The organism is Methylophilus aquaticus (assembly GCF_030769565.1).
Classification (GTDB): Bacteria; Pseudomonadota; Gammaproteobacteria; order Burkholderiales; family Methylophilaceae; genus Methylophilus; species Methylophilus aquaticus.
In genome coordinates this window covers 115,344-173,014 of the sequence record NZ_JAVCAP010000004.1, presented here as the reverse complement: position 1 = coordinate 173,014, position 57,671 = coordinate 115,344, and the positions used below count along the sequence as shown (strand labels likewise).

54 protein-coding genes (2 of these 54 cut by a window edge) are annotated in these 57,671 nt (G+C 52.6%); 22 read left to right on the top strand and 32 right to left on the bottom strand.

The features are described from left to right. Positions 1–432: the 3' portion of an aquaporin Z gene (gene aqpZ, locus Q9291_RS03710; protein WP_306388649.1), read on the top strand. It extends 261 nt beyond the left edge of the window; 432 of the gene's 693 nt are visible here — the last part of the coding sequence; the start codon falls outside the window, past its left edge; it ends in the stop codon at positions 430–432. Positions 433–857: 425 nt separating this feature from the next. Beyond that, positions 858–1,316 (top strand): hypothetical protein, encoded by a 459-nt coding sequence (locus tag Q9291_RS03705; RefSeq protein WP_306388648.1) that lies wholly within the window; start codon positions 858–860, stop codon positions 1,314–1,316. Positions 1,317–1,392: 76 nt separating this feature from the next. Here Q9291_RS03705 and Q9291_RS03700 read toward each other — a convergent pair whose 3' ends face one another. From Q9291_RS03700 to Q9291_RS03680, 5 genes are all read right to left on the bottom strand, one after another. Then, positions 1,393–1,836, bottom strand: coding sequence for a copper chaperone PCu(A)C (locus Q9291_RS03700; RefSeq protein WP_306388647.1), 444 nt, complete (start codon positions 1,834–1,836; stop codon positions 1,393–1,395). Between the two features lie 20 nt (positions 1,837–1,856). Further along, complete coding sequence (locus Q9291_RS03695; RefSeq protein WP_306388646.1) at positions 1,857–2,045, bottom strand: DNA gyrase inhibitor YacG; 189 nt, start codon at positions 2,043–2,045, stop codon at positions 1,857–1,859. Continuing rightward, positions 2,045–2,818, bottom strand: a complete 774-nt coding sequence (gene zapD, locus Q9291_RS03690; RefSeq protein WP_306388645.1) for a cell division protein ZapD — start codon at positions 2,816–2,818, stop codon at positions 2,045–2,047. The genes Q9291_RS03695 and zapD overlap by 1 nt, the downstream gene beginning before the upstream one ends. 69 nt (positions 2,819–2,887) lie before the next feature. Then, the gene (gene coaE / locus Q9291_RS03685) at positions 2,888–3,490 is read right to left on the bottom strand and encodes a dephospho-CoA kinase (RefSeq protein WP_306388644.1); all 603 of its coding nucleotides are present in this window, start codon (positions 3,488–3,490) and stop codon (positions 2,888–2,890) included. 8 nt (positions 3,491–3,498) lie between these two features. Continuing rightward, positions 3,499–4,371, bottom strand: a complete 873-nt coding sequence (locus tag Q9291_RS03680; RefSeq protein WP_306388643.1) for a prepilin peptidase — start codon at positions 4,369–4,371, stop codon at positions 3,499–3,501. Positions 4,372–4,579: 208 nt separating this feature from the next. Between Q9291_RS03680 and Q9291_RS03675 the strand changes: the two genes are divergently transcribed. After that, on the top strand, positions 4,580–4,984 hold the full coding sequence (locus Q9291_RS03675) for a hypothetical protein (protein WP_306388642.1): 405 nt from the start codon (positions 4,580–4,582) through the stop codon (positions 4,982–4,984). Positions 4,985–5,050: 66 nt separating this feature from the next. On the opposite strand, the gene Q9291_RS03670 is transcribed toward Q9291_RS03675, so the two are convergent. After that, positions 5,051–5,980 (bottom strand): polyprenyl synthetase family protein, encoded by a 930-nt coding sequence (locus tag Q9291_RS03670; RefSeq protein WP_306388660.1) that lies wholly within the window; start codon positions 5,978–5,980, stop codon positions 5,051–5,053. 282 nt (positions 5,981–6,262) lie between these two features. Between Q9291_RS03670 and Q9291_RS03665 the strand changes: the two genes are divergently transcribed. The 12 genes from Q9291_RS03665 (at position 6,263) to Q9291_RS03610 (ending at position 22,651) form a co-directional block, all read left to right on the top strand. After that, positions 6,263–7,534: a nitrate regulatory protein gene (locus tag Q9291_RS03665; RefSeq protein WP_306388641.1), complete on the top strand. Its 1,272-nt coding sequence runs from the start codon at positions 6,263–6,265 to the stop codon at positions 7,532–7,534. Between the two features lie 403 nt (positions 7,535–7,937). Then, complete coding sequence (locus tag Q9291_RS03660) at positions 7,938–9,242, top strand: CmpA/NrtA family ABC transporter substrate-binding protein (RefSeq protein ID WP_306388640.1); 1,305 nt, start codon at positions 7,938–7,940, stop codon at positions 9,240–9,242. Between the two features lie 23 nt (positions 9,243–9,265). Next, positions 9,266–10,189, top strand: a complete 924-nt coding sequence (gene ntrB, locus Q9291_RS03655) for a nitrate ABC transporter permease (RefSeq protein ID WP_306388639.1) — start codon at positions 9,266–9,268, stop codon at positions 10,187–10,189. A 34-nt stretch (positions 10,190–10,223) separates the two neighbouring features. Continuing rightward, entirely contained in the window at positions 10,224–11,030 is an 807-nt protein-coding gene (locus Q9291_RS03650) for an ABC transporter ATP-binding protein (RefSeq protein ID WP_306388637.1), read from the top strand. Between the two features lie 86 nt (positions 11,031–11,116). Continuing rightward, positions 11,117–12,553 (top strand): alginate export family protein, encoded by a 1,437-nt coding sequence (locus Q9291_RS03645; protein ID WP_306388636.1) that lies wholly within the window; start codon positions 11,117–11,119, stop codon positions 12,551–12,553. 27 nt (positions 12,554–12,580) lie between these two features. Continuing rightward, on the top strand, positions 12,581–13,360 hold the full coding sequence (gene cobA, locus Q9291_RS03640; RefSeq protein WP_306388635.1) for a uroporphyrinogen-III C-methyltransferase: 780 nt from the start codon (positions 12,581–12,583) through the stop codon (positions 13,358–13,360). A gap of 22 nt (positions 13,361–13,382) precedes the next feature. Continuing rightward, on the top strand, positions 13,383–15,809 hold the full coding sequence (gene nirB, locus Q9291_RS03635) for a nitrite reductase large subunit NirB (RefSeq protein ID WP_306388634.1): 2,427 nt from the start codon (positions 13,383–13,385) through the stop codon (positions 15,807–15,809). Positions 15,810–15,861: 52 nt separating this feature from the next. Then, a complete protein-coding gene (locus Q9291_RS03630; RefSeq protein ID WP_306388633.1) occupies positions 15,862–17,073 on the top strand; it encodes a nitrate/nitrite transporter in 1,212 nt (403 codons plus the stop codon). Between the two features lie 42 nt (positions 17,074–17,115). Then, positions 17,116–18,804, top strand: coding sequence for a bifunctional protein-serine/threonine kinase/phosphatase (locus Q9291_RS03625; protein WP_306388632.1), 1,689 nt, complete (start codon positions 17,116–17,118; stop codon positions 18,802–18,804). Between the two features lie 33 nt (positions 18,805–18,837). Then, complete coding sequence (nirD, locus tag Q9291_RS03620; RefSeq protein ID WP_306388631.1) at positions 18,838–19,149, top strand: nitrite reductase small subunit NirD; 312 nt, start codon at positions 18,838–18,840, stop codon at positions 19,147–19,149. A gap of 28 nt (positions 19,150–19,177) precedes the next feature. Further along, positions 19,178–21,943 (top strand): nitrate reductase, encoded by a 2,766-nt coding sequence (locus Q9291_RS03615; RefSeq protein WP_306388630.1) that lies wholly within the window; start codon positions 19,178–19,180, stop codon positions 21,941–21,943. Between the two features lie 42 nt (positions 21,944–21,985). After that, the gene (locus Q9291_RS03610) at positions 21,986–22,651 is read left to right on the top strand and encodes a type IV pili methyl-accepting chemotaxis transducer N-terminal domain-containing protein (RefSeq protein WP_306388629.1); all 666 of its coding nucleotides are present in this window, start codon (positions 21,986–21,988) and stop codon (positions 22,649–22,651) included. 29 nt (positions 22,652–22,680) lie between these two features. Here Q9291_RS03610 and Q9291_RS03605 read toward each other — a convergent pair whose 3' ends face one another. Then, positions 22,681–23,547 (bottom strand): DMT family transporter, encoded by an 867-nt coding sequence (locus Q9291_RS03605; protein WP_306388628.1) that lies wholly within the window; start codon positions 23,545–23,547, stop codon positions 22,681–22,683. A 53-nt stretch (positions 23,548–23,600) separates the two neighbouring features. After that, entirely contained in the window at positions 23,601–23,912 is a 312-nt protein-coding gene (locus tag Q9291_RS03600; protein WP_306388627.1) for an ArsR/SmtB family transcription factor, read from the bottom strand. A gap of 104 nt (positions 23,913–24,016) precedes the next feature. Between Q9291_RS03600 and Q9291_RS03595 the strand changes: the two genes are divergently transcribed. The 7 genes from Q9291_RS03595 (at position 24,017) to Q9291_RS03565 (ending at position 29,394) form a co-directional block, all read left to right on the top strand. Continuing rightward, positions 24,017–25,123 (top strand): NADH:flavin oxidoreductase/NADH oxidase, encoded by a 1,107-nt coding sequence (locus Q9291_RS03595; protein ID WP_306388626.1) that lies wholly within the window; start codon positions 24,017–24,019, stop codon positions 25,121–25,123. Between the two features lie 178 nt (positions 25,124–25,301). Then, positions 25,302–25,724, top strand: a complete 423-nt coding sequence (locus Q9291_RS03590) for a hypothetical protein (protein WP_306388625.1) — start codon at positions 25,302–25,304, stop codon at positions 25,722–25,724. A 9-nt stretch (positions 25,725–25,733) separates the two neighbouring features. Continuing rightward, a complete protein-coding gene (locus Q9291_RS03585) occupies positions 25,734–26,258 on the top strand; it encodes a YMGG-like glycine zipper-containing protein (protein WP_306388624.1) in 525 nt (174 codons plus the stop codon). 161 nt (positions 26,259–26,419) lie between these two features. Then, positions 26,420–27,235 carry a DUF6279 family lipoprotein gene (locus tag Q9291_RS03580; RefSeq protein ID WP_306388623.1) on the top strand — a complete coding sequence of 272 codons (816 nt, stop codon included), beginning with the start codon at positions 26,420–26,422 and terminating at the stop codon, positions 27,233–27,235. Between the two features lie 114 nt (positions 27,236–27,349). Further along, complete coding sequence (locus Q9291_RS03575; RefSeq protein WP_306388622.1) at positions 27,350–27,619, top strand: type II toxin-antitoxin system TacA family antitoxin; 270 nt, start codon at positions 27,350–27,352, stop codon at positions 27,617–27,619. Then, positions 27,616–28,101 carry a GNAT family N-acetyltransferase gene (locus Q9291_RS03570; RefSeq protein ID WP_306388620.1) on the top strand — a complete coding sequence of 162 codons (486 nt, stop codon included), beginning with the start codon at positions 27,616–27,618 and terminating at the stop codon, positions 28,099–28,101. Before Q9291_RS03575 ends, Q9291_RS03570 begins: the two co-directional genes overlap by 4 nt. Positions 28,102–28,371: 270 nt before the next feature. Beyond that, positions 28,372–29,394: an IS110 family RNA-guided transposase gene (locus tag Q9291_RS03565; protein WP_306388619.1), complete on the top strand. Its 1,023-nt coding sequence runs from the start codon at positions 28,372–28,374 to the stop codon at positions 29,392–29,394. A gap of 340 nt (positions 29,395–29,734) precedes the next feature. Here the strand turns inward: Q9291_RS03565 and Q9291_RS03560 are convergent, their stop codons facing one another. From Q9291_RS03560 to Q9291_RS03445, 24 genes are all read right to left on the bottom strand, one after another. Next, complete coding sequence (locus Q9291_RS03560) at positions 29,735–33,343, bottom strand: TonB-dependent receptor (protein ID WP_306388618.1); 3,609 nt, start codon at positions 33,341–33,343, stop codon at positions 29,735–29,737. A gap of 89 nt (positions 33,344–33,432) precedes the next feature. Beyond that, positions 33,433–34,419, bottom strand: coding sequence for a FecR family protein (locus tag Q9291_RS03555; protein WP_306388617.1), 987 nt, complete (start codon positions 34,417–34,419; stop codon positions 33,433–33,435). A 32-nt stretch (positions 34,420–34,451) separates the two neighbouring features. Then, the gene (locus Q9291_RS03550) at positions 34,452–35,033 is read right to left on the bottom strand and encodes an RNA polymerase sigma factor (protein WP_306388616.1); all 582 of its coding nucleotides are present in this window, start codon (positions 35,031–35,033) and stop codon (positions 34,452–34,454) included. Between the two features lie 139 nt (positions 35,034–35,172). Further along, positions 35,173–35,757 carry a hypothetical protein gene (locus Q9291_RS03545; protein ID WP_306388615.1) on the bottom strand — a complete coding sequence of 195 codons (585 nt, stop codon included), beginning with the start codon at positions 35,755–35,757 and terminating at the stop codon, positions 35,173–35,175. Between the two features lie 433 nt (positions 35,758–36,190). Further along, positions 36,191–36,997: an energy transducer TonB gene (locus Q9291_RS03540; RefSeq protein WP_306388614.1), complete on the bottom strand. Its 807-nt coding sequence runs from the start codon at positions 36,995–36,997 to the stop codon at positions 36,191–36,193. Next, positions 36,990–37,415: an ExbD/TolR family protein gene (locus Q9291_RS03535; RefSeq protein WP_306388613.1), complete on the bottom strand. Its 426-nt coding sequence runs from the start codon at positions 37,413–37,415 to the stop codon at positions 36,990–36,992. Before Q9291_RS03535 ends, Q9291_RS03540 begins: the two co-directional genes overlap by 8 nt. Positions 37,416–37,418: 3 nt before the next feature. Continuing rightward, entirely contained in the window at positions 37,419–38,051 is a 633-nt protein-coding gene (locus tag Q9291_RS03530; RefSeq protein ID WP_306388659.1) for a MotA/TolQ/ExbB proton channel family protein, read from the bottom strand. 289 nt (positions 38,052–38,340) lie between these two features. Continuing rightward, positions 38,341–41,925 carry a TonB-dependent receptor gene (locus Q9291_RS03525; protein WP_306388612.1) on the bottom strand — a complete coding sequence of 1,195 codons (3,585 nt, stop codon included), beginning with the start codon at positions 41,923–41,925 and terminating at the stop codon, positions 38,341–38,343. Positions 41,926–42,216: 291 nt separating this feature from the next. Beyond that, positions 42,217–43,227 carry a FecR domain-containing protein gene (locus Q9291_RS03520; RefSeq protein WP_306388611.1) on the bottom strand — a complete coding sequence of 337 codons (1,011 nt, stop codon included), beginning with the start codon at positions 43,225–43,227 and terminating at the stop codon, positions 42,217–42,219. Between the two features lie 5 nt (positions 43,228–43,232). Continuing rightward, complete coding sequence (locus Q9291_RS03515) at positions 43,233–43,757, bottom strand: sigma-70 family RNA polymerase sigma factor (RefSeq protein WP_306388610.1); 525 nt, start codon at positions 43,755–43,757, stop codon at positions 43,233–43,235. Between the two features lie 150 nt (positions 43,758–43,907). Further along, the gene (locus Q9291_RS03510) at positions 43,908–44,399 is read right to left on the bottom strand and encodes a type II secretion system protein (protein WP_306388609.1); all 492 of its coding nucleotides are present in this window, start codon (positions 44,397–44,399) and stop codon (positions 43,908–43,910) included. Continuing rightward, positions 44,386–44,763: a type II secretion system protein gene (locus tag Q9291_RS03505; RefSeq protein WP_306388608.1), complete on the bottom strand. Its 378-nt coding sequence runs from the start codon at positions 44,761–44,763 to the stop codon at positions 44,386–44,388. The genes Q9291_RS03510 and Q9291_RS03505 overlap by 14 nt, the downstream gene beginning before the upstream one ends. A 1-nt stretch (position 44,764) precedes the next feature. Beyond that, entirely contained in the window at positions 44,765–45,265 is a 501-nt protein-coding gene (locus Q9291_RS03500) for a prepilin-type N-terminal cleavage/methylation domain-containing protein (protein WP_306388607.1), read from the bottom strand. A 33-nt stretch (positions 45,266–45,298) separates the two neighbouring features. Next, a complete protein-coding gene (locus Q9291_RS03495) occupies positions 45,299–47,314 on the bottom strand; it encodes a secretin GspD/PilQ domain-containing protein (protein ID WP_306388606.1) in 2,016 nt (671 codons plus the stop codon). After that, positions 47,311–47,820, bottom strand: a complete 510-nt coding sequence (locus Q9291_RS03490) for a hypothetical protein (RefSeq protein ID WP_306388605.1) — start codon at positions 47,818–47,820, stop codon at positions 47,311–47,313. Before Q9291_RS03490 ends, Q9291_RS03495 begins: the two co-directional genes overlap by 4 nt. Next, entirely contained in the window at positions 47,817–48,401 is a 585-nt protein-coding gene (locus Q9291_RS03485; protein WP_306388604.1) for a hypothetical protein, read from the bottom strand. The genes Q9291_RS03490 and Q9291_RS03485 overlap by 4 nt, the downstream gene beginning before the upstream one ends. Continuing rightward, positions 48,389–48,868, bottom strand: a complete 480-nt coding sequence (locus Q9291_RS03480; RefSeq protein WP_306388603.1) for a PilN family protein — start codon at positions 48,866–48,868, stop codon at positions 48,389–48,391. Before Q9291_RS03480 ends, Q9291_RS03485 begins: the two co-directional genes overlap by 13 nt. Before the next feature lie 44 nt (positions 48,869–48,912). Further along, on the bottom strand, positions 48,913–49,845 hold the full coding sequence (locus tag Q9291_RS03475) for a hypothetical protein (protein ID WP_306388602.1): 933 nt from the start codon (positions 49,843–49,845) through the stop codon (positions 48,913–48,915). Further along, positions 49,826–51,520, bottom strand: coding sequence for a GspE/PulE family protein (locus Q9291_RS03470; protein ID WP_306388601.1), 1,695 nt, complete (start codon positions 51,518–51,520; stop codon positions 49,826–49,828). Before Q9291_RS03470 ends, Q9291_RS03475 begins: the two co-directional genes overlap by 20 nt. A 75-nt stretch (positions 51,521–51,595) precedes the next feature. Then, positions 51,596–52,792: a type II secretion system F family protein gene (locus Q9291_RS03465; protein ID WP_306388600.1), complete on the bottom strand. Its 1,197-nt coding sequence runs from the start codon at positions 52,790–52,792 to the stop codon at positions 51,596–51,598. A 41-nt stretch (positions 52,793–52,833) separates the two neighbouring features. Beyond that, on the bottom strand, positions 52,834–53,271 hold the full coding sequence (gene gspG, locus Q9291_RS03460; RefSeq protein WP_370530734.1) for a type II secretion system major pseudopilin GspG: 438 nt from the start codon (positions 53,269–53,271) through the stop codon (positions 52,834–52,836). Between the two features lie 119 nt (positions 53,272–53,390). Then, entirely contained in the window at positions 53,391–54,755 is a 1,365-nt protein-coding gene (locus Q9291_RS03455; protein WP_306388599.1) for a TolC family outer membrane protein, read from the bottom strand. Next, positions 54,755–56,179: an HlyD family type I secretion periplasmic adaptor subunit gene (locus tag Q9291_RS03450; RefSeq protein ID WP_306388598.1), complete on the bottom strand. Its 1,425-nt coding sequence runs from the start codon at positions 56,177–56,179 to the stop codon at positions 54,755–54,757. The genes Q9291_RS03455 and Q9291_RS03450 overlap by 1 nt, the downstream gene beginning before the upstream one ends. Positions 56,180–56,191: 12 nt before the next feature. After that, on the bottom strand, positions 56,192–57,671 hold the 3' portion of the coding sequence (locus tag Q9291_RS03445; RefSeq protein ID WP_306388597.1) for a type I secretion system permease/ATPase. Its footprint extends 302 nt past the window's final position; the window shows 1,480 of its 1,782 coding nt (coding positions 303–1,782); its start codon lies beyond the right edge, outside the window; its stop codon occupies positions 56,192–56,194.

Genomic DNA, 57,671 nt, shown 5'->3' with positions numbered 1-57,671 from the left:
GTTGCGCAAGTGATAGGCGCTGTTCTGGCAGCGACGGTCATTTATCTTATTGCAAGTGGTAAAGCAGGGTTTGAGATAGGCGGGTTTGCAGCCAATGGCTATGGTGAAGCATCGCCGCATGGCTATAGCTTACAAGCTGCATTGATCTCGGAAGTGGTATTGACAGCGGTATTCTTGTTTATCATTATGGGCGCTACAGATGCGCGTGCGCCAGCAGGGCTTGCTCCGTTGGCAATCGGATTGACATTGACGTTGATCCATATGATTAGTATTCCCGTCACAAATACATCAGTGAACCCTGCTCGCAGTACAAGCCAGGCGATTTTTGCGGGAGGCATTTATATGGAGCAACTCTGGTTGTTCTGGCTAGCACCTATCGTGGGTGGGATTATTGGTGCGCTGGTATATAACTGTGTTTCCAAGAAAAATTAAGCATCACTCGTGCAGAGACGCCCGCATCCGCGGGCGTTTTTATTTGTATCTCAAGGATTGATAAGATCAATGGAAAAGAGGTTAAGCATTGAAATGTAGATACCGTTATAAAGGGTTAAACTGCATCTCGTGAGATAAGCCTTGTTGCGGATCAGTATTGTTTACGCGGGCCAGGATAATAGCCGCGCACAAAGACCTCATTCATTCATCGGCCTGACAAGAACGCACTGATCAGGCTTGTTCTTTTGAATGTCGGCCATTGGGTTAGTCAGGTTCTCTCTGTGCTCGGTCTAACCTCTTTGCTATCGCCCTTGGCAGGGGTTGGTTTCAGAGGTTTAGAATGGCATACAATCTCTTATCATCACTCACGCCATTGCCACCTGAGTTAATTTTTATAGAAAACACAAGAGGAGTGATTATTCAACATGAATGCTCGCCGACAACTTTTTTCACTCAATGCCATTGCAGCCAACGGTGTCATCCTGCTGGCCTTCATTGCATGTAATTATGTGTTCGGGGCGACTGCAGGCAACTTGCCAACTTGCGTGCCGGCAGACAATCCTGAAACACAAAAAATGGCGCTTGGAGCACAGCCTAAAAAAGAAGTGTGTAATCCGAAAGTATTCCAGGCGGTTATCTTACCGGCGGCGAGGGTTGGTAAGCCGTATGGCCGAAGAAGTCTGGTACAGGGAGGCCAGCCCCCTTATGAGATAGCAGATATTGACAAGCAGTTCACGACTACAGGCCTGTTGATCACCCCGGAGGGCATGCTCGCTGGTACACCGAAAATCTCGGGGAAATTTGAGTTTACGGCGAACATTAAAGATGCAAATGGTGTATCTGCAAGGCAACGATTTTTGCTCAAGATACTTCCGGCAAAATAATCGATTTGGCTTAACCGGTCGTCAGGTCTACTTTCGCGTTTAGCCTGATGTTGTATGGGGCTTGCTTGGTGTGAAATTATTGCGCAGTTTTCACTGGCATGGTGACAAACTGATCGGTGATTTTGCCCTGTTTATCTTTAAAGCACAGCCTGAATTTGACCTGCTCACCAACTTTAAGCGGTGAAGCAAGTTCAAACAGCATCAGGTGCAGGCCACCGGGAGCCAGTTTGACTGTTTGTCCGGCGGGCACGGGCAGTTCTTCCATGCTGCGCATTTTCATAATGCCCTTATCCATGCTCATGCTGTGCATTTCCACACTGCCTGCGCGCTCAGTTTCTACATAAACCAGGGTCACCGGCGCTTTGCTTTTGAGGGTCACATAGGCCGCACCGACCGGTTGCCCGGGATTCGTCGCGCGCACCCAGGCATCGCTTAATGCGACTTCGGCTTGCGCAATGGCTGAGAGCGCGAGCAGGCTGGCGGTGATCAACAACTGTAAACACAATGCAATTTTTTTCATGTGATGGTTACCTTGAATACTTACTCGGCATCCTGAAGATCAGGCGGGGTGGCATCCGGAATGCGAAATTTTTCAGTGGCCCAATCTCCCAAGTCCATCAATTTGCAGCGTTCGCTGCAAAACGGACGGTAAGCGTTGCTGGTGGAATACACGGTAGTTTCGCCGCAGCCCGGACAAGCGACTTTGCGTGGTTTGACAGCAAGTTGCATCAGTTGTGCCCTGCCCCGGTAAAGTTACAGACGATCATATTAAAAGGGATATCCTCTTCGAGCACTTTGGGCTTTTGTACAAAGTCGAGCTTTTGAAAGCGAATATTAATAGCATATTTATTGGCACTGACTTCAGGGAAGCATTCTGTGTGGCCGATTTCAATGCGTAATAACTGGGCAGGTTTATGGCCTGAAAGTTGTTGCTGATAGGCGCCATGATGCGCGACCAGTGACAAGGTTTGGCCGCTGCCGCGCAACAACTGCAAGATGATACTAATGGCTTCGTACATGGGCATCAGGCGCGATAGCCAGTTATCAAAATCTGCCTTGCGACGGTCTGGGCTCAGGTATAGCCAGTGATGGTAGGAAGGCAGATCAAATTCACATACGCCGCCCGGAATGCCGGTGCGCTGCTTGATGCTCATCAGCCAGTCGTTTTCGCGCAGGGTTTGCCCAAGTTTTTGATGGTCAGTGCGCAGTGCTACGGCACAGCGCTCGAGGCTGGCAAGCGTATTGCTCAACGCGTGCTGGTCGATATTGGGGTTGCCTTGCAAAAAGGAAAGTTGGATTTTGTGCCGGTCCAGCTCTTGCAACAAATCTACTTTCAGATCTGCCCGGTCAATCAGGTCCAGCATTTGCAGCAGGGATACCAGCGCGGCATGGTGGTTGAATTCATGTCCGATTTCGACATGGTGCAATACCTTGGTGAACAAATCCTCTAGGCGAAGATAGGTTCTGATGCGCTCGTTAAATGGGAATTCGTAGCTCGACACGGCAGTCTTTTCTGTCAGCTGATACTTGAAAAGTATGCAATAAAAGCCTGATTATGAAACCCTTTTTGCTCACTGGCAAGTCTTTGAGAAATTTTTATGAAAGGCGACCACTTTTTCATGCAGATTTTGTAAGGAAGATTGATTATCCAGCACGGTATCTGCAATGGCCAGACGCTGCTCGCGACTGCTTTGGGCGGCCATCATGGCCTGCACCATCTCGGTAGAAAGCTGATTGCGTTGCAACACGCGCTCAAGCTGCGTCTGTTCATCACAGTCCACCACCATCACATGGTCTATCAGAGGCCAGTCTTGACGGCTTTCGACCAGCAGGGGAATCGCCAGCACGACATAAGGCGTTGCAGACAGCGACGTAATCTGGCGTATGGCCTCGGCGCGAATGGCAGGATGCATGATGTTGTTCAGTTGTTCCAGCGCATCCGGGTTAGAAAATACCAGCGCCCGCAGATTGGCGCGATGCAAGCTGCCGTCGGCCTCAAACATCTCTGTGCCAAATACCTCGCGTACGGCTTGCATGGCCGGGCTACCTGGCGCGCTCATTGCCCTGGCAATCACATCCAGATCAATCACCGGCACGCCGAGCGCAGCAAACGACTTGCAGACTTCACTTTTGCCACTGCCTATGCCGCCGGTCACGGCCACCACTTTAGCCATTGTTTACCCTAGGGGACAAGATAATAAGCAGCCAGCGTTTGGCCATAAAATAATGCAGCAATACCGCCCAACGCCAGAAACGGGCCAAACGGAATGGCTGTCTGGCGGTTTTTACCTTTGAACACAATCAGGCCAATGCCAATCACGCTGCCGACCACGGAACTCAGTAAAATAACCGCAGGCAATATTTGCCAGCCAAACCAGGCACCAATGGCTGCCAGCAATTTAAAGTCACCATAGCCCATGCCTTCTTTGCCCGTGACCAGTTTAAACAACCAGTAAACGCTCCACAGCACCAGATAGCCGACCATGGCACCGACCACGGCTGAGGTGATGTCAGTAAATCCATGATTCAGATTGAGTAACAGGCCCAACCACAGCAATGGCAAGGTAATATCATCGGGCAACAACTGGGTGTCATAGTCGATAAACGTCAGCGTGACCAACGCAAATATAAACAGAAGTGCACATACTGTGAGCAAGCTATAGCCATACTGCGCGGCGACTGCGAAGGAGAGCCCGGCCGTGAGCAACTCCACCAGCGGATAACGGATAGAAATAGGCGTTTTGCACTGCTTGCAGCGCCCGCGTAAGCACAGGTAGCTCAACACAGGAATATTTTCCAGTGCGGTGATATTGTGGCCGCAATGCGGGCAACTGGACCTGGGCACCACCAGATTGAAAGCAGGCTGCTCCGGCGGCTCTTGCCCCTGTAATTCCAGGCAGTTGGCATGCCATTCGCGCTCCATGATTTTGGGCAGGCGGTAAATCACCACATTCAGAAAACTGCCAACCAGCAAGCCTAAAACACCACAACAGACTTGTAAAAATAATGGCTGGGTTCGCAACATACTGGAAACAGGCTCAAGGATTTCTATCATGATACCGATATCATTATTAAGGTTGCTGCATCATCGCATCGTTAATGCAACTAAGCAAGGTCAACACTTGCCATAGCGCTTATCAGGGCGTGGAAAATATCCGCACGGTGACCTTGAAAACCGCTAGTCAGGCGCCATTTACGTGTAAGATGGGAATGGCACTCTTGACGAGTGGCTTCTCACCCGCTTTATGTGAAGGAAGTTATCTATGTCTGATCAAATCAAGATTTCCCCGTCGACAGAAGTCGAACTCAACCAGGTGGACCACCCGGAATGGGATGAACCGGTCATTTGCCGCGTAGAAGTGGATTTACCCGGCTGGCTGGCCAAACTGACCGGTCAACAGCACTGGGAAGTCTACAGTGAGGAAGAAGAAGAAAACTGCATCAGTTTTGCGATGCGCGCCCAGCACAAAGGCCACGCCTCCAAAACTTACCACCCTGACACACAAACGGTGGAATTACAGGCCGAAGTGACCTTGTACCATAACGGCTATGCCGTGGTAGATGTGGATGGCAAATCGCTGTTTGATGGTGCGCTGACCTCGGCAACCAACGATTGCGCACGCTTAAGCTACTACCACATCAGTGGCGAGCCGATCGCTCTCAATTAATTTGTAACATGCATGACTGAATGACCAGCCGTTTTTACGGCTGACCGTCATTCAGATCAATGATTTTTATTGCTGCCGGTTGACCGAAAAACCGGCCAGATCGATCAATGCCTGCTTGGCTGGACACTCTGCAAAGGGTGCCAGTGCCTGACAAGCCAGTGCTGCTTCTCTATGCGCCACAGTACGGACATAATCAAATGCCTTTACGCCATGCAGGATTTCAAGCACAGTTTGCAGCTGATCACCCTGCCCTTGTAATAAGGCTTGTTTAACCAGTTCTGCCTGGCTGGCAGGCGCATTCTGAATGGCATACAGCATCGGCAGGGTCACTTTACCCTCGACCAGGTCATTGCCCAGGGTTTTGCCAATTTTTTCGCTGTCACCGCTCAAATCCAGCACATCATCAATCAATTGAAATGCCGTGCCCAAATGCATGCCATAGCGGGCCAAGCCTTCTTCCTGCGCAGGACTCACTTGAGACTGTACCGCACCCAGGCGCGTTGCAGCTTCAAACAACTTGGCCGTTTTAAAGTGAATCACCTGTAAATAATCCTGCTCGCTGACGCCTATGTTACGTACATTGAGCAGTTGCAAGACTTCACCTTCGGAAATGATATTGGTGGCATCTGCCAGAATTTCCATCACGCGCATCTGTTGCAGCCTGACCATCATCTGGAAAGCGCGGGAATACAGAAAATCCCCCACCAGCACACTGGCCGGATTGCCGTAGACATGATTGGCTGTTGATTTGCCGCGACGCAAATCCGAGGCATCCACCACATCATCATGCAGCAAAGTGGCGGTATGAATAAACTCGACAATCGCAGCCAGCTGATGGTGCGCAGCCGAAACAGAGCCGCATAAATCACCCGCCATCAATACCAGCGTGGGCCGCAAACGCTTGCCACCGCTGTGAATAATATATTCCGAGATTTGATTAATCAGCGGGACTTGGGAGGACAAAGACTGGCGGATGACCTCATCCACCTGCTGCATATCGCCTGCAATCCGCACCAAACAAGCATTTAAAGACACTGAGACACCAATTTTGGACAAAGTTAAAGCATACCATACCTGTGATTGCTCTCGCTATGCCGCCACCTTTCATGGGGCTGACAAGGAAACTGAATTCTGGCCGGATTCACATGCACTGGATTTGCATTAAAAAGACGTTGCCGTTAATATTCGCCCCCGTTGTGCCCATCGCTGTCGGCACCTGTTCGCCCCAGCAGCATCATAGTCGCGTGCATGATTCTTGCTTGAATACAACAAGACCCCATGAACCACTCCGTAGAAAATATCATTCTGTTAGCCAAGCAACGTCATGTTGACGAATTGCAACGCCTATCGTTTAGCACCGAGTTTGTCGAAACCATCGGCCTGATTATTCACCAACTGCAAGCAGAGCGCGGCGCCAGTTGCCTATATGTGGCCTCGACCGGGCAACGCTTTGCCAAGGAGCGTGCCGCACTGGTCACCGAAAACCATGACCTTGAGCAGCAATTCAAGCAAGCACTGGCTTTGCATTTGCAACACCACAGCTCGGCAGAAGCCAAACAGCTGACGCTGATTTCGTGGATATTGCTGGGGTTTAATGAGTTGCACGGCTTTCGCCATCAAGTGACCCTGCTCAAAGTCAGCTCGCCGGACTGCATCACATTTTTTACCCGCCTGATCAGCCAGCTGGTTTCACTGATTTTCGAAATCACTGACAACACCATAGATAGCAAAATATCCAAACATTTAGTCGCACTTTACAACTTGGTGCAGGCCAAAGAATTTGCTGGCCAGGAACGCGCGGTTGGGTCGCATGCTTTTGGTTCCGGCATCATGCAGGAAAATCACCATCACCGGCTGGCAGGCCTGATTGCCTTGCAAGAACGCCATTTTGAATTATTTACGCAATTTACGACAGAAGCGCTAAAACAGGAATGGGAAACCCTCAAGCAATCAACGTTAACCCATGATCACCTTAACTTCAGAACAAAACTGACAGAGGCAAGCATTAACCAGACATTAGAAACAGGCGATGGACATTTATGGTTCAACCTGTGTAGCCAGCGACTGAGTGAAATATGGAAAATTCAATGCCATCTGGTTTCCATCATGCACGAAGAGCTGGCCTGCCTGGTCTCGGAAGCACAGTCGGACCTTTCCCAAGCTAAGGCCAGCCTTACCCAGGTATGCAAGCCAACCTCGACAACGGTTGGCAATGCTCCCTACAGCCTGCTCAATCCAGACATAGCAATGGACAACAGTTATACGTGGCTGACACAAGACGCCGTGGCGGGCTATCCCATGGCCTCAGTCATTCATCTATTACAACAACAATCGATGCAGATTGCCGAAATTGAACATGAGTTATCTGCAACCAAAAAAGCCCTGAATGAACGCAAGTGCATCGAACGCGCCAAAGGCATTTTGATGCGGCAGATGAAAGTCAGCGAAGAAGAAGCCTATAAGGTATTGCGCACCTCGGCCATGGAGCAGAACCGCAAAATTATTGATGTAGCCGAAAACATTATCGAGCTGAGTACGCAACCTGGTTAACGGGCGTACCATCCCCTCCCGTATCATTAGTTATTGCAAACATCACCTCTTTACGATGGTGCATCCGCACTTCAATGGTGCAGGTAAAAATCAATTCCAGACAGTTTATTTTTAAAACTCCTCAAAAAAAACCCATGTAAATCAGACACCTGCCTCTAGATTAAAATCTGGCATGCCATTTGCTAAATCAACTTTGAAAGCGAGTTGCCTGTGGTTTACTTGTGGTCAATGTTAACGGGGACATTGTTCATTTAACAGGCTACTCCATCAGTGGTTGCGCAATACGCGACTACTTAATTTATGCAATAAGGACAAAGGCGTCCTGAGTTTAGAGATCACTCTGAACTCAGGACGCCTTTTTTGTTTTTATCGTCTTACTTTTTATTTGATTAAAGGAGCTGAAATGAGCACTTCGGATAACAAACCGGCATTGGCATCATCCACCCACCACGCCGATGGCAGCGTAGACAACAGTCGCCGCCAGTTTTTCAGGCAAGCAGTTGCCAGCACACTTGGGGCGGCCGCAATGATGAATATGGTGCCTGCGGCCATTCGCAGCCAGGCCTGGGCGGCAGGTTCGGATGCTCCGGAAATCACGGAAGTCAAAATCGGCTTTATTCCGCTGACCGATTGCGCACCTATCGTAGTTGCCGCGCAAATGGGCTTCGATAAAAAATATGGCATCAAAATCATCCCGTCAAAAGAAGCCTCCTGGGCTGGGGTGCGCGACAAACTGGTTAATGGCGAGTTGCACGCTTCGCATGTGCTCTACGGCATGATGTATGGCTCTCAAATGGGCATTGGCGGCCAGCAAAAAGACATGAACGTATTAATGGCCCTCAACAACAACGGCCAGGGCATTACCTTGTCAAGTCAATTAAAAGACAAGGGCGTAAACAGTGGCGCAACCCTGAAACGCCTGATTGACAATGAAAATCGCGACTTTACATTTGCGCAGACCTTTCCGACAGGCACCCATGCCATGTGGCTGTATTACTGGCTGGCCAACTACGGCATCAACCCGATGAGCGATGTAAAAACCATCGTTGTACCCCCGCCACAAATGGTGGCCAACATGCGTATTGGCAATATGGATGGATTCTGCGTTGGTGAACCATGGAATGCCCGTGCAATTTTCGACAAGGTCGGATTCACCGTGACGACCACTCAGGACATCTGGACAGACCATCCGGAAAAAGTACTTGGCTGCACCGCCGACTTTGTGGCCAAGCATCCGAATACCGCATTGGCCATGACGAAAGCCATTTTAGAAGCCTGCCGCTACATTGATGCCACTGAGCATCGCGCTGAAGTTGCAAAACTGATCTCGGGCAAAGCCTATGTGAATGCGCCAGAAGAGGTGATTGCAGGCCGCTTTATTGGTGATTATGAAAATGGCATCGGGAAAAAATGGAAAGACCCGAACTTCATGAAGTTTTTCAATGATGGCAAAGTGAATTTTCCTTACCTGTCCGACGGCATGTGGTTCCTCACTCAGCACAAACGCTGGGGCTTGCTGAAGTCTGACCCTGACTACCTCGCTATCGCGAAAAAAGTTAACCGCATCGACATTTACACTGAAGCCGCCAAATCACTGGGCATCACAGTCCCTGCTGACCCTATGCGCACCAGCAAACTGATCGACGGTGTGGTGTGGGATGGCAAAGACCCGAAAGGCTATGCCAACAGCTTCAAAATCAAAGGCTAACCAGCATCGCGAGGAGTATCACCATGAGTGCAGTCAGTATAGAAAAGGAAAGTATCATGCAGAAACGCCAGGATGTTGAAAAAACGGCGGCTGCGCACCCTGTTGCGTCGGTAGTCACCCTCTCCACTACCGGCACAATCGCCAGCAACCCCTCGAAAGCGGGTTTTGCATGGGCGGCAACCTCCAGACGCTTTTTTGAGTGGGTGTTGCCGCCCGTGATTGGCTTGTGCATTTTCACGGCCATTTGGGCAGTCGTCTCGGCGCGCAGCCCTGGCTTGCCGGGGCCGCTGCTCACCTGGCATTCCGCTGTTGAACTGTTTAAAGACCCGTTTTACATCAACAACCCGAATGACATGGGCATCGGCTGGAATATCCTTAACTCCCTCAAGCGGGTGGGCCTTGGGTTTGCCATGGCCGCTGTCGTCGGCATTCCCGCTGGCTTTTTGATCGGCCGTTATGCCTTTATGTCGAACATGGCGGCTCCGATTATCAGCCTGCTCAAACCGGTCTCACCACTGGCCTGGCTACCGATAGGCCTGATGGTGTTCAAAGCCGCCGATCCGGCCGCTATCTGGGTGATCTTTATCACGGCAGTCTGGCCCATGATCATCAACACGGCTGTCGGCGTCAGCAAGGTGCCGCAGGATTACCTGAATGTGGCACGCGTGTTGAACCTGTCCGAGTGGAAAGTGTTCAGCAAAATCCTGTTCCCTTATGTGATGCCTTACATGATGACAGGTGTACGTCTGTCGATTGGTACCGCCTGGCTGGTGATTGTCGCTGCCGAAATGCTGACCGGTGGCGTGGGTATTGGCTTCTGGGTGTGGGATGAGTGGAACAACCTGAATGTAGAACACATCATCATCGCCATCTTTATTGTGGGCATTGTAGGGCTGCTGCTGGAGCAGGCATTGATGCTCATCGCTAGACAGTTCAGTTACGAATAACGCTATCCGAATCATGCTATCAAGGGACGCCATCATGGAAAAAATACTGCAAGACCGCTATGTGCTGATTGAAAACGTCGATATGACGTTCAACACCAAAAAAGGCAGCTTCCAGGCCTTGAAAGAGATCAGCCTGAATATTCGCGAAGGTGAATTTATTTCGATCATCGGCCACTCTGGTTGTGGCAAATCCACCGTACTCAACCTGATTGCAGGGCTGCTCACCCCTACTGCCGGTCATTTGTTCTGCGCAGGGCGCGAAATTGCGCAACCGGGGCCTGAGCGTGCCGTTGTGTTCCAGAATCACTCATTGCTGCCGTGGCTGACCTGTCTTGAGAACGTCTACCTGGCAGTAGAGCGTGTATTCGCAAATACAGAAAATAAGCAGCAACTGACTGCGCGCAGCCATGCAGCGCTGGAGCTGGTCGGCTTAAGCCATGCGGCAGACAAGCGTCCGCACGAAATTTCCGGCGGCATGAAGCAGCGTGTCGGCATTGCCCGTGCGCTGGCCATGGAACCGAAAGTACTGCTGCTGGATGAACCGTTTGGTGCCCTCGACGCGCTGACCCGTGCTGGCTTGCAGGACGAACTGATGAGCATTATGAAACAGTCCGGATGCACCGCCGTCATGGTCACCCACGATGTAGATGAAGCCGTACTGCTATCAGACCGCATTGTCATGATGACCAACGGGCCTGCCGCCACCATCGGTGAAATTCTGGCAGTCGATTTAGCCCGTCCGCGCAAGCGTCTGGAACTGGTTGAAGACCCGGCCTATACGCATCTGCGCAGTGAAGTATTGAAGTTTTTGTATGAACGGCACGCTAAAAAAGCTGCCTAGAAAGTTGGTGCTGACAGGCGGCCACCCATCAGCACCGCATACCTCATCGAAGTATGGTTACCCCCACATTGAAAAGGAGCAACACTATGAACGCTAAACCACACCACCGCTTACGTCAAGTTTCTGTCGCAGGATTACTGGCAGTACTCAGTTCAGCGGCAATGGCCGAAGAGGAAATGCTGCCGGAATACACCTTTATGGATGCGATTAAAACAGGCAAAAACATGACCAGTTTCAGGTTGCGCTATGAGAACGTGCAGCAGGATGGCTTGCAGCCAAATAACCTGAGCAATGCGGCTAACACGTTAAATCCCACCCGCAACGAAGAGATCAAGGACGCTAACGCAGTGACCCTGCGCAGCCTGATTGGCTGGCAAACTGCGCCGTATCATAACTGGAGCTTTGCCGCACAAATTATCAATGTCAGCAAACTGAGCGATGATTTCAACGATGGTACCAATAGCTTTAGAACCAATGGCGCTTCCAATCAGAATGACAAAATCAACTATGCGAAAGTGGTTGACCCTGATCAGACAGATATCAACCAGCTCTACGTGGATTGGACAGGCATTAAAAACACGCGCGTGCGTGCAGGTCGCCAGCAGGTAAATCTGGACAATGTCCGCTTCATCGGCGACATCGCTTTCCGTCAGGTGATGCAGGTATTTGATGGTGTGTCTGTGTTCAACAAAACGATCCCGGATACCGAAATATTTCTGGCGCACTTTGAAAAAGTGAATCAGATTTTCACCACTGAACGTAACGGTAATCTGGAAATTGCCAACGCGCGCTACCGCATCTCGCCCACTGAGTTTCTAGTGGGCTATGGCTACTTTAGCAATTTTGAGAATCTCGGACTAGGCAACGCCTGGTTTGGTGCAGGCGCGGCCAATCTGCAAGCAGACCAGTCAAACAAAATTTTGGGGATCCGTCTGGATGGCACCCATCCATTCACCCCGAACTATCGCGCACATTACACGGCTGAATATGCCAAGCAGTCAGATTATAGCGGTGGTGATGACCGCATTGATGCGCACTATTACAAAGTCGGCGGCGGCTTTGGTATCGACAACTTCAACCTGCGGGTGGATCAGGAACTTTTATCCAGCAATAGCAATACCTATGCTTTTCAGACCCCTTTTGGCACCAACCATTTGTTCCAGGGCTGGGTAGACAAGTTTTTGGTCACGCCGCGCGCCGGGATTAAAGACAGTTTTGTCACCGCCACCTATCGTTACGGCGACTTTGTATTCTTTGCCGATTATCACGTCATTGATGCAGACACCGGCTTCTACACTGTGAATGGCGGCGCCGGGCGCAGTGGCAGCCGTTACGGAACGGAATGGAATGCAGCCGTCACCTGGAATGTAGACAAAAACTGGATGACAAAACTTGAATACGGCAAGTTTAACGAGGGCGACCAGTTTGCAGCCGCCGCCAACACGACAGGCAATGCTGCCGGCGTACGTGGCCGTTTTCATGACACCGAAAAACTATGGCTGACTGCCATGTACACGTTTTAACCGTGAGCAAGTAAAGGAGCACTCCCCATGCCAGCAAGCAAAGTCTATTTAATCGGTGCCGGTCCCGGCGACCCTGAGCTGATCACGCTCAAGGCCGTCAAGGCTTTGCAACTGGCAGAAGTGGTGCTGGTCGATGACCTGGTCAACCCGGCACTGCTCACGCATTGCCCGCAGGCACGCATTGTGCCGGTGGGCAAACGCGGTGGCTGCAAATCTACCCCGCAACATTTTATTAACCGCATGCTGGTAGCCCTGGCCGGACAAGGTCAGACAGTAGTCAGACTCAAGGGCGGCGATGCCTTTGTGTTTGGCAGAGGTGGCGAAGAAATGCTGGCATTGCGCGCGGCCAATATCCCTTACGAAGTGATCCCCGGCATCACCAGCGGCCTCGCGGCCTGTACCAGCATGGAGGTGCCGGTCACCCACCGGGCGTTTAATCATGGCGTTACCCTGGTGACAGGCCACACGCAAGATGGTGAACCACTGCCCTGGCGCGCACTGGTAGAAAGTAACACCACGCTGGTGATTTACATGGGCATGCAGCATGTGGCTGAGATTACACGTGCCCTGCTCGAAGCAGGCATGCATGCCGATATGCCGTGCATGGTGGTAGAAAACGGCACGCGCGAAAATCAACGTGCAGTGGTGACGGCATTACACGCAATGCCACTGGGTTGCCATCAACAACAATTTAAAAGCCCGGCGATTATTGTCGTCGGCGAAGTCGTGAAATTAGCCAACAGTACACAAGAACAAGATTGGCAAGCACAGTTGCAGGCCTTTGCAAGTTTGGCCAGTGCAGCATAAGTTTAAAAGGAGTGATTTAAAGATGACAAAACAGAAACTGGTGGTAGTGGGTAACGGCATGGCAGGTATGCGGGCAGTGGAAGAGCTGCTCAAGATTGCCCCGGATATGTATGACATTACGGTGTTTGGCGATGAGCCCTACCCCAACTATAACCGGATCATGCTGTCGCCTGTGCTGGCCAATGAGCAGACCATAGACGACATTATCCTGAACAGCCGGGAATGGTACGCAGAGAACAACATTACGCTGCATACCAGTGCCCGTGTCAACAAGATAGACCGCAAGGCGCGTACGGTCACGGCAGAAAACGGCATCACTGTGCCTTATGATCGCCTGCTGCTGGCGACAGGTTCCAAGCCATTCATGCTGCCGATTCCAGGTGCAGAACTGGAAGGCGTGCTGGGCTACCGGGATATTAAAGATACCAACGACATGATAGAGGCGGCCAAAACCCACAAGCACGCGGTGGTGATTGGTGGCGGCCTGCTGGGTCTGGAAGCCGCCAATGGCCTGAAAATTCAGGGCATGGAAGTCACAGTAGTGCATAAAAATGACTGGCTGCTCGAACGCCAGCTAGACAGGACTTCAGGCAAGATGCTGCAAAAATCCCTCGAAGCGCGCGGCCTGAGCTTCTTGCTGCAAAAAGATACCGAACAACTGATCGGCAAGGATGGTCGTGTGGTAGCCGTGCGTTTTAAAGACGGCCAGGAGATCCCGGCAGACCTGGTGGTGATGGCAGTCGGCATTCGCCCCAACTACGGCCTGGCAGAGTCAGCAGGCATCCATTGCAATCGTGGCATTGTCGTGAATGACACCATGCAAACCTACGACCCGCGCGTCTATGCCGTGGGTGAGTGTGTGAGCCACCGTGGCATTGCCTACGGTCTGGTGGCGCCCTTATTTGAAATGGCCAAAGTGTGCGCCACACATTTGGCCAACTTCGGCATCGGTTTATACAAAGGTTCGGTCACTTCGACAAAATTGAAGGTGACCGGCATTGATTTGTTTTCTGCCGGTGATTTCATGGGCAGTGATGATGCCGAAGAAATTTTGCTGCACGACGCGGTCGGCGGGGTATACAAAAAACTCGTGATCAAAGATGACACCATCATCGGTGCTGTGCTGTATGGCGATACGACGGATGGGGCCTGGTATTTCCAGCTGTTGCGCGATAAAAAGCCGATTCATGAGATTCGTGATCACCTCATGTTCGGGCAGGACAGTCTGGGCAATACCGGCCACCAGGGTCAGGATAAAGTATCTACCATGACCGACGAAATGGAAGTCTGTGGCTGTAACGGTGTGTGCAAGGGCACCATCGTCAAGGCGATTCAGGAAAAAGGCCTGTTCACGATTGATGATGTGAAAAAGCAAACCAAGGCGGGTTCCAGCTGTGGCAGTTGTACCGGCCTCGTCGAACAGATTCTGGCCTCGACACTCGGCGGTGGCTATGCACCGCCTTCCACCAGCAAGGCTGTCTGCGGGTGTACGGATTTTAATCATGAAGAAGTGCGTGATGAAATCCGCAAACACAAATACCTGAGCATCCCGGCCGCCATGAAAGGCATGGGCTGGAAAACCCCTAATGGCTGTGCCACCTGCCGGCCGGCGCTGAATTACTACCTGCTTTCGACCTGGCCACATGAAGCCAGAGATGACCCGCAATCACGCTTTATTAACGAGCGTGTACACGCTAACATCCAGAAAGATGGTACGTATTCGGTGATTCCACGCATGTACGGCGGCGTGACTTCGTCCGACCAGTTGCGCAAGATCGCCGATGTGGCTGACAAATATAAGGTGCCTATGGTGAAAGTCACCGGCGGCCAGCGGATTGATCTGCTCGGTGTAAAAAAAGAAGACCTGACCAATATGTGGGCTGACCTGGACATGCCGTCCGGTTATGCGTACGGTAAATCTATCCGTACCGTGAAAACCTGTGTGGGTTCCGAATTCTGCCGCTTCGGCACACAAAACTCTACCCAACTGGGCATCGATATCGAAAAAGCGTTTGACCATATGTGGGCACCACACAAGGTCAAATTTGCCGTCTCTGGCTGTCCACGCAACTGCGCCGAATCCGGCATCAAGGATGTCGGCGTCATTGGTGTCGATTCCGGTTGGGAAATTTATGTCGGCGGCAACGGCGGCATCAAAACTGAAGTCGCGCAATTCTTGTGCAAGGTAAAAACGGCGCAAGAGGTGATTGAATATTCCGGGGCTTTTATCCAGATTTACCGGGAGGAAGCACGTTACCTGGACCGCACCGTGCACTGGATAGAACGCGTGGGGCTGGACTATGTGAAGAAGCGCATTCTGGAGGATGCAGAAGGTCGACAAGCGGCGTATGAGCGACTGCTCTATGCACTGCAAGGTTCGGTGGACCCATGGGCAGAGCGCGTGGAGAAGCGTGATGCACACAAAGAGTTCGAGACCATCACCATTTAATAATACAGTGTGGGCGTGCGGCAGTGTTCTCCACACGCCCGGGAGAGCCGTTATGCAAAAGAGTTTTTGGGATGTCGGCCATAAGCCGACCTTGTTTTCAGCATTTTTTTACTTTGATTTGAGCTTTATGGTGTGGGTGATGCTCGGGCCACTGGCGGTGCAAATTGCTGCCGACCTTCATCTGACACCCGCACAAAAAGGCCTGATGGTCGCCACACCGGTACTGGCCGGTGCTCTGCTGCGGATTGTGATGGGGGTACTGGTGGACCAGCTCAAACCGAAAAAAGCAGGTCTGATCGGTCAGGTGATTGTGATTGCTGCGTTGCTGGTGGCCTGGCTGCATGGCATTCATAGCTATCAACAGGCACTGATTTTAGGGATGTTTCTGGGCTTTGCGGGTGCGGCCTTTGCGGTGGCATTGCCACTGGCCTCGCGCTGGTATCCGCCGGAGCACCAAGGCACGGCGCTGGGCATTGCCGGTGCAGGCAACTCCGGCACCGCGCTGGCAGCCCTGTTTGCACCAGGCCTGGCCGTCGCATTTGGCTGGAACAATGTGTTTGGACTGGCACTGATCCCGCTGGCACTGGCTTTTCTGGTATATGTAATCATGGCGAAGGATGCACCGGATACCCCTGCACCCAAATCACTGTCACAATACCTGACCGTGCTCAAAGACAAAGACGCCTGGTGGTTCATGTTTTTTTACAGCGTCACTTTTGGCGGCTTTGTCGGCATGGCTTCGTCACTCACTATCTATTTCCATGACCAATATGGTTTAGATGCAGTACATGCCGGTTACTTTACCGCCGCCTGTGTATTTGCCGGATCACTGGTGCGGCCTTTTGGCGGCTTGCTGGCGGACCGCATTGGCGGCATCCGCAGTTTGAGCATGATGTATGGATTGGCTGCCCTGTTTTTGTTGGCTCTAAGCTTTGCGCCTTCCACCCATACCGCAGCGCTGGCCGTGGTGATCCTGGCCATGTCTGCATTGGGCATGGGTAATGGTGCAGTGTTTCAGCTGGTGCCACAACGCTTCCGTCGTGAAATTGGCGTGATGACTGGTCTGGTGGGCATGGCGGGCGGGGTGGGTGGCTTTTACCTGGCCTCCAGCCTGGGCTACTCCAAACAGGTGACTGGCAGTTATCAAATTGGCCTGATTATTTTTGCTGGGCTGGCGATACTGGCACTCATTGGTCTGTCCGGTGTTAAAAACCGCTGGCGTACGACTTGGGGTGCAGCCACCGTGACCAGCGCAAAAGTCTGATTTAAGTTATTGTCATCAGGTCATCACGCACAGGAAGAATAGATGGGACTTGTATTCACACTCGGTGAAAGCAGCTTAACCGGCCCCAGACCACGCAATGAGGATTATATTGGCGTGGTCACCCCGGCAGACGCTCAGTTGGCGATCAAGGGCGCCTTGCTGATGGTCGCCGATGGGGTCAGTGGTGCAGCGGGCGGCGCCGAAGCGGCCGAGATGACGGTGCGTACGGTTTCAGCCGACTATTACGCCACCCCGGATACCTGGACTGTGCAGCACGCGCTGGAAACGGTGCTGCAAGCTGCTAATCGTTGGGTATTGTCGCAAGCACAACGTCGCAAACAGCTGGCCGGTATGGCAACCACGCTTTCCTTGCTGGCTTTGCGCGGGCAACGCTATGTGCTGGCCCATGTGGGGGATACCCGCATTTACCGTTTGCGCGCGCAAGCCCTCGAGCGCCTGACGACAGACCACGTGTGGGATAAACCTGATCTGCGTCATGTGCTGAAACGTGCGGTCGGGCTCGATGCGCACCTTTCAGTTGACTATACCGAGGGCCTGTTACAGGCAGGCGATATTTACGCCATCATGAGCGATGGTGTGTGGGATGCCATTTCTGAGGCCGATTTACACAAAGCACTGATGCTCTACAACACGCCCCAACTGATGGCTGAACACCTGACGGCAGCCGCACTGGAAAACGGCGGTCAGGATAACGCCTCGGTGCTGGTGGTACGCATTGAAGAAACCGGGCAAGACCACTACACCGACATGCTGGCTGACGCCGAATCCTTGCCTGTACCCGCAAAACTGCAGGCGGGCGACCGCATTGACGGATTTACGGTGGCCAAAGTGATCCATGACTCTCGCCTGAGTATGCTGTATCAGGTGCGCAATGATGCCGGACAACTGTTTGTACTGAAAACCCTGCAACCGGCGCTGGCCAGCGACAAAGAAAGCTGTCAGGCCCTGCTCAATGAAGAATGGCTGGCCAAACGCGTTGTCTCGCAATGCGTGCCACAAATATTGCCGCTGAGCAAACATCAGCGCAGTGCGCTGTACTATGTGATGACCTGGCATGAGGGCGCCACACTGGAGCAGCGGCTGGAAGCTGGCCATCATTTCACTATCAACGGGATTGCCAATATCGGGCAAGACCTGTTGCGCGGCCTGAGCATGTTGCACCGCTTGAATATTGTGCATCGCGATATCAAACCGGGCAACATCCATATGGGCAGTGATAAACGCCTGCGCATTCTGGACCTGGGCGTGGCGTTGAACACCACACTGGTGATTCCAGAAAGCATGGAAAATCCAGGCACCCCGTGCTACATGGCGCCCGAGCTGTTTGATGGCAAACTCGCAGACCGTCAGGCCGATATTTATGCGGCAGGCGTCACTTTGTATCACCTGCTGACACGCAAATATCCATATGGTGAAATCGAACCGTTTCAAAGCCCGAGGTTTGGCGAGCCGGTGCGCCCTAGCCGCTATCGCCCTGAAATTCCGGCCTGGCTGGAAGGTGTGATTCTGAAAGCGATTGCGCGTGACCCCAAAAACCGCTTTGAAACCGCAGAAGAAATGCTGCTGGCACTGGAACATGGTGAACTCAAGCCTATCCACATTCCACGCACCCCCCTCATCGCGCGTGCCCGGCTAGTGAAATGGCAGTGGCTGGCCATTATGTCATTTTTGTTAAATATATTATTGATCTATGTATTGCTGGTCTCCTGAAGACCGGATGATTTAGAAAAGAAGAGGAACCCCATGAGCTGGACCAAAATTTGCCCCTTAAATGACATTCCTGCCCTTGGTGCACGCGTCGTGCGCCATGGTGAGGTGGATATAGGCGTATTTCGCACCGAGGATGACCGCGTATTCGCCCTCAACAACAGTTGCCCACATAAAGGCGGACCGCTTTCTCAGGGCATCGTCTATGGCGATAAAGTCGCCTGTCCGCTGCATAGCTGGAAAATCAGCCTGGTGGATGGCAAAGCCGATGAACCGGATGTCGGTGAAACCGCCTGTTTTGCCGTGAAAGTCGAAGACGGCAACGTCTATCTGCAATTAAACAAGTAATCTGCAATTTTAGCCACACAGGTCACGTATGACGCAACAGCAACAACTTCAAGCGAACGACCAGGCGCTGACGACCGCGCCGGTGCAGTTTTATCCGCAACGGCGTGAAACCCGCAGCACCTGCTGCTATTGCGGCGTGGGGTGTGGCGTCATCATCACCACCGAAGGCAAGCAGATTGTCGACGTCAAAGGTGACCCCGAACATCCGGCCAACTTTGGCCGCCTGTGTACCAAGGGCTCTACCCTGCACCTGACGGCCAAGCTCGATGCGCGTGCGTTACACCCGGAAGTCCGCCTGTCGCGCGACTTGCCACGAGAAAGAGTGACTTGGGATAGCGCTCTGGACCATGTGGTGGATCGCTTTGCCGACATCATCCAGACCCATGGCCCGGATGCGGTGGCCTTTTATATCTCGGGCCAGCTGCTGACCGAAGATTATTATGTCTTTAACAAGCTGGCCAAAGGGCTGATCGGCACCAATAACGTCGATACCAATTCACGCTTGTGCATGAGCTCGGCAGTCGCAGGTTATAAAGTCACACTGGGTGCCGATGCCCCACCGGCCTGTTATGAGGATATCGACCATACGCAATGCCTGTTGATTGCGGGCTCGAATACCGCTTTTGCCCACCCGATTGTGTTCCGCCGCATAGAAGATGCCAAAGCAAACAACCCGGACATGAAAATTATCGTCGTAGACCCGCGGCGTACCGACACCGCGCAGTTTGCCGACCTGCATCTGGCCATTTTACCCGGCACCGATGTCGCCCTGTTTCATGGCATGCTGCATGTCATGCTGTGGGAAGGCCTGCTCGATATGGCCTATATCCGTAACCACACCGAAGGCTTCGAAGCGCTCAAGGAAACCGTACGCGAATACACGCCGAAAATGGTCGCCGATATTTGTGGCATCCGTGAAGCCGACATTATCCAGGCTGCCAAATGGTTTGGCGCTGGCCCGACCCTGTCGATGTATTGCATGGGGCTTAACCAGTCCATCCATGGCACCGATAAAAATGCCGCGCTGATTAACCTGCACCTGGCCACCGGCCAGATCGGCAAACCAGGTGCCGGGCCTTTTTCGCTGACTGGACAACCCAATGCCATGGGTGGCCGCGAAGTAGGTGGTATGGCCAACTTGCTCTCAGGCCATCGTGATTTAGCGAACGCTGAACACCGCGCGGAGGTTGCCCGTTTATGGGGCGTGCCAGACGTGCCTGCCTCGCCAGGAAAAACGGCTGTCGAAATGTTTGACGCAGTGAACAGTGGCGAGATCAAGGCGATCTGGATTGCCTGTACCAACCCGGCGCACTCCATGCCAGACCTTAACAATGTGCTGGCTTCACTGCAAAACGCCGAGCTGGTGGTGTTGCAAGATGCCTTTAACAACACCGACAGCAACCAGTACGCCGACGTGTTTTTACCGGCCTCCACCTGGGGCGAAAAAGAAGGCACGGTCACCAATTCCGAACGCCGGATTACGCGTGTGCGTCCAGCCGCACCTAAACCCGGTGAAGCCCGGCATGACTGGGAAGCCGTGGTCGATTTTGCGCAACGCCTGGAACAAAAGCTCGGCAAAACCAGCACCCTGTTTAACTACCCGAATACCGAAACCATTTTTAACGAACACCGTGAAAGCACACGCGGCCGTGACCTCGATATCACCGGATTGAGTTACAAGATTCTGGAAGCTCAGGGGCCGCAACAATGGCCATTCAAGGACGGGGCCAGCAGCGGAGAAGCACGCCTGTATACCGATGGTATTTTTCAAAAACCCGGCGGCAAAGCCCAGTTTCACAATGCCGTGTATAAAGCGACGGCAGACAAAACCGATGCCCGCCACCCTTTTCACCTGCTCACTGGCCGCCTGCGTGACCAGTGGCATGGCATGAGCCGCACCGGCACGCTGGCCCAACTGTATAACCACGCAGAAGAACCGGTAGTCTCGATGCATGCAGATGATATGCAACGGCGCCAGATTAAAAACGGTGACATCGTCAAAATCAGTAATAAACGCGGCAGCCTCACCATCAAGGTACAGCAGTCTGATGAAGTCAAACCTGCCGAGCTGTTTATCCCCATGCACTGGGGCCGGCAATTTATGCATGGCCTGGGCGTCAATGCGCTGATGCCGCCTGCTTTTGATAAAACCTCCAAACAGCCGGAGCTGAAACACACCGCGGTCAAAATTGAGAAACGCACCCTGCCCTGGCAGATGACCATCATGCGCAGTTGCCACGATTTACACCTGATCGCCCAGATACGTACCCTGTTGCCCGCATTTGAGTATGCCACCGTTGGTCTGTATGGCCGTGGCAGCGGCATGGTGGTGTTGCGTGCATCGCACAGCGAAGCGCCAGACCCCGCTGTGATTGCACAACTCGACACCTTGCTCGGCATGGTGGAAGACGCGCCCATGCTGGCACTGGACGATGCAAAACGCGGCGTCAGCAAACGGATTCTGGTCGAAGAAGGCCAGGTTACCGGTGTCAGGTTGATTGGCGAAACGCTGGCCGCCGACTGGCTGAAGCAGATCATGCAGGAAGGCCAGTTTACCGACGCACTGCGCAAATGGGCGCTGGCCCCGCTTGCCGCGCCGCCAAGCGGTCAAAAATCACGTGGCAAGATTGTCTGCAACTGCTTTGATATTTCGGAAAACGAGATCATCGACACCTGCGAAATGGGCGCGGATTTACCCACCCTGCAAGCCAAACTGAAATGCGGGACGAATTGTGGCTCATGCCTGCCAGAACTCAAGCGCTTGGTAAAAGTGCATGGCAAGACCCATGTCTAGCCGTTCCGCAGCGCAAGACTTCACACTTCCTAAGCTGACAATATGTCCATGAACGCATTCAAAAAGACGGATAAACCCACGCAGCATGCCATGATCAACAGTGACTTGATGGTGGCCCTGATCAATTTATCCGGACGGCAGCGCATGCTCTCGCAACGGATTGTCCTGAACATCCTGTTCAGCGCGCACCAGCCACAGGCGATTGTGCAGGCCAAAGAGGCATTGACCTTATTTGTGCAGACCCACACCCTGTTAGTCAATGGTAACCATGAGTATCCTGGCATTTGCTTTGATGCGTTGGAAAAAGTATTGTTTGGGCCTGATCACAATGAGGCGAAAATCCAGCAGTTTATTCAACGTTGCACACACGCCATCGACACTTTTGAGAGAAGCGCAAGTCTGCCAGAGTCAGTCATTCAGACATTGGGTGAAGAGGCAGGCATGATTGTGACCATCCTCAATCAAGTCACCATGACCTACGAACACGAATCCAAACGATGCGAACTGGTCAGGCGCAAGAAACAGGAAAGCCTGATGCACAGCATCCAGAAGATTGCCAAGGAAGCCAAAATCGTCTCGTTTAATGCGCAGGTGATTGCAGCCAGATCAGGGAGTGCAGGCAAAGAGTTTGCGGTGGTGGCGAGTGTGATGACAGACATCACCAATGAAATTGAACAACTGGTTGCTGCCGCGATGACCAGTACATAGCATCGTGCTCCAGCCACAAATCTTCACCGCTAGCGTGCTGCTGGCCGAGAAAACGCACTGAACGTTACCGCACTGATGACCAGCACAGCGCCAAATAGCTGCGCATGGGTGGGTGGCATACGCTCAAATGCAGCGATCACCATGGTGGTGACTGGCACCAGATTCAGGAAAATTGCTGCTTTTGACGGACCCAGACGCGCGATGCTTGCGTTCCAGAACAGGTAGGCCAACACGCCACCGCACAGAGACATCATCAACAGGGCCGACCCTGCCCCCATGGTCGGCAATACAGCACTGTCACCATGCATCCAGGCCGCGATACTCAATGCAGCCGCGCCCACACTCATGATGCCCGCAGTGCTTGCAATGCCGCTGACCTCTTTCGGCATGTTTTTTTTCACCAGCACGTTATAAAGTGCCCAGTTGAAATTCGCGATTAAAATATACACATCACCGATCGACACCGTGAGGTGGGCGCCCGCCCCCAGCACCACAATGGCCACCCCGGCAATGCCAATCGGGAACGCAATCAATTGCCGAACGGTCGGCTTGTCACCCAGCATCAGGTAGCCGATAATCGCTGTGAGCAAGGGGTTCAGCCCCATGATCAACGCGCCATTGATGGCCGAAGAAGTCTCCATCCCCAGAAAGAAAAACAGGTTGAAGCCAAACACGCCCACCACGCCCAACGTCAAATAGGCCTTCCAGTGGCGCCAAGGGATCGCATCTTTCTTGACGCACACAATCAACACCATCACAGCCGCAGCCAATACATAACGGCTGGCCCCGGCAATGTATGGGCTCATTTCAGCCAGCACAGGCTTGGCCAGATTGAAATTGGCGCCCCAAAATACTGCGGCGAGGGTGGCCATTAAATACGTTTTAATCGTGTGCATAGATTGCTTTACGGCGTTATTTTCATGCGCGTTTGGGTCAGGATCAAGCCGGATCAGGCTTGATCAAGCGCCTTGAGTACCGACTGCAATACACCGGGAAACTTCTGCTCAATATCGGCCACTCTGAGTGCATTCATATGCTCGGTGCCTTCAATCAGCGTTTCAACCAGGCCGGCGGAGCGCAAAATTTTAAAGTGGTGTGACATGCTGGATTTGGGACGATTCAAGTCAAACTCGCCACACGTCATTTTGCGCCCGGCAGCGGCCAGGCGCGCAACGATCTCCAGCCGTGTCGGGTCAGACAGCGCATACATCAGGTCTGTCAATTCTACTTGTTCAATTGCCGGGTGTTTGATTTGTCGCATGGCCTGAATTTATCACAGTGCTTGCTATAATTCTATTGTTCGATTATATTCGAACAATAGAATTTAAACACCGTAGTTCACTACACTTTTTAAAAGGACTGTTTATGGCTGACCTGTTTTCAAGCTACACCTTAAAAGACATCACATTGCGCAACCGCATTGCCATCCCGCCCATGTGCCAATATATGGCAGAAGATGGCATCGCCAATGACTGGCATCTGGCGCATTACACCAGCCTCGCGCGTGGTGGCAGCGGATTGGTGATTGTCGAAGCCACTGGCGTGGCACCCGAAGGCCGCATCACCCCAGGCTGCCTCGGGCTATGGAACGATACACAGACAGAACAACTGCGTGCCATTGCAGCGGCCATCAAAGCCGCAGGTGCGGTGCCAGGCATCCAGATTGCACACGCGGGCCGCAAAGCCAGCGCCAACAAACCGTGGGAAGGCGATGACCATATGCCAGAAAATGACCCGCGTGCCTGGCAACCGATAGGCCCTTCAGCGATTGCTTTTGGCGGTGACCTGCCACGTGTGCCGAAGGAAATGACGATTGATGAGATTGACCGTGTAAAAAGTGACTTTGTCGCTGCCGCCAAACGCGCACTGGATGCCGGATTCGAATGGCTGGAAATCCACTTTGCCCATGGTTACCTGGGGCAAAGCTTTACTTCAGCCCATGCCAACCATCGCACAGATATTTACGGAGGCAGCTTTGAGAATCGCGCACGTTTTACGATTGAAACACTGGAAGCGATTCGTGAAGTCTGGCCGGAAAACCTGCCACTCACGGCAAGATTCGGCGTGATTGAATACGATGGTAACGATGAAGAAACCCTGAATGAATCGATTCAACTGGTCAAAGCCTGGAAACAGCGCGGGCTGGACATGCTGAGCGTGAGCGTCGGCTTTACCATTCCGCAAACCAATATTCCCTGGGGCCCGGCATTTCTGGCGCCAGTGGCACAACGCGTGCGCAACGAGGCCGGTATTCCGGTCTCATCCGCATGGGGCTTTGGCGCGCCCTCACTGGCCGATAACGCCATCCGGAACGAAGCGCTCGACCTCGCCATGATAGGCCGCGCTCACCTTGAAAACCCGCACTGGTCATATTTTGCGGCCAAGCAACTGGGTAAGGAAAATCCAGCCTGGGTATTACCCGCCCCTTATGCACACTGGCTAGCCAGGTACAGAAGCCCGACAGAAGCGTAACCCTTAGGCCAACCCTGCTTTTAGCCTGTACTGTTAAAAACAGGGTTGGCCTGCGCGCCAAACGCATTCAAGCTTGGCCACACAGATACACTCCGATACAAACCCGACCCCTGCCAACGGGAGAATTTTGCGCAATTGCCTGTCAGAATCCATATACACATGCATTTCTGGAGGCGCTATGTTCAATTTAAAATCCATCAGTCTCATCGGTCTGTTTGCCTTGATTGCCTTCAGCAGTCAGGTCGCTCAGGCGCATCCACCCGGTCGCGGCGGCTGGCATGGCGGTGGCGGTATTGGCCTCTATTTCGGCGCACCCTATCCGTTTTTCCCCTACGCCTATAATCCATACCCATATCCCTACCCCTATGTGTACACCCCGCCGCCCGTGGTGATTACACAACCCCAATCACAAGTGTATATCGAGCAAGACAACAGCGCCTCTGCACCGGCCACACAGACTGCCCCCGCGGCCAATAACAATGCTGCGTCATACTGGTATTACTGCGAGCAGTCAGACAGCTACTACCCCTACGTGAAAGACTGCCCGGCAGGCTGGAAACAGGTCACACCCACACCACCGGCCAACGCCTCGGTGAAATAGGAGGCCACCATGCGCACAACCCGCACCCTGGCAGTCATTGCCCTCACCCTAGGCCTGGCAGCCTGTGTCACCAACCCCGCCGGCCCCAGCAATATGGCGCTGCCTGGCACCGGCAAAGACTTTAACAACTTCAGGGCCGATGACCTCTCCTGCCGTGATTACGCCGTCACCCAAATTGGCGGCAAGAGTGTGAACCAGCAATATAACGCCAGCCTGGCAAGCACCACTGCTATCGGGACGGTCATCGGTGCTGCCATCGGCGCAGCGACTGGCGGCGGTGAAGGTGCTGCGATTGGGGCCGGTGTAGGCGGGTTATCGGGCGCTGCCGCAGGTGCCAACACCGCGTCCATCAGCGGCATGAACGCCCAGGATAAGTATGACAATGCCTACTATCAATGCATGTATGCGGCCGGACATAAAATCCCGGTCCCTGCCAGCATGGCAAGAACCTACTCCAAGGCGGCCAATACGCCCTCTTCGACAGTGGGGTCTGGATATTATCCACCGCCGCCACCGCCAAATCGTCCTCGCTAGCGCAATAAAGTGCAAGGCGCACGGAACGCAGGAGCCGAGACAGTTAGCGGAGCCATTTATTCGGCGTATCCCTCACGGTAGCGCAAACTTAGCGCATGAGTCATGGTCGTAAAGCCATGCGAATAATCAAACCCATTTTCATCCTCCTGCTCGCGTTTCCAATGATCAGTTGTAGCCTGGTAAAAACCGCTTACAACAACGCACCTGCACTGATCGCATGGCGGCTGGATGATTATTTTAATTTCAGCGAAGCGCAAAAAGCCAAACTCAAGCCCGCACTGCAGGAATTGCATGCCTGGCATCGTAAAAACGAGTTACCGCGTTATGTTTCATTGTTGAATCAAATAAGCGACGATTTAAGTCATGACCTGAGTGCACAAACTGCCTGCCAGCGTATTGAATCGATCAAATCCAATGCGCAAACGCTTCAAACAAACATGATCCCTATCATCGTGGACGTAGCCGATACACTGAGCGATAAACAACTGCAGCATTTGCAGAAAAAGCTGGAAAAACGCAACCAGGAATGGAAAGACGAATGGTGGCAGGAAACGACAGAAGAACAGCGGGAAGTCAGGTTAGAAAAATCCACAGATTTTGCTGAAAAGGTCTATGGCGATTTAAACGAAAAACAAATAAACATGCTAAAACAAAGCATCGCCAAGCATGGCATTGACCCGGCGATGATCTATGCCGAAATTTTGCGGCGCGACGAAGATGCGTTGACTATTCTAAAGACATTACGAAATCCCGCCTCGTCAAACGAAGAAAAATCGCAACTGGTCCGCGCAGGTTTTGAGCGCATGCAAAATAGCCCTAATGTCGCTTATCAGACGTATATCGAAAAAGTCACGCAACTCACGTGTGAAACCATCGCAAGCCTGCATGCCACGACAAGCGCCAAACAACGCAGGCATGCGCAACAATGGGTAGAAGATTACAAGACGCAATTCACCCAGTTGCAAAGCAAAAAATAGTGGCAAAAACAGGGTCAGCAACAAAGTCAGCTAATGACATAAACAGCCCCGTATTGACAATAGCTATACAAAAATAGATAATTCGTATATCTAACGTATACACAAAAGGATTGCATGATGCGTGCTGCCGCTATTAATCTACGTGCACTGCCCCAACAGCGAGATTTGATTGATCAAGCAGCCAGCCTGCTAGGTAAAAACCGATCAGACTTTATGCTTGAAGCCGCCTGCGAGCGTGCCCAAGCCGTGCTGCTTGATCATGTCTGCTTTTCGCTGGATGCGGAAAAATATCAACGATTTACACAACTGCTAGATGCGCCACCAGAACAAAATACTGGCCTTGAACGCTTACTAGCGGTGAAAGCCCCCTGGCAAAAAACATGAGCCTGGCCCTCAATGCACCTGAGCCACTGGCTGCACATCATCAGTTAGCCCACTTTACTTGTGGAGAGGCGGTGTTAGATCAGTGGCTCAAACACCGGGCACTTGCCAACCAATCCAGTAGCGCAAGCAGAACATTTGTTGTTACCGATCAATCGCAGCAGGTATATGGATACTACGCACTTGCTGCTGGCGCAATCACGCACCAAATGGCAACAGGTGGCGTGCGCCGCAATATGCCAGACCCTATCCCGGTGCTCGTGCTGGCACGTCTCGCAGTTGATACACGTGCACAAGGGTTAAAACTCGGCGGAGCATTGTTGCAAGATGCTGTGAATCGCGCGATGACTGTTTCGCAAAATTTAGGTGCCCGCGCACTGCTCGTACATGCGCTGCATGACAAAGCAAGAGCGTTTTACCAACATTACGGATTTCAGCCCTCGCCTATTGACCATTTGGTATTGATGCTAAGGTTGAGTAGTTAAACGCTGTGTATTAGTTTTGTCAAAACACAAACGAGGGGCTACCACAAACAACGGTCAGACGGTATCTCGTATCATGTCATTGCTGAACAAAAATCTCCGACAAGCCTTACACTATTGCCTGTGATTGAGTCAGCTGAGTCGAGTGACATCGGCTAGACTTTAGGCCAATAATATCAAAGCCTGTGGGTCAGATTGGTGCCTCGACTCGTTTCACGTTTATAAACCGAACGGTAACTTGGGCGCAAAGCCTGCATACGAGGATGGTTAACGATGAATCTCAATGGTGATATGGATAAAAGCTATATTGGTATTGATGTGGCTAAACGTAAACTGGATTGCGTGATCATGCGTCACGGTAAATTCAAATCCAAAGTGTTCCCCAATCAAGCAGACGGATTTCAAGCATTGCATCAGTGGTTATTGGCGTATGAAGTCTGTACAAATCAAGCACACCTGTGTCTTGAAGCAACCGGCCCATACAGCGAACAAGTAGCTTTGGCGCTGGTGAGTCTTGGCTGGCAAGTCAGTGTCGTCAACCCTGCACGGATTAAAGGCTTTGCACAAAGTGAGCTTGCCAGAAATAAGACAGACAAATCCGATGCTGCCTTGCTGGCCAGATTCTGCATGGCCTTACAGCCTAGCTTATGGGTGCCACCCAGCCCAGCCTATCGACAGTTACGCGCCCTTGTAGAGCGGCGACAAGCGCTACAAGACATGCACCAGCAAGAAATGAATCGTCTCGAAGCGCATCAAGCTAGCGGTGAGGTGTTGGTAATTGGGCATGTTCAGCAGCACATTGACTGGCTTAATGCACAAATCACCCAGATAGAAAAAGACATTGACGACCATATTGACGGACATCCAGAGTTAAAACAGGATGCCGAGTTGATGGCTACGATACCTGGATTGGGTCATGTCACCATTGCCAAAGTGCTGGCTTATGCAGGCGATGTACGTCGATTCACCAATGGCAAAGCTTTGGCTGCTTATGTGGGGATTACGCCTAAACAGCGTGAGTCTGGCAGTTCGGTCAAAGGTAGAACCATGATTGCGAGAACTGGGCATGCTGCGCTCCGAAAGGCGCCCTATATGCCGGGGATGGTGGCTTTGCGACATAATCCTGCGCTTAAGGTGTTTGGTGAGAGAATGCGCTCAAATGGGCTGGCGCCCAAAGCAGTGATTGGTGCAGTGATGCGCAAGCTGGTGCATTTGATTTACGGGGTGATTAAATCAGGCAAACCTTTTGATGCGGAAATTCCTCTCAAGGGACTTGCAATTCAAGACGGTATCTGACCCTAAGCTTCCCACGTTACAGGTCTTTGGTGAGAGAATGCGGTCAAACGGGCTGGCACCTAAAGCGGTGATCGGCGCGGTGATGCGAAAATTGGTGCATTTGATTTACGGAGTAATTAAGTCAGGTAAACCTTTTGATGCAGAAATTCCACTCAAGGGGCTTGCAATTCAAGACGGTATCTGACCCCATATGTTTTGCTGTCCAACTAAACGGGGCCACCTCTTTTGCTTGGTAGTCACAAATGCCTTTTAATTCTCAATTTTTACCCGCCAGCATAAATTTAATTAAGCTTTCACCTGGCGTCATTGGGACTTTCTCCTAAATTAAAGTGCCGAATCATTAATCTGGCTGGAAATGCCAATTCAAGCTAAACCATACTCCGCGCGGTGCACTCGGGGCTATATAGTTAGTGCTGCGCCAATCATTAGAGTTATGGTTGTAGCCATCAGGCCCAATATTGCCTAATACGCTCGGTGAAAAAGGGTTTCTGCCCAGGCGACCAGCAGTGAAATACTCTTTATCAAATAAGTTGGTGACTAGCACTGTGGCTGTCCACTCTTTATTGAAGCGATAACTACTTTGAAAGTTGAATGTCGCATAACCGGGCGCCTTACCTGGGTTAGTGGTAGGCGCTAATGTACGGGTATAAACCTCAGCTTTAGTCGTACCATTGCCACTGCCATCATCTACCTGCCTAATAGCGGTATAAGTGCGTGAAACACCCACTTGATGCTCGTTATTCTCGTTGCCACGCAAAAAGCTATCAGAGTGTGCGACCATGGTCAGACCGACATTCCAGTTATCGGTGAGATCGTAACTGAGCGTCCCGTTTAGGTTATGTAGCGAAACGCCAGGCATGCGATCACCCGGCTTCACATTAATCACCCCTTCACCTAGCGTACTGATAGTTCTGGAGCTACTGTTATCAGCGCTAAACATCAGGAAATCATTCTGAAAGGTAGCATCGGTGAGGCCATAATTAAGACCAAAATGTAATCTATCAACATTTCCTTTAAAGCCAGCCTCAATACCACGACGACGGGTCTTGCCTATAGTGTCAAAGAATCCTCGACCGTTACCAATGGCTACAAAATAGATGTCATCTTTGAGATCAGTTTGATACGCATTGATATTCCATTGTGTGCTCTCACCCCACGTACCCCTCATCCCCACTTCATAACTGGTTGCTTTAATTTGTGGCAGATAAGGGTCACCTGAGAGGGTGGTTGGTAAGGTGCATTGGCGATTCTCAGCAATACTTTTTGGCACTTCATAAGTTCCGCCATTTCCATCGCTTGAAAATATGCCAGAAGGAGTGTGATCCAGTGCACAACCTAGCTCAATCACGCTGGGCACGCGTGTACCCTGAGCCCAGTTTGCATAAAGATTGAGATCTGGCCTGGCTTGCCAACTGGCGCCCAATTGCGGATTAAACGAGTTAAACTTAAACTTCTCTGTTTCAGCACTATCCAGTGCATTGGTGATTCTAGGTATGGTGTAATTTGTAGAAACACCGGTACAGGCTGCATCAGTACAAATATTGTAAAGATCTGGATAGCCAATCACATCACCGATCTCGTACGCACCTATGCCACGGCGCGCCGCAATTTTGTTTTTTGTTTGAGTATCGTTATAGCGGCCTGACATACTGAAGTGCCAGTTATCAACTGGGCTCCAGGTTTCACTAAAATAAATACTCTTAGTAGTTTGTGTGCCAGAAAAATCATTATTGCTGACCCATTGATCTGCACCTGCATACATTGGGTGGATATCATCTGGGGCAAGATACGCATTACGGCTTGCATCCAACAGGCCCAAGCGTTGTTTGTTAGCATAAGTAGCATCTGCGGCATCAATAGAAGCCCCCACCATCACTTTATGATGATCAAGGTGCCAGTTGAGCTGCACTGAAGCGCCGTTGGTGATTTGGTCAATCTGGTTATCGGTAAATATCGCAGTTGGCGTGTAATATTTTTTACCGGTATCAGGGTCAACCTCGTAGACTACCCCACCTGTTCCACTACCAGCACCATCCACTGTAGCTACCGTATTAGTATTTGGCGCAATGTAGGTAAAAGCACCTTTGCCCTGCTCGTTTGTCGCATCCGCAAGCTGAGTGGCAGTACAGTTGTCATTATTAGTTGGCGTTGTGAGAATCAACCAATTTTTATAATTGACACCATTGACTGTGGAATAATAAAAATTGTCTAAATTGAAATAAACGGTTGCTCCTGATGCTGTTGGGAATGTACCTACCCGAAAATCGGCTAGTCGATAAGAATCCTCCCCACCCTCAGTTGTACCGCTAAACTCAGGCGAAGCCCCAGCAAACGCTACAGACTCCTCTTCTCTGTTATAAACTCTGGTTTCCCACAGGTTTCTAAAATAAGTGTATTGATACTTCAACACATTTGCATAGTATTCAGGTACTTCGGCATTAAATACTGCATCTGAATAGTTTGTTAATGTATTGCCAGTTGAATCCGTGCTTAAGTCTGCAAATCCGCCAAGCGCATCTAAGATGAATGAATTGCTAAAGGAGTCATATGTCCCAGAGCCCGGACTATCTTCAGCAATTGAAACGACTACGTAATCTGGCACACCATAAAGATTATTTGCGCTACTTGTAAACAAGCAGGTATATTGCTCTGTAGATGAAGGAATACGACGTGCTAAGGCGTCATCCTCAATCCCTGTAAACACGTCAGCCCCCTCTTGATGACGGCGACTATTGCGGCGATACACCTGACCAGTCACACTAAAGGTCTCCGTCGCTTGAAATGCACCTGATAATTGAAACTGAGCAAGATTATTCGTAGTTTTGTCAGGTCCAGTAAAAATGCTGGTAGGATCTTGGGCATACATTTCACTCGGTAGCAACCCATTGCCCACCAATTTGTTTTGCACCAGTAAGGTGCTTAAGCTCAAATCGAGTTTATCGCCACGATAGCTGGCTTTACCAAAAGCCTGATTGACCCGGCTAGGTGAGTTTTGGCGCCATCCATCTTCTAAAAAGAAATTTCCCGCACCGAATAACGCAAGTTCTCCGTTATTCCAGCCGCCTTCAACTTGAAGTTGCTTACGCCCAAATGAGCCAGTCAAAATATCAACATCGGCGCCAGCGTTATTAAAGCCATCTTTTGTTTTAAGGGAAAAAGCACCGCCTAGCGTGTTTAAACCGAAGATAGGATTAGAGCCTGGAAATACATCCACGCTGGCAAGCGCATTCATTGGTAGCATGTCCCAGTTAACTACATCGCCAAATGGTTCGTTTACTCGAATACCATCGATGAATACTGACAAGCCTTGTGGAGTACCAATCTGTGGGCCTGCGGTAAAACCACGGTACTGCACATCCATTTGAAATGGGTTGCCCTGGTAATCATTCACCGTTACTGACTGCAGCTTACGGTTCATGAGATCCGTGATACTTAACGAATGTGCCTCTTTGATTTCTTTAGCCGAAATGCTTTGCACGTTACCGGGGATTTCTTCCTTGGTTAAACCCAAGCCAGGCAATGGACCCAATTCATAAAAGCGTTTGGCGCGCACCTCCACCTTGTCTACATCCACCGACTTCGTTTCAGCTTTTACAGCACGTTGAATTACTATTTTTTCACCGTCAATCTTGCCTTGCAGGCCAGTGCCATCAAGTAGCCGCTTCAAGGCTTCTTTACGCGCCATGCGGCCTTTGACGGCGGGGGATTTTTTATCAACGATGAGGGCGCTATCTACGGTCAGTGAGAGGTTGGTTTGAATGGCAAACTGGCGGAGAGCTGCGGCCAGTGGCTGTGCTGGCATGTCGAGCGTGATGGGGATTTGAAACTCATCGCCGGGATCAGCCGGGAGCTGGGTGTTGAACTCTGCGGCATGCGCAGGGGTGTGCAGGTGAAAAGTGACCCCGATGGCCGCTGCCAGCACGGCTTGTTTAATGGTGTAGTTTTGCATAGCCCGTCCAAAAATTACATCTTGTTAGTGATGTAACTGGCGAGCCTGCAAAACACCTGATATGGGATGACAATAAAAGTTGTAAATATTTATCTGGCGGGTTCAATCACCAGACCGTCCGGCTTGCGATTTAATACAACGGGTACCGAGCTTGGCAAGTTGCGGATAAACTCTTCAACCTCGCCCGCCTTGAGTACGGCGTTGATTTTGGGAGTGTTATCGCCAAAAAACATGGCTTTTACGGGCTGCTGACGGTAGCGTGACAAGGTTTCAGCCACTTCAAACATATCGGCACGGTCAAACATCATCATGCCTTTGGCAAAGCCAAAGCCATCGGCGGCATTGCGGTTGACGTACTCGGGCGCTTCGCGCAGTACGATTTCGGCCACTTGTCCGTGATGCAAAATCAAACTGCCTGCACGGCCATCGGCACGTGCCACGTGCACGCTGCCATGATCGACGCTAATGCGCACGCGGTTAGCCAGTTGGTTAACGGCAAAGCGGGTGCCCAGCACCGTGACTTTGGCTTGTGCGGTTTCCACCACAAAAGGCCGTTCGGCATCTCTGGCGACTTCAAAAATGGCTTCACCCTGTTTGAGTTTCACCAGACGCTGATGGCGATAGTAGGTGATCTCCAGGGTGCTGTTGGCGTTCGCCGTGATCACGGAGCCATCTTCCAGCGTGCGCTTGATAATTTGCGCCACCGCAGTGTTTTGGGTTTGCTGTGAAACCGGTGCGGCTTGCCAGGTTTGGTATTGGCCATGCCCTAACCAGCCCAAGCCGAGGCATAGCACCAGCGTAGCCAAACCGGAGGCAAGTTTTGAGCGTTTTTTGCTGCGCTGTGTTTTCTCGAAAAACTGCTTTTGCGTCATGGCATTCGACAAGTTTCTCAAGCGATCAGTCGAGGTAAAATCTTCCATGGTGGATTCAATCAGACGATAGGCAGACTGATGCCGGCGGTCAGACAGTAGCCACATTTCAAATGTGGTCCGCTCCGGCGCATCTGGCGCAGCCTCACGCATCCGCATATACCAGCGGACAGCCGCTTGCCTGATGTTGTCTTCATGTTTACCCATTATGCGACTCATGGTTATGTGGTCATCTTTAATTAGTCTGCTGCAATCAATGCACGTGCACTGCTTAAATCCAGAATGGCGCGCATAACGTGCCGCTCTACCATGTTTTTGCTGATGCCCAGCTTTGCTGCAATTTCGCTGTGGGTGTAGCCTTCTACCCGGTACATCCAAAACACTTGCCGGCAGCGTGGTGGCAATTGCTCCAGAATGTGCTGTATTACTTCCAGCCGCTGCTTGATGTCATTAAGATGCTCGACCGACAATGTCGGCTCATTCAACCACGCATGCTGGAGGCCCGCATCGGCATCCAGCGAGACAAAGCGCTGGTTGGCATGGTAGGCATCGACAATCAAATGCTTGGCAATGCTGCGGATATAAGCATGCGGCTCGATATCACGGTTGGCACTGCCCGAGACGGTAAAACGGATAAACGCATCATGCAGAATATCTTTTGCCTGATGCGGGCACGCGACCTTGTAGCGGATATACCCCAGCAGGTCGCTATAGGCCCACTCCAGATTAATCCCGCACCATGTCAATGTTTTATCCATGCTGGTTAAACCGCAATATCCATGCCATGGCAACAGAACACCTAACTTATTGATTTCACTCACCCTGCCAGCATCCATCGCCGTTAAGCTGGCCTTAAATCAAAGCAAATCAACCACCAGGCTGGCTGATAACAACCAATTTCACATGTTGAATGCTGTGCGTTAAATGCCCGTTCAGCCGTGAAATATACAAATGCATGCCTTAATAAATTGCACATTCAGATCTTTGCTTACGCTTTGAGTGAGCCAAACCCAGCATGAGCAACCCGCTCGCAAATAGCCATGCGGTTGGCGGTGCAGGCACACTACTGATGCTATCCGGGGTCACGATGGTCCAGTCAATCGTCAGATTGAGCACTTGATTATTTACGTAGCCGGTTGCCATTCCCATAAAAAAAGCATTGGCATAGGCACCGGTGTTTGCCACGCTATCCAGGTTTTGCATATAAAAGGTGCCACTGAGTTGCAGATTCGTACTGCTGTAGTCTGGCACTTGCGTACTCAGGTCGAACATCCCTGTAAACGAGCCTGTGCTATCGGTGCGGGTAAAGCTCCCAAATGCAAAATAAAAATCTGGAAAAAATGAGATTACTTCGTGGTTTGTGGTCAAGCTGGCAATGGTGCTGTAGAAGGTGGATTGACCAGAAAAGTAATCCGCATCAATCATGACATCCTGCGCAAACACTCCGGAAAAGCTTTCCAGAAACTGCTCAACTTTGGCTTCAGCGTTGAAACTCACCAATGCGGCCAAGCCAATCATTATTTTTTTAATTTTGTTAGAAACCATTAATAGCCCTGTCTTTTGTTGATATCAATCAGACTTTTGCACGTAGCAAACGCATGCCTAAAAACGCATCACCTTGTCATCCTCGCGTAAGCGGGGATCCATATAAGTGATTAATTAAAATGGATTCCCGCTTACGCGGAAATGACAGAATGTTGGTACTTTCGTCAAAAATAGTCACTTTTTTAGTGGGTGCAAAAGTCACTCAATCTGTAAAAAAATCCCCTACTTCAACATCTCGGAGGAAATGTTGAAGTAGGGGCCCAAGGTCGGGATCACACTCGGGAGGCAGAGGGAGATTGCCTTTTGTGACCCCAACAACCAAGCTATTTTTATGGTTGTTTTATGTTGCGACCCTTTTTAATGATGAAACCCCAATGCACTACTCAATCCTGGCTCTCTATTCAATCCAGACCCACTATCAGATCCAGAAACCCTATGAATCCAACCGGAATGACACAGGAATCGTCACCTTGAACGACTTTTTGGCTAGACTGCCCTTCACCGATAACTGCGCAATGGCTTTTTTCACCATACGGATCGCCTCTTCATCCAGTGGCGTGTGACCACTGGCATCCACCAGCGTCACTTGCACCATTTCGCCTTTAACAAACTGCGCCACAATTTTCACATCGCCTTCCATATGGCGGCGGATGGCAATTGCAGGATAGCGCTTGCTCTTGCTCACCATGTCATGCAATTGCTTGCCATAGCCATCCCAGGCCTCATCATCGGTAGCCGCAATTTCTTCGTCATCTGTCATTTTGGCGGGCTGCGCCGCGGCAGCACTTTCGCGCGCTTCTTTTGCCGCGTGGTCAATACTGGCGGCGGGTGCTGCAGATTCAGCGGCCTGATGTTTGCTCACTGCTGTTTCTGGTGCCGGGGCTACAGGCTCGCTAGGCGCCACCACTGGCTCTGACACGCGATAGTCTTGCGGCGTAGCGGGTTCTTTAGTAGCCAACACTTCTTTCGGTTTAGCTTCTGCCTTGCTCACAGGGGGAGGCTGACTAAGAGGTGGCTGTGGCACAGGCACCTCTGGTTTGGTCTCTGCAAGCTGTGTCACCGCTGGCCGGGTTTTCATCGAAAACAGCTCAATTTCCAAACGCTCGGGGATCTCCGGCAACGCTATACGACTTAAGCGCGGATAAAACACCACCACCAGCGCATGCAACAGCAGCGAGAGCACAATGGCACGCCATACCTGAAACTGCCCGTCATCCTCCATCGCCAGCCCACTAGTCATGCACGGCTTTACCTGCATCTGGCGCCATCACAAAGCTAAACTTGCTGATGCCTGCACGCTGAATCGCCGCCATCACCTTGGCCACCGCGCCGTATTGCGAGTGCTCGTCAGCATAAATTTCCACTGCGGCATCGTCGCGTGTTTTAAGTACCTTCAACTCAGTGGTGAGTGTGTCCAGTGACAAGCGTTGCTCATCCAGAAACACATCCCCGACATCTGTCACACTGACATGGGCTGTTTTGGGGATGGTCACCGCGATTTCGGCACTGGCTTTGGGCAACTTTACCTTGACCGCATTCATCAGCAGCGGCGCCGTTACAATAAACACGGTCAGCAACACCAGCATCACATCCACCAGTGGCGTGACATTAATTTCGCTCACCAGCCCCTCTTGCTCCATATCATTCAGCATGGCCATGGCTTAACTCTCCACGCCAGACTTGGTCAGCAAAGCCTGAAAACGCGTTGCAATCTGCTCCATATCGGCATGATGCGTTTTCTGCTTGCGCATAAAGTAGTTGTAAGCCAGCACCGCAGGCACGGCAGTGGCAATGCCAATCGCCGTGGCAATCAGCGCCTCGCCAATCGGCCCAGCCACCACATCCAGCCCCGCCGAACCGGTAGCCGTAATGGTTTTTAGCGCATTCATAATGCCCCACACCGTGCCAAACAAGCCGATAAACGGTGCGGTAGAGCCAATACTGGCCAGCACGGCCACACCGCCATCCATGCGACGGTGCTCCAAATAGGCCTGCTGACGCAGTGACAGCAACACCATTTCATGGCGCTCTTCTTTCTCCAGCATGGCATTGGCCAACGCCTCGTTCAGGGCTGTCATGCCTGCACGGCACAAACGGGCAAAACTGCTCTCTGAGTGTTCCAGCACAGCAGGCAACTCATACAAATTGCGCATGGCGTTCCACTCCTGCAAAAACGACTTGCCGCCTGCATCAGCTTTAATCCACGCCCAGGCTTTCATAATGATGATGGACCACACCACCACTGACAAAAGGCCCAAAAAATACAACACCACATCAACAATATCAGGCACCATGTCCACGTTATTCCCCACTCAATTAAAGTCCACATTCGCAAAAAGCATGTTGCCTACCAGCCACTCAAACAAGCAGTGGTTGCGCAAATCAACCACCCAAACTGCTCAGCAACCAACTTGGTTAAACACAACCATCTACGCCTCATTAAAATCCGCAACACAATCGGGAAAAAGTCCCATTGCATCTCTCATATTGTTTTATCGCTGGGGGACCCAAAACCCTGATGTCGTTAACACAACTTTACGCATTTGTGGATTAAACCAACCAATCCGCATCAGAAAGCATGTATCAATCCGGCTGAAAGTGCCAATTCAAACTAAACCAGACTCCTCTTGGAGCTGCAGGTGAAATAAAGTTGGTGCTCCGCCAATCATCAGAGTTATGGTTATAGCCATCGGGGCCAATGTTGCCTGCTACACTTGGTGAGAATGGATTGCGCCCCAACCGGCCTGCCGTGAAGTACTCTTTATCAAAAAGATTAGTGACCAACAAGGTGGCAGTCCACTCTTTACTGATGCGATAACTGGTTTGCAAATTGAAAGTTGCATAGCCAGGCACAGTTCCTGGATTGGTAGTAGGTTGTAATGTTCTAGTAAATACATCTGGAATCAAGTTACCTGCACCATCATCAATCAGACGAATGGCAGTGAAAGAACGTGACACTCCGACCTGATGTTCATTATTCTCGTTACCTCGAACAAAGCTATCTGAATGCGCAACCATACTCACTCCGACATTCCAACTATCAGTCAGGTCATAGCTCAAATTTGCATTGACGTTGTGCATGGAAACGCCGGGCATTTTGTCTCCAGGTTTCACATTAATCACGCTGTTTCCAAGCCCTGGAATATATGTACCACTACTATTATCATCACTGAACATCAGGAAATCATCCTGGAAAGTGGCATCCGTCAAACCGTAATTCACTCCAAAATGGAACCTATCAACACTGCCCTTTAAGCCAGCTTCAACTCCTCTGCGACGAGTTTTACCAACGGTATCAAAGAATCCCTGTCCATTTCCCACTGCCACAAAATAGATATCATCTTTAAGATCTGTCTGATAAGCAGTCAGGTTGTATTGAACGCTTTCACTGACCGAACCACGCACTCCAACTTCATAAGTAGTAGCCTTGATTTGTGGTAGATAAGGGTCACCAGAAAGCGTAGTAGGCAAAGTACATTGTCGATTTTCAAGTACACTCTTTGGCACTTCATATGTACCTCCTTGCCCATCGCTATAAAATACACCCGTCGAGCCATGATCCAAGGCGCAACCTAATTCGATAGCACTCGGCACACGCGTCCCTTGTGCCCAGTTAGCATATAAATTCAAGTTGGGTCGGGCTTGCCAGCTTGCGCCTATCTGCGGATTGAACGAGTAATAGCTGAATTTCTCAGTCTCTGCAGAATCCAGTGCATTGGAAATTCGAGGTAATCGATATTGGGTTGAGACTCCGGTACAAGCTGGAGGGTCTGTACAAATATTATAAGAATCGGGGTAAGAAATGACATCACCGATTTCATAAGCGCCTATCCCACGACGTGCAGCAATTTTATTTTTGGTTTGTGTCTGGTTATACCGTCCCGATAAACTGAAATGCCAGTTATCTACTGGGCTCCAGTTCTCACTAAAATAAATACTTTTAGTATTTTGTGTGCCTGAGAAATCATTATTGCTGATCCATTGATCAGCGCCTGCAAACATCGGGTGAATATCATCTGGTGCCAAATAGGCATTACGTTGGGCATCTAATAAACCTAATTGCTGCTTGTTAGCATATGTGGCATCAGAAGCATCGATAGAAGCCCCCACCATGACCTTATGATGATCAAAATGCCAGTTCAACTGGACTGAGGCTCCATTTACAATTTGATCTATCTGGTTATCAGTAAAAATTGCAGTTGGGGTGTAATATTTCTTCCCTGTATCTGGGTCCACCTCATAAACAACTCCCCCTGTCCCACTGCCAGCCCCATTTACGGTAGCCACCGTTGAATTTGCGCCAGGTACTAAATATGTAAAGGCCCCATCTTCAGAGGTCTTATCCAAATCTTGTGTAGCGTTACAATTATCGACATTACTTGGCGCCAACAACATCACATAATGCTTAATGCCATCAGGGGTATAAAAGTAATTTTCATCACTGGCTATAAGAGGATCACCAGACCCTGGACCAAATGCTAAATCAAATTTCCGTCCATCAAAAACATTAGAAAAATATGAGGCCTGCCCATTGGACCAAGTTTCAGTATTTCCTTCATCAAGTAACTCAACCCCTCGGTTATAAACTTGCTTCTCATAGAAGTTCTGCCACACCTCATAATGGTTTTTAAAATACTTCTCGAACTCAGGTGACAAAGTGCCATTCAAAGTGGATTTTGTTGGATCAATGGTCATCGTACTGAAATAGGTGTCAATAAAACCTCCTGGATCCAAAAGGTCTTCACCATTGGACACATCAACATCTACAACTATATAGTCTGGCAGCCCTCGTCCGTTGGTACTATTGAACACACAAGTATATTGCTCTGCCGCTGACGGAATACGACGTGCCAATAAATCATCATCTATGCCACGAAAAACATCCGCACCCACTTGATGACGTTTACTATTTCTGCGATAAACCTGGCCCGTAATACTAAAGGTATCGGTGGCTTGGAATGCCCCTGCTAATTGAAACTGGGCAAGTTGATTAGTTGTTTTATCAGGCGCTGTATAAATACTGGTAGGGTCTTGTGCATACATTTCGCTTGGCAATAATCCGTTACCAGTTAGCTCCGTTTTTACCAACAATGTACTAAAACTTAAATCAAGCTTATCTCCACGATAACTGGCTTTACCAAATGCCTGATTGACCCTGCTAGGTGAGTTTTGGCGCCATCCATCTTCTAAAAAGAAATTTCCCGCACCGAATAACGCAAGTTCTCCGTTATTCCAGCCGCCTTCAACTTGAAGTTGCTTACGCCCAAATGAGCCAGTCAAAATATCAACATCGGCGCCAGCGTTATTAAAGCCATCTTTTGTTTTAAGGGAAAAAGCACCGCCTAGCGTGTTTAAACCGAAGATAGGATTAGAGCCTGGAAATACATCCACACTCGCTAAGGCATTCATGGGTAACATGTCCCAGTTCACCACATCGCCAAATGGTTCGTTGACGCGAATGCCATCAATGAACACACTCAACCCCTGTGGAGTACCAATTTGTGGGCCTGCTGTAAAACCACGGTATTGCACATCCATCTGGAACGGATTGCCTTGGTAGTCATTGACTGTGACTGATTGCAGCTTACGGTTCATTAAGTCGGTAATGCTTAATGCATGAGCCTCTTTAATTTCTTTAGCCGAAATGCTTTGCACGTTGCCGGGAATTTCTTCTTTGGTTAAACCCAGGCCAGGCAGAGGGCCGATTTCATAGAAGCGCTTGGCGCGCACTTCTACACCGTCAAGCTTGAGGGTTTTATCTTCTTTGTCTGGCGCTCCAGGAATCGGTTTGGGTTTGGGGGCAGCTCGCCGCAGCTGGTAGTGCCCGGCTTTATCTTGCATGACTTCGAGCCCGGTATCTTTGAGCATGGTTTCAAAGCCTTCTTGCAAAGTGAATTGGCCGTTAAGCACATGCCCGCGTTTGCCCTGCGTGAGTACGGGATCAAAGCCTAGCAAAATACCTGCTTCAGCGGCGTAGCCGGGCAAGGTGTCACTGAGGTCTCCTGCCGGGATATTGTAGGTTTTTTTGGGCAAGGCGGTATTGAGTGGCTCGGCAGTGGCCATGCCTGCAAACAACAAACAACTGGCGAGCACCCAGCAGTGGTGTGAACTGAGTTTACTTTGGCGCAGCACTGGCGCAGAACGCCAGTTTTTTTTGCGATTTTTCATTCGAGGTTTTCCTGCATCTGGCAAAAATTTCTGTGAATACAGCTATGCCGAATGAAAAATAAAAACCGGAAATAAAAATGTGATTTTTTTGCACGAACTAAATAAAGATACTATTTTTGACTAACCAACACTCTGTCATTCCCGCGAACACGGGAATCCATTTTAATCAATCACTTATATGGATCCCCGCTTACGCGAGGATGACAAATGATGCGTTTTTAGAAATGTGTTTGCTTGGTGCAAAAGTCTCAATACGATTTTTTTGAAAAAATGAATGGTCAGTGCTTATCTCTAAACCGGCACCAGTGTTGTCCAGTAACGCGTAAAACGGCGAATGCGCACCGGCAGGGTTTGCGCGATGGTTTGTAAAATGGCTTCCATATCTTGCGTGGGGAAAGCGCCAGAAATCTGCAACTCGGCGACAGCCGGGTCGCAGCGTAATACACCGGAATGATAGCGGGAAAGCTCTTGTACAAAGTCTTGCAGGCGAATGGCATACACGACGATCAAGCCATTGACCCAGGCCATGTCGGTAGCTTTGAGTTTGGTTTTGGCGGCAGTGTTAACCTGTGAAAACACCAGCGATTCACCAGCCATGACGTGTACAGGCAGGCCGGTACTTTGTGATGGCAACACTTCAACCTCGCCTTCAAATACATTGACTTTAATCAGCGCACGCCCGGCTTGTGGCCAATCGCGGACGCCAAAACGGGTGCCCAGTGCGGTCACACTGCCCTGTTTGGTGAGCACCCGGAATGGACGATAGATAGCCAATTGCTCATGCGCGGTTTCGATCATGATTTCACCATGCAGCAGTTCCACTACCCTGACTTGGTCAGTGTAGAGAATATTCACGGCAGAATCGGTATTGAGATGCAGTCGGGTGCCATCGGTCAGCATGATCTGGCGGCGTTCGCCCACGCTGGTTTTGGCATCGGCCAGCACACCGCGCCATGGCTGCTCACGGTAGCTGTAATAGCCCACGCCACTGGCGGAAAGCAAGATCACCATCTGTTTGAGCACGCGCCGACGCTCAGCTGAAGGTGGGGCCTGCAATGTGGCCACGGCCAGCGCAGCGGGGACCTTGCCAAACTGTTGCTGTATGCTTTCGACACGCTGCCATGCCTGGCGATGGGCGTCATCCGCCTCCAGCCAGGCTTGCCAGGCAACTTGGGCCTGTTCATCCATGTCATCCGAGCGCCAGCGCGCATACCAGAGACTGGCTTGCTGCATCGCGGGCGTGATTTTTTCAGCCAGTGCAGCGCGAACAGGCAACAGGGGTTCTGTCAGCGGGGGGCGCACGGCATCTAATCCTGACAGAGCGCCATGCATTGCAGCATGGCCGTGGCCATGTAGGTGCCGACAGTACGGGTGGTCACGCCCAGCCTGGCAGCGATTTCGGCATAACCCAGACCTTCAAGCTGGGCAAGCAGGAAAGCCGTGCGTACTTTAGCAGGCAAGCCGTCGAGCATAGCATCCAGCCGCATCAGCAATTCGAGCATGAGTGCGCGCGCTTCGGGCGAGCCGGTTTCAGCCGGGGCAATGTGCGCCAGAGCTTCCAGGTATGCGCGCTCAAGATCACGGCGGCGCACATGGTCCACCATCAGGCCATGCGCAATGCGGCTCAAATAAGCGCGCGGTTCTTGCAAGGCGGGCAATTCGGATTTCAGCAGCACATTGACGAAAGTATCCTGTGCCAGATCAGCTGCACCAAACGGACAGCCCAGTTTTTTGTTAATCCATGCCCGCAACCAGGCATGGTGCTCCTGGTAGAGCATGTGCACGATGCCCTGTGACCCTGATGCAAGTGAATCTGATCTTAGATACGTCATGATGGCAGACCTTGAAAACAACTACTGGGCTTGCCGCAATATCAGTGCCAATTTAGCAACCCTTTGAATTTAAAGAAGTTAGCTATTTTCAGCGTTACAAAGGTGGCTGATAACAACCACATTTAAACCAGTTTTTAATCTATTCAACCATCAGGCGGGGTTTGCGCCGACCACTGGTGCCGGTAAATACACAAAATACCACTCACCGTAATAGCGCTTGTTGTTGAGGTGCTCTAACTCGCCGCGGTAACCTTTGGATTTAAAAGGCGCTTTGTCAGACAGGCTGTAGATACCCATAATGCCCCCGCTGGGGGCCTCGACAATGCCCCAGCCTTCACGCTGGGTGATGGGGTCTACATAGGCTTTGCGCAGATGCTTGCGAGCAGTGGGGAAACGTTTATCTTCAAGCAGCGCTTCCAGCGTGGGGGGAAAGGTTTTGACCACACCGGGCGTCTGGTTGTAATAGCGGCCAATCGCATCGCGGTAGGCCAGCCCGACCTTGATTAACTCGTGCTCGCGTTCACGCAGCATCTGCATGTGCCAGCGCTGTGTGGCTTCTGACATGACCAGCCCGCTCAGCAAGATCAGCATGAACATGCCGATCAGGACAAAACCTGCCAGTGGCCGCCTACCAGAGCGCATAAGGCGTGCCATCCTCGGCAATCATGTTGGAGCCGCTATGCACATCATACACGCTGCCTTTTTCTTCAATATCCGGCGGCAGGGTAATCACCCAGGTATCGGCACGGTCGGTGATCGGGTCTGGCGGAATGGCTTTCAGGTATTGCCGCTGTACCAGTTCATCCAGGGTTTCCGGATAGCTGTTGCGGTCACTGTAAAACTTGTCGATGGCATCGCGCATGGCCAGCAAATCGTGGCGCAAGGTGGTTTCTTTGGCACGTTGCAGCATGTGCATGAATTTGGGCGTGACGATGGTCATCAACAAGGCCAGAATGGCCAGCACGACCAGCATTTCGATCAGTGTAAATCCACGTTTCAAACGCATCTCACCACTCGCTGTAAGGTTGCTGGTTAATGCCGGTACCGGTAGCGCGCGAGCTGACATCAAACACATCTTTTGCCATGTCATCCACCGCGCCATCATAGCCATGAATACGCCAGGTTTGCGCATTGCTGAGGGTCGGGTCCGAGGCAAAGGGGTCGCGCGGCATGCGGCGCAAAAAACGGATTTTTTTCTTGGCAGGGTCCTGGCTGTTGGCCACGCCAATCACCAGAATCTGCAAATTGGGCGGGTAGCCGCTGTCATCGGCAGATTTTTTCACCAGCCCCTGATCCACCGCACTTTTATAGTCATCGATCGCGTCGCGGATTTGCCACAGGGCGCGCTTGAGTTCGCGCTCTTTTTCGCGCTTGGCATTGAGCTGCACCACCGGGCTGGCAGAGGTCACCAGCAAGGTCAGCAGGACCAGAGTTACCAGTAACTCGACCAGCGTGAAGCCTGTTGATTTTCTGCGGCAGCCGCGTGTATGTTGCGAAAGCTGATTCATGGTGTACGCCAACGGGATCAGGGGTGCACCATACTAGGGTTGCACCATACTATTACCACCCATACTATTACCGCCCACGCCACTCCCGGTCCCGGCGCCCATCTCATTGCTGTTCATGATCTGCGCGCCAAAGCCGCTATCGTTACGCACATTGCCGCTTTGGGTAGATTGCGGCGTATTCACCGGCTCGCTGATCGGCGCCGCCGCACGCACCGCCGCGCCAGCGGGATTCGCCGCCCCGGCCACGCCGGAGGGAATCAGGCTGTAGATGGCGTTGGCAGGCGTGATGTTGTGGATGATACGCGGCGTAATCAGCAGCACGATCTCGTTTTTGCGTTTGTCGTTGCTGTCATTGCTGAACAGCTTGCCAATGATGGGCAGGTTACCCAAGCCAGGCACCCGCCGCCGTGTTTTCTGCTCATCGTCACGGAACAGCCCGGCCAGAATCTGTGTTTCATTATTGCGCAACTGCAAGGTGGTGATGGCGTTGCGGCTGCCAATGGTATACGCCAGCACGCCGCTGTCGGTCCGCACCTGATCGGTAATATTGCTCACCTCCATGCCAACCTTGATACTGACCTGATCCTGCATCTGGATCACCGGTTCGACATCGAGCTTGATGCCCACTTCAATATAATTGACGTTTTGCGAGACAAAGCCCTGCGCATTGGCCACGCTGGTCAGCACGGGTATTTTATCGCCGACATGGATTTTGGCACGGTCACGGTTTTTCACGCGGATTTTGGGGCTGGCCAGCAAATTGGTGTCGGTATCCTGATGCAGCATATTCAGCACAATCGCCGGATCGTTCACGGTAAACACGCCCAGGCTGCCATTAAAATTGCGCAACTCGGTCAGGCTGAGCTGGCCCGCCTGCGGTTGCGTGCCAGCGGTAGTGCCTGCCGCGTTGCCTTGTACGCCAATGCCGATCTGGCTGGGATACTGGATACCCAGTTGTTCCAGATTGCGCCGGTTGATTTCCATCACCTCCACTTCCAGCATCACTTCCGGCTCATTGAGGTCCTGCGAGGCAATCAGTTTTTCGGCGACTTTAATGCGGTCCATGGTGTCGCGGATGACCAGGGTATTCAGCTTTTCGTCGATATACACATCGCTGGCGCGCAACACCATTTTCATCAGATTGAGCGCGCGCTTGGCATCCATGTGGTTCAGGTAAAAGCTGCGGACAAACAGCTCTTCATAAAAACCGGCGCGTGCCAGCGGATAAATCTGCAAGGTATTACTGTTGAGCACTTTTTTGCCCAGCTGGTGACTGGTCAATATCACCTCCAGTGCCTGCTCGACCGGCGTATCGCGCAGCAACACATTGACGCGCGTGCCTTCATTGAGCTCCTGATCAAACGAAAAATTCAAATCAGCCGCTTTGCCCAGGTATTCGAAGGCATGTTTAATTGGCGTGTTTCTGAACTCCAGCGTGACCTTTTTCTGCAGTGAAGACTGCACCGGACGCACCGCGCCCAGCCGTTCATTTTTTTGCTGTTCGAGTTGCTCGAACAAGGCCCTCGCTTCTGCATGCGTCGGCTGCTCGGATAAAATACCACGCAGCATAAATTCGGCGCCAACCATGTCACGCTGTTCAATCGCGGTTTTGACCTGCTGCATTTGCCCGTCATGCAGGCGTGCGAGTTGCACTCTTTGCAAACCATCACTGGCCGCCCGATTGGCGGGCGCGCTCGCCAGGATAAGTGTGTAGGCATCGCTGGCCGCCTCGTACTGCCTGGCCGCCGCCAGCGTATCTGCTTGCTGCAATTGTTTTTGCAGTTTTTTATCCTGCAAAAAAGCCAGCCAGTTTTTATACTGCGGATTGTTTGGCTCCGCATTGAGTAGCGGTTGCAACAGCGCGATGGCGGCGTCCTCCTGCCCTTTGGCAGCATAATCCCTGACCTGGATCATGGCAGCGCTGGGCACATCCCCGGTCTGCAGACTGGCGCAACCGGCGATCAGCAATGCGCCTAGCCAGGCAGAGGCCTGTGCCCAGTGCTTGGCACGGCGCACAATAAAGCGTTGACCCATCATTCTTTTTTTCAAAACACCCCCCCGTTATCCAGCTTAATTTCAAATTGCTCACTTGCATGCTTGAGCACCAGCACCTGGCTATCCAGCCTGGCCACCTGCCAGCCATCGGCAAAGTGGTCGCCCAGATGGCAGACATACTGCTGCTGCCCATCGGTTAAAAAGACAGCCCAGCGGTTGCCCTCATACAGGCGCCCGGCGTAGGTATAGGGATTGACGGGGGCCGGCGGCTCCACAGGCGGCACATCGCTGCCGCCTGCTGGCATGGCTGCAAACAAATTGGCACGCGGCGCGGCCTCTTCATCCAGTGTGGCACCAGCGATTTGTATGGGTTGCATGCGGGGCCGCGCATGCAACTGAACGGGAGTCACTGGCAGTTTCAGTGCCTGTGCAGATCGTCTGGCAGGCACTGTCACTTGTCTTGGCGCAAGATCAGCGGTGGTCTCGGATTGTTCTACCCACCAGCACGCACCCAACGTCAACAACAGGGCCAGCCAAATCCCCCGGCGCCGCATGCTCATACCCCTCCTTTGCGGGTATACAGGCTGAACTCGATGAGTGCTTCAAGTTCAGGCTGCATAATATCGCTGCGTTGCAACTTGCATTGCGCCAGCGCCAGGCTGGGATACGTATGCAGCACATGCGCCAGAAACTGCCGGATCTGAAGGTAATCGCCTTTCAGTGGCAGCTTGATGCGTAACTCCTGCAATACATCGCTCTGACCCGGCACGGACTGGAATTCAGCGCGCTCAAAAATCATGCCCATGGCATCTGCCTGGGCCAGGATTTCGGCACTGATACGCTCAGCTTCGCTATGCGGTGGCCACTGCCTGAGGGTCTGCATGGCGGCATCTGCCGCCAATGGCGGGGTTAACCGTGGCTTGCCAGACACGGCCACCAGCGGGCGCGACAGACTTTCTTGCAACTGCAGCCGTGTGTGCCACGCCGCGCTGATCAACACAAGCAGCAATCCCAGCACAGCCAGTACGCCCCATAGCCATCTGACAACGATCGAACTCTGCATGGCGGTGAATGCCAGCCGTTTGTGCCAATGGGAGAACCCCAAACGGGTAACAAACGCGGGCCATGCTAAAACACCCATGTCGCCTCCAGATCAAACGCTGACAGGCGCAGCCCAGCCACCTCGGCTGTTTCATTTGAATTGAGTTTGACATCACGCAGTACGGCCTGCTGCTTCAGGCGCTCCAGAAATTGCCAGCCAATGGCGCGTTTTTCGGCCAGCACAGTCATGCGTATATGTTGTCGTTTGACATCCGGGGCCAGCAGCACCCAGTACACCTTGGCTGGTTGTACCGACTCCAGACTGTTAAACAAGGGCAACCAGGGCGTATGGATGCGTGACTGCGCCTGTGCAATGGCGGTGTGCTCTGCCGCCAGCAAGGGCGCATCCCTGGTGGATAGGGCAGTCGTTTTGGCTGGTTGCAGGGCCTGCTGCCTCGCGGTCATTTGCTGTTGCAGTCGCGCATGATCGTGTAACAATTGCCAGTAAAATGCAGTCAACAACAAGCAAAGCAAGAGCGATACTGCACCCATTAATGCTAACCGCATGGCGGGCATGTTGCCTGCAACATGGTTAAAAACGACCCGGCGCATCAGGCAGCCCTCTTCCGCAATGGCATCCGCACTTCTGTACCAGACCGGGTATGGGTGGACAAGCCAATCACATGAAAGGCTTCGCCCAGTACTTCATGTACCTCTGGTGCATCAGCCTCTGCCACCAACACATTCACCAACTGGCGCTCGGGATACAGCACCTGTGCCCTTAGCAAACTATGCTGCACCACTGATGGCCATTGCGGCTCACTGGCCAGCGGCAGCGTGTTGATTGACAGCCATTGCCCCTGTTGCAGGCAAGCGATAGTCAAGCCATTGCTTTCACGACAAATGACCCAGCCTGACTCTGGCAAACGTTGCTGACGAATACCATGCAAGGCTTGGTTGGCAGACAACATCCAAGCCGGATAAATGGCGCCTAGCGACAGGCCATGTTCGGCAAATAGCGCCTGTAAACGGGCAACCAGCCCAGGCGGTAACGCGTTCAGCAGTGCATGCTCACCATAGCGTGCTGGCTGGCTGCTAATTTGCCAATCTTGCATGGACTCGCCAAAATGTTGCTGCATCAGGTGCAAACAATAAGCCTCGCGCTCTGATTTACGCAATACATCGCCCTGCCAAGGGGCCACCAGCCAGCGCACGAACTGATTGGACACGATCACCACCACATGCAGACCTGACCGCCGTGTCTGCGATTGCATAAACACTGGCAAGTGGGCAAGTATCTGCGCCAGCGTGGTCCACACGACCTCTTCCGGCCAAAAGCCTGTCTGCTGTGCAGTGCACGGGATAGGCTGTCGCGCCAGCAATACTGGCTGCCAGCCCTGACGCCAGTCACGGCTTGATAAAAACACCTCTATGCCATTGGCACAGACGACCACCCGCAACTCCGGCTGCGTCCATGCACGCCACCAGTAACGGCTGTCCGACGGGGTACTGTCGATGCCGGGGTCAGGATAATGATGTAACACGGTTAATCTCCTGCAAGGTAGTTTCGCCGGTTTCTACCAGCTTGAGACCCGCCTCTCGCATACTGCGGGTACCGGATTCGGCGGCCAGCGCCTTGACCTGGCTGATGGGGGCTTTGGCCACAATCAGCTCGCGCAAGCGGTCGTCGAACTGCAACAGTTCGGCAATGCCCTTGCGCCCTTTGTAACCAGTGCCATGGCACTGGCCGCAGCCCTGGCCTTTTTTAAACTGATAACGACGGATATCCGCCGCCTGCAATCCAGACTTGGTCAGCAAGGCAGCGTCTGGCCTATCATCCACCTTGCAGAACGGGCAAATCACGCGGATCAGGCGCTGGGCCAGAATGGCATTGACCGCCGAGACAAAGCTGTAGGCATCGACGCCCATATTGGTAAAGCGGCTGATCACATCAAACACGTTGTTGGCATGCACGGTGGTCAGCACCAGATGGCCGGTCAGCGCCGACTGCACGGCAATTTGCGCAGTTTCCCCATCACGGATTTCACCTACCATGATTTTGTCAGGATCATGCCGCAGGATGGAGCGCAGACCGCGGGCAAAGGTCAGGCCTTTCTTCTCGTTGACCGGAATCTGCAATACGCCGGGCAGCTGGTACTCCACCGGATCTTCAATGGTAATGATCTTGTCCTGGCCGGTATTGATTTCAGAAATAATGCCGTACAAGGTGGTGGTCTTGCCGCTACCGGTCGGGCCGGTCACCAGCAACATGCCGTAAGGGGATTCGGCCTGGGTACGGATACGCGCCAGCATCTCGGGTGCAAAACCGAGTACTTCGAGGCTGATACCCTGGGCCTCGCTGAGCGCCTTGCGGTCGAGCACCCGCAATACGGCGTCCTCACCGATCACGCTGGGCATGATGGAGACGCGCAAGTCGATCTCGCGCCCCAGCGCATGCACTTTGCAGCGTCCGTCTTGTGGAATGCGGCGCTCGGCAATATCCAGCTCGGACATCACCTTGATTCTTGAAATGGCCTGCTCGGCCTGCGCCACCCCATTCAGCCCGCCCACCTCGTTGAGTACGCCGTCAATGCGGTATTTCACGTGCAAGCCATGCAACGTGGTCTCGAGGTGAATATCACTGGCCCCGGCCTTGAGTGCGTCATACAGGGTTGAACGTACAAAGCGCACCACCGGGCTGCTGTCTTCGCTGATGGATTTGAGCGATAGCGCCTCCACCGGGCTGGGTTCGTCCCCCGCATGCGCTGTCTCGGGCTGCATCTGGTCCATGGCACGCATCTGGTTTTCGTGATACTGCAAATATGCTGCAATATCATTGCGGTGCGCCAGGCACCAGCGAACGGGGGTCGACACCATGGTCTGCAGCCGATGTGGCAACACCTCGTCAAACGGATCAGCCATCACCAGCCACGGCGTGGGCCCCTCGCTGGCCAGTAACACCGCCTGCCAATGGCTGGCCTCGGTAAAGCCCAACTGGTCAAAGCGGGGTTGCAGTGCATGCAAGGCCAGCGCCGTCAGCACCGGATAATGCATCAGTTGTCCGAGGGCGCGCACAAAGTCGTCCGGGGGCAATCCGCTCTCGGCTTCGAGCACCTCGACCAGTGGCCGCCCGCTTTGCTGCGCCAGTTGCCTGGCATGGGCGAGCTGCGCTGCCTGGATAGGGATGTCGGCAGGCATCGGCAAGTCTTGCATGTTCATTCGATGGCTTTCCTCATGCGCTGTTCATGGTTAGGGCTGCAATCACTCAATCGCACTTCATATTTTGGGTCGCCATTACTCAATGGCGCCAGCCAGTTCAAAAATCGGCATATACATCAACACCACCACCAGCCCGACAATCAGGCCGATCAATACCATCAGTGCCGGTTCGAGCAATTTGCTCAGCCACTCCACACGACGTGCGGTGTCTTCGTCGTAAAATACCCCGATGCGCACCAGCATTTCGTCAAGGCGGCCACTGCGCTCGCCCACACGTAACATGCGGCTGGCAATCGAGGTGGTCAACCCATGGCTATCCATGGTGCCGGACAAGGCTTTGCCTTCACGCACCTCGCCAATCACACGCTGCAACGCCAGTTGCATCTCCTGCGGCAAGAGAGACTGCACCATTCCCAACGCAGTCAGCAAGGGAATTCCTCCCTGCAACAACATGCCCAGCGTGCGGTAAAAACGCGCCAGCTGATAAATACGTAAAGCCTCGCCCAGACTGGGGATCCGCCATATCTTTCGCATCAGCCAGGCCCTGAACAGGGGCCGCGAGCCAATAAAGGCCCCAAGGGTAAGCAGGCTGACCGTGGCCAGCAGCACGAGATCGCCGTGGCCGTGCAACAGCTGCCCCCATTGCAGCAGCAGGCGGCTGGCCCACGGCAGGTTCTGCCCACCGCTTTCGTAAATGGTACTGAAGCGCGGCACCACATAGCCCAGCAGAAACAGCACCACCAAGCCACCGACGGCAATCAGCAGCAGCGGATAAATCGAGGCAGAAATGATCTTTTTGCGGATGGTATCGACTTGTGCCTGATAGCTGACGTGGCGATGCAAGGCCTGCACCATATCCCCAGTGCGCTCGCTGGCCCGGATCAGGGCGATATAGAGTGGCGTGAACACTTCTGGCTGCTGCGCCAGGGCCTGCGACAGGGGCAGGCCTTCGTAGAGAGATGCACGCAACTGGCTGAGCACCGCTTGCGCATGGTCATGCTGTTCTTTCTCGGCGAGACCTTCAATCGCTTCAATCAAACTCAGGCCGGATTCCAGCAGCGCCAGCAGTTCCTGGCTAAACAGGCTGACGTTGAACTGCTGGGTAGCCCATGGCCACTGCATTTTTTTGCCAGCGGCATTGCGCGCAGGGATCACCCGCAACACGCCATAGCCACGCGCCTGAGCCAGCATTCTGGCTGCCTGTGCATCCGCCGCGTCCAGCGTCATGGCGCTCACCTGGCTGCCCTGCATGACTTTCAATTCAAACTTCATGACCTGTGTGCTCCCATTTCAAGCAGTCATCGCGCACTGCGCTACCAGCTCCCGACGTCGCTGTCAGCACCTTGCCCGCCTGCCACCCCGTCACTGCCCAGCGTCCACACGTCGTAATCGCCATGCTCGCCCGGATAACGGTAGAGGTAGGCACGCCCCCACGGGTCCACCGGTACATTTTTGGCCAGGTAAGGGCCATGCCATTTTGGCTCGCCATCCGGCTGCCGGTTTAAGGCGGCCAGGCCCTGTTCGGTACTCGGATAACGCCCTACATCCAGACGGTAGGTATCCAGCGCCCGTGCCAATGCCTCAATCTGCGCCTTGGCGGTTTTGGTTTCCGACTTGCCAATCTGGGCAAAATACTTGGGCCCGACGTAGCCTGCCAGCAGGCCGATAATGACCATCACCACCAGCAATTCCAGCAAGGTGAACCCTGATGGCTTCCCACATTTCCGTCTCAACTTCATCGCTTGATGCATTTTTTTAATTCCCATCTGTTCAATGCCCTGATTCAATTTCCCTGACTCCATTTCTATGCTTCCATTTCCCAAACGCCACGCCGATCGCGCCATGCATACAGTACCCTGCGTTAAGCGCCTTACTTTTTGACAATAAATAGCTGGCTCACACGATTGAGCGTGTCCAGCGTGAGCAATCCGCTACTGAATTGCAGATTGACCCAGTCGCTGATCAGGCTGTAGTAAGCGCGGGTCAGGGATAACTGGTTGGTAAACAGTTTTTGCTGGGCATCGAGCACTTCGTGGTTGGTTTTAAACCCTGCCTGGAAGCCTTTTTGCGTGCCATCCAGCGCGACGGTGGCTGACTGCACCGCTTGCTGGTAGGCCTTCACCGATTGTTGTTGCGCCTGCATGCCCTGAAAATATTTGCGTACATTGAATTCAATTTCGCGCGCCTTGGCGATCATGGTTTCTTCGCTGGCAATGAGGCGGTTGGCACTCTGCCGCACGTTGGCACTGACATAGCCACCGGCAAACAGCGGCACATTCATCTGCAAGGCAATGGTGGTGGTATCAAAGCGTGAGCCTAACGTGTTGTTACTGTCGTTTTCACTCAAAGAGCGCACGCCGACCAGGTCCAGCGTCGGGTAATGCCCGGCCTGCTTCTTTTCAATGTCTTTTTTGGCCACTTCGATGGTTTGCAGGGCAGCCGCCAGTTCCGGGTGGTGTTGCCGCGCCAGATCCAGCCAGGTATCCAGCCCATGTTCCGTCGGTGACAGGCTGGTCAGGCCATCCACCACCAGATCCGCCGAGAGGCTGTGACTGGCACCTGTCAGCATCTGCAAGCTCTGCTGGCTGGACAGCAAGTCGTTGCTGGCCTGAATCTGCTCCACTCTGGCGACATCGAGGTTGGATTGTGCTTCACTCACCTCCACCACGGTGCCGCTGCCACGGGTGTAGCGTTGCTCAGCCTGAAGCAATTGCTGGCTCACGGCCTCCAGCTTGCGCTGCTGCAACACAACCCGGTCCTGCGCATACAGGGTTTCCAGATAAACCGAGACCAGCTTGAGAATCAGCTTGGCATTTTCCTGTTCGAGCAGCGATTCCTGCGCACTGACATAGGATTTTGCCCCACCATAAATCGCCAGCGTCTCTTTATTAAATAAAGGCTGCTTTACCGACAGGCTGTAATTTTCCAGCGCATAATTGAGTTCGCTGTTGATGGCACCCAGCGTGGTTTGCGTAGTGCGATCCGTATTGCCGCGGCCTTTGGTCAGGCCTAATTGCACCTTGGGATAAAACAGCGCGCGCGCCTTGGCCAGCTCTTCACGCTCGGCCTCGGTGTTGGCCAGTGCCGCCCGGTAATCGGCATTGTGCGTGACCGCCAGCGCATACAAGCCATTCAGGTCTTCCTGTGCCTGGCAGAGTGCCGAGCCTCCGCACACCGCACTCAACCCAAGAACAAATAGCCACCAGACATTCGAATATTGTCGCCCGCCACGCATTACTCTTCCTTCATTGAAGCCGCCAACCGCTTGCTCAGCGGATGCATCAGGTACGCCCACAAGGTGCGCTCACCGGTCTTGATCACCACCTGCACCGGCATCCCCGGTTGTAACTGGCGCCCCTGTAAATCCTGCATGCCTTTAGCAGTCAAGGCCACCCGCGCCAGATAATACGAGAGACTGCCATCCGGCGTGGCCGCCGGTTTGGTCAGCAGATCTTTCGACAGTGACATCAGGCGTCCTTCTGCCAGCAACTGCGGACTGTTGGCAAAGGTTGAAAAACGCACATCGGCGGCTTGTCCCACCTGAATTTTGTCAATCAGGTGCGGCGGAATCTGCGCATCGATAATCAGGGCTTCGCCTGAAGGCACAATATCCATCAGCTTCTGACCGGGCTGGATCACGGCACCCACGGTATGCACCTGCAAGCCGACTACTTGCCCGGCCGCCGGGGCGCGTATGTCCGTACGCGCCAGGTCTTCCTGCAAGGCCAGTACTTTCTGTGCATCGGCTTCAACTTGCCATTTGACCTGCGCCATCTCGGCATCAGCCTCTTTGCGCTCGGCCTGAATGCGCTGGTTGATCTGCTGCTGCACCTCGAGGATGGATCGGTGTGCCCGTGCAATATTGCCCTGGGTATTGGCCCGCTCGCCATAGAGGGCGGCGACCCGCTGTTCCAGATCATTCTGCTGGTTACGCGGCGCATAGCCTTCTGCGGTCAGCGCACGCACGCCCTTGAGCTGCTCCTCCAGCAAGCTGAGCTGTGATTCATGGCTGGAGAGCACCCCCTGATACCCTTCGATCAGCGCCTGATACCCGGCAATCGCCTCGCGCTTGGCGGCAAGGTCAGCCGCCAGCGCCTGCCTGCGTGCCTCCAGTAACTGTGACTGGTTGCGCATCTGTTGCTGAATCAACGGGTCTTGCTGTTGCCGCACCAAGTCCGGGTGAAAATCAATCAGCGGGCGGCCAGTCTGCTCGGCACGCAAACGGTCTTCCTGCGCACGCAGACCAGCATAGCGCTGGCGTACCTCTTCAAAGCGGGCACGGCTGGCCTTGTCATCCAGCCGGAACAACACATCGCCTGCCTGCACCTCCTGCCCTTCGCGCACCAGCAGAGCGCCGACAATGCCGCCACTCAAATGCTGCACCACGCGGTGATTGCTTTCGACACTGACCACGCCTTCGGTGGGCACCCCTTCGTCCAGTGGCGCCAAGGCTGCCCACACTACAAAGCCCAGCAGCCCGGCCAGCAAGACCCAGACGCCTTTGCGGGCATGGGCAGGGGACTGACTATACTGCTGAATCGCATGGTCATTCGAGGCCTGCATGGTGGAAGCCGACAACTGTGGCCCCGGTGCCGGTGCGGCTGGCGCAGTGGCAGAGGGTGAGCCTGATGGCATGCTTGATTGAATAGTGGGTTGCATGGCTGTACGTGCTTATCCGGGAATCGCAGCGTGACTTGCCGCGTGGTACTGGTTTAAATAGGCGATACCTGCATCGCGTGGCCCCATATGGACGGCCTCGCCGCGTTTGAGTATCAGCAGGTCATCGGTGATCTTGAGCAGCCCGGAGCGATGTGAAACCACCACCACCGTGCACTGCATGGCCTTGCATGCCTGCAAAATCTGCATCAGGTGTACCTCGCCAAATTCATCCAGGCTGGCATTGGGCTCATCCAGCACCAACAGCATGGGGTCGCGGTAAATGGCGCGGGCCAGCCCCAGTAACTGCCGTTGGCCACCAGACAAGGGCAAGCCATGTTCATCGAGCCTGGTGTCATAACCCTGCGGCAGGCGCAAAATGGCTTCGTGCAAGCCGGTACGCTGGCAAGCTCGGATAATTTCCGCGGCATCCAGCGCGCCAAATCTCGCCACATTTTCAGCAATCGTGCCTTCGAGCAGCGACACCTGCTGTGGCAGATAGCCCACATGCGTCAAGGCGGCTGGCGGAAGTGCGGGCTCAATAGCAGTCCCATTCAGCCAGTAGCCGCCCTGCGCAACCGGCACCGCGCCTACCAGCAGGCGGGCCAGCGTGCTTTTACCCGAGCCGGAACTGCCCATCACGCACAGCACACGACCGGGCTGGATGTGCAGGCTCAAATCGCGCAATACCGGCTGCTGATTCACCACCACACTGGCCGATTGCAGTACCAGTTCGACAGGGCGTGTGCTTGCAGACGTAGCGACCATCCGGGCAGGCACGGCAGGCGCTGCCAGCACCTGCTGCACCTCAAGCGCAGCGGCGGTCGCCTGCACACACTGGCGCCAGCTGTGCACAATCACATCAAACGGTTGTAAAGCCCGTGCAATCAGCACATTAGAGGCAATCATGGAGCCCACGCTGATGTCACCCCGAATGGTGAGCACGGCGGCTACCGCCAGCATCAGCGACTGCATGGTATACCGACTCCATTTGTTCACGCACTGGCTACGATCACTCACACGCAAGCCCAGCGCCTCACTTTGCGTTTGCTGCTTGAGCAACTGTTGCCACTGCTGTTGCAAGGTGTGCATCATGCCCATGACATGGCTGGTTTGCAGGTGCCGGATTTTTTGCTGCAAAAATGCATCGGTCTGCTGCCGGGCCTGCTGGCTATGCTGCAAAGGCGCAGCCATTACCCGCTGATTCCACACCGCCACCACCCACTGCACCAGGCAAAACACCACGGCCGTCAGCCCGAGCACCGGGTGCAGAATGGTCAATACCATGATATACACCACACTCCAGGGCATATCGAAAAAGGCAAACAACCCGGCGCCGGTCATAAATTGCCTCACCGCAGTCAGGTGCTGCAACACCTGCGCGGGGGCAATCTGGTGACCAATCTTGTGGTCAGTCCTGTCAACCACCGGGCGCGTATCAAACGCTGCATGAAACACCTGCTTGCCATAATGCAGGTCAAACTGCACCCCGGTT

Bases quoted from the DNA above. Each gene is read 5' to 3' on its own strand.
- Q9291_RS03525 (WP_306388612.1), bottom strand. From the start codon at position 41,925: ATGAAAAATCGCAAAAAAAACTGGCGTTCTGCGCCAGTGCTGCGCCAA.
- Q9291_RS03500 (WP_306388607.1), bottom strand. From the start codon at position 45,265: ATGAATCAGCTTTCGCAACATACACGCGGCTGCCGCAGAAAATCAACA.
- Q9291_RS03465 (WP_306388600.1), bottom strand. From the start codon at position 52,792: ATGAAGTTTGAATTGAAAGTCATGCAGGGCAGCCAGGTGAGCGCCATG.
- Q9291_RS03505 (WP_306388608.1), bottom strand. From the start codon at position 44,763: ATGCGTTTGAAACGTGGATTTACACTGATCGAAATGCTGGTCGTGCTG.
- ntrB (WP_306388639.1), top strand. From the start codon at position 9,266: ATGAGTGCAGTCAGTATAGAAAAGGAAAGTATCATGCAGAAACGCCAG.
- gspG (WP_370530734.1), bottom strand. From the start codon at position 53,271: ATGCATCAAGCGATGAAGTTGAGACGGAAATGTGGGAAGCCATCAGGG.
- Q9291_RS03650 (WP_306388637.1), top strand. From the start codon at position 10,224: ATGGAAAAAATACTGCAAGACCGCTATGTGCTGATTGAAAACGTCGAT.
- nirD (WP_306388631.1), top strand. From the start codon at position 18,838: ATGAGCTGGACCAAAATTTGCCCCTTAAATGACATTCCTGCCCTTGGT.
- Q9291_RS03670 (WP_306388660.1), bottom strand. From the start codon at position 5,980: ATGCAGCAGGTGGATGAGGTCATCCGCCAGTCTTTGTCCTCCCAAGTC.
- Q9291_RS03665 (WP_306388641.1), top strand. From the start codon at position 6,263: ATGAACCACTCCGTAGAAAATATCATTCTGTTAGCCAAGCAACGTCAT.
- cobA (WP_306388635.1), top strand. From the start codon at position 12,581: ATGCCAGCAAGCAAAGTCTATTTAATCGGTGCCGGTCCCGGCGACCCT.
- Q9291_RS03450 (WP_306388598.1), bottom strand. From the start codon at position 56,179: ATGCAACCCACTATTCAATCAAGCATGCCATCAGGCTCACCCTCTGCC.
- Q9291_RS03605 (WP_306388628.1), bottom strand. From the start codon at position 23,547: ATGCACACGATTAAAACGTATTTAATGGCCACCCTCGCCGCAGTATTT.
- Q9291_RS03470 (WP_306388601.1), bottom strand. From the start codon at position 51,520: ATGAACATGCAAGACTTGCCGATGCCTGCCGACATCCCTATCCAGGCA.
- Q9291_RS03595 (WP_306388626.1), top strand. From the start codon at position 24,017: ATGGCTGACCTGTTTTCAAGCTACACCTTAAAAGACATCACATTGCGC.
- Q9291_RS03630 (WP_306388633.1), top strand. From the start codon at position 15,862: ATGCAAAAGAGTTTTTGGGATGTCGGCCATAAGCCGACCTTGTTTTCA.
- Q9291_RS03625 (WP_306388632.1), top strand. From the start codon at position 17,116: ATGGGACTTGTATTCACACTCGGTGAAAGCAGCTTAACCGGCCCCAGA.
- coaE (WP_306388644.1), bottom strand. From the start codon at position 3,490: ATGGCTAAAGTGGTGGCCGTGACCGGCGGCATAGGCAGTGGCAAAAGT.
- Q9291_RS03490 (WP_306388605.1), bottom strand. From the start codon at position 47,820: ATGAGCATGCGGCGCCGGGGGATTTGGCTGGCCCTGTTGTTGACGTTG.
- Q9291_RS03585 (WP_306388624.1), top strand. From the start codon at position 25,734: ATGCGCACAACCCGCACCCTGGCAGTCATTGCCCTCACCCTAGGCCTG.
- Q9291_RS03555 (WP_306388617.1), bottom strand. From the start codon at position 34,419: ATGGGTAAACATGAAGACAACATCAGGCAAGCGGCTGTCCGCTGGTAT.
- Q9291_RS03700 (WP_306388647.1), bottom strand. From the start codon at position 1,836: ATGAAAAAAATTGCATTGTGTTTACAGTTGTTGATCACCGCCAGCCTG.
- Q9291_RS03590 (WP_306388625.1), top strand. From the start codon at position 25,302: ATGTTCAATTTAAAATCCATCAGTCTCATCGGTCTGTTTGCCTTGATT.
- Q9291_RS03560 (WP_306388618.1), bottom strand. From the start codon at position 33,343: ATGCAAAACTACACCATTAAACAAGCCGTGCTGGCAGCGGCCATCGGG.
- Q9291_RS03575 (WP_306388622.1), top strand. From the start codon at position 27,350: ATGATGCGTGCTGCCGCTATTAATCTACGTGCACTGCCCCAACAGCGA.
- Q9291_RS03530 (WP_306388659.1), bottom strand. From the start codon at position 38,051: ATGGTGCCTGATATTGTTGATGTGGTGTTGTATTTTTTGGGCCTTTTG.
- Q9291_RS03510 (WP_306388609.1), bottom strand. From the start codon at position 44,399: ATGCGCTCTGGTAGGCGGCCACTGGCAGGTTTTGTCCTGATCGGCATG.
- Q9291_RS03675 (WP_306388642.1), top strand. From the start codon at position 4,580: ATGTCTGATCAAATCAAGATTTCCCCGTCGACAGAAGTCGAACTCAAC.
- Q9291_RS03645 (WP_306388636.1), top strand. From the start codon at position 11,117: ATGAACGCTAAACCACACCACCGCTTACGTCAAGTTTCTGTCGCAGGA.
- Q9291_RS03615 (WP_306388630.1), top strand. From the start codon at position 19,178: ATGACGCAACAGCAACAACTTCAAGCGAACGACCAGGCGCTGACGACC.
- Q9291_RS03540 (WP_306388614.1), bottom strand. From the start codon at position 36,997: ATGACTAGTGGGCTGGCGATGGAGGATGACGGGCAGTTTCAGGTATGG.
- Q9291_RS03515 (WP_306388610.1), bottom strand. From the start codon at position 43,757: ATGACGTATCTAAGATCAGATTCACTTGCATCAGGGTCACAGGGCATC.
- Q9291_RS03545 (WP_306388615.1), bottom strand. From the start codon at position 35,757: ATGGTTTCTAACAAAATTAAAAAAATAATGATTGGCTTGGCCGCATTG.
- Q9291_RS03580 (WP_306388623.1), top strand. From the start codon at position 26,420: ATGATCAGTTGTAGCCTGGTAAAAACCGCTTACAACAACGCACCTGCA.
- Q9291_RS03695 (WP_306388646.1), bottom strand. From the start codon at position 2,045: ATGCAACTTGCTGTCAAACCACGCAAAGTCGCTTGTCCGGGCTGCGGC.
- Q9291_RS03610 (WP_306388629.1), top strand. From the start codon at position 21,986: ATGTCCATGAACGCATTCAAAAAGACGGATAAACCCACGCAGCATGCC.
- Q9291_RS03455 (WP_306388599.1), bottom strand. From the start codon at position 54,755: ATGCGTGGCGGGCGACAATATTCGAATGTCTGGTGGCTATTTGTTCTT.
- Q9291_RS03705 (WP_306388648.1), top strand. From the start codon at position 858: ATGAATGCTCGCCGACAACTTTTTTCACTCAATGCCATTGCAGCCAAC.
- Q9291_RS03660 (WP_306388640.1), top strand. From the start codon at position 7,938: ATGAGCACTTCGGATAACAAACCGGCATTGGCATCATCCACCCACCAC.
- Q9291_RS03680 (WP_306388643.1), bottom strand. From the start codon at position 4,371: ATGATAGAAATCCTTGAGCCTGTTTCCAGTATGTTGCGAACCCAGCCA.
- nirB (WP_306388634.1), top strand. From the start codon at position 13,383: ATGACAAAACAGAAACTGGTGGTAGTGGGTAACGGCATGGCAGGTATG.
- Q9291_RS03600 (WP_306388627.1), bottom strand. From the start codon at position 23,912: ATGCGACAAATCAAACACCCGGCAATTGAACAAGTAGAATTGACAGAC.
- Q9291_RS03480 (WP_306388603.1), bottom strand. From the start codon at position 48,868: ATGCGGTTAGCATTAATGGGTGCAGTATCGCTCTTGCTTTGCTTGTTG.
- Q9291_RS03570 (WP_306388620.1), top strand. From the start codon at position 27,616: ATGAGCCTGGCCCTCAATGCACCTGAGCCACTGGCTGCACATCATCAG.
- Q9291_RS03535 (WP_306388613.1), bottom strand. From the start codon at position 37,415: ATGGCCATGCTGAATGATATGGAGCAAGAGGGGCTGGTGAGCGAAATT.
- Q9291_RS03485 (WP_306388604.1), bottom strand. From the start codon at position 48,401: ATGGGTGTTTTAGCATGGCCCGCGTTTGTTACCCGTTTGGGGTTCTCC.
- Q9291_RS03565 (WP_306388619.1), top strand. From the start codon at position 28,372: ATGAATCTCAATGGTGATATGGATAAAAGCTATATTGGTATTGATGTG.